This window comes from Vallitalea maricola (assembly GCF_036985595.1).
In the GTDB taxonomy this organism is placed as follows: domain Bacteria; phylum Bacillota; class Clostridia; order Lachnospirales; family Vallitaleaceae; genus Vallitalea; species Vallitalea maricola.
This window is the reverse complement of record NZ_BTPU01000070.1, coordinates 1-57,071: the sequence shown is the minus strand read 5'-3', so window position 1 is coordinate 57,071 and position 57,071 is coordinate 1. Positions and strand designations below refer to the sequence as shown.

The 57,071-nt window shown below is 29.7% G+C and carries 58 protein-coding genes; 13 read left to right on the top strand and 45 right to left on the bottom strand.

The features are described 5' to 3' along the window. The coding region (locus AACQ14_RS18695; RefSeq protein ID WP_339365106.1) for a cell wall hydrolase at positions 1-200 on the top strand (200 nt) is incomplete at its 5' end. 122 nt (positions 201-322) lie between these two features. Here AACQ14_RS18695 and AACQ14_RS18690 read toward each other — a convergent pair. Together AACQ14_RS18690 and AACQ14_RS18685 are read right to left on the bottom strand one after the other, a co-directional pair. After that, positions 323-988 carry a TVP38/TMEM64 family protein gene (locus AACQ14_RS18690; protein ID WP_339365105.1) on the bottom strand — a complete coding sequence of 222 codons (666 nt, stop codon included), beginning with the start codon at positions 986-988 and terminating at the stop codon, positions 323-325. A gap of 213 nt (positions 989-1,201) precedes the next feature. Next, entirely contained in the window at positions 1,202-1,873 is a 672-nt protein-coding gene (locus AACQ14_RS18685) for a LiaF transmembrane domain-containing protein (protein ID WP_339365104.1), read from the bottom strand. Positions 1,874-2,131: 258 nt separating this feature from the next. Here AACQ14_RS18685 and AACQ14_RS18680 point away from each other — a divergent pair, with 258 nt between their 5' ends. After that, positions 2,132-3,775, top strand: coding sequence for a DEAD/DEAH box helicase (locus tag AACQ14_RS18680; protein ID WP_339365103.1), 1,644 nt, complete (start codon positions 2,132-2,134; stop codon positions 3,773-3,775). A gap of 112 nt (positions 3,776-3,887) precedes the next feature. Here AACQ14_RS18680 and AACQ14_RS18675 read toward each other — a convergent pair whose 3' ends face one another. The 23 genes from AACQ14_RS18675 to AACQ14_RS18565 form a co-directional block, all read right to left on the bottom strand. Then, positions 3,888-4,592 (bottom strand): hypothetical protein, encoded by a 705-nt coding sequence (locus tag AACQ14_RS18675; protein WP_339365102.1) that lies wholly within the window; start codon positions 4,590-4,592, stop codon positions 3,888-3,890. A gap of 4 nt (positions 4,593-4,596) precedes the next feature. Further along, the gene (locus AACQ14_RS18670) at positions 4,597-5,292 is read right to left on the bottom strand and encodes a fluoroquinolone export ABC transporter permease subunit (protein ID WP_339365101.1); all 696 of its coding nucleotides are present in this window, start codon (positions 5,290-5,292) and stop codon (positions 4,597-4,599) included. After that, a complete protein-coding gene (locus tag AACQ14_RS18665) occupies positions 5,289-6,143 on the bottom strand; it encodes an ABC transporter ATP-binding protein (protein ID WP_339365100.1) in 855 nt (284 codons plus the stop codon). The genes AACQ14_RS18670 and AACQ14_RS18665 overlap by 4 nt, the downstream gene beginning before the upstream one ends. Before the next feature lie 56 nt (positions 6,144-6,199). Further along, positions 6,200-6,808: a TetR/AcrR family transcriptional regulator gene (locus AACQ14_RS18660; RefSeq protein WP_339365099.1), complete on the bottom strand. Its 609-nt coding sequence runs from the start codon at positions 6,806-6,808 to the stop codon at positions 6,200-6,202. Positions 6,809-7,002: 194 nt separating this feature from the next. Then, on the bottom strand, positions 7,003-7,803 hold the full coding sequence (locus AACQ14_RS18655; protein WP_339365098.1) for an ABC transporter permease subunit: 801 nt from the start codon (positions 7,801-7,803) through the stop codon (positions 7,003-7,005). Then, complete coding sequence (locus tag AACQ14_RS18650; protein ID WP_339365097.1) at positions 7,796-8,686, bottom strand: ABC transporter ATP-binding protein; 891 nt, start codon at positions 8,684-8,686, stop codon at positions 7,796-7,798. Before AACQ14_RS18650 ends, AACQ14_RS18655 begins: the two co-directional genes overlap by 8 nt. Continuing rightward, the gene (locus tag AACQ14_RS18645) at positions 8,687-9,376 is read right to left on the bottom strand and encodes a TetR/AcrR family transcriptional regulator (protein WP_339365096.1); all 690 of its coding nucleotides are present in this window, start codon (positions 9,374-9,376) and stop codon (positions 8,687-8,689) included. A 138-nt stretch (positions 9,377-9,514) separates the two neighbouring features. Next, positions 9,515-10,996 (bottom strand): NADP-dependent glyceraldehyde-3-phosphate dehydrogenase, encoded by a 1,482-nt coding sequence (locus AACQ14_RS18640; RefSeq protein ID WP_339365095.1) that lies wholly within the window; start codon positions 10,994-10,996, stop codon positions 9,515-9,517. A gap of 196 nt (positions 10,997-11,192) precedes the next feature. Further along, entirely contained in the window at positions 11,193-11,951 is a 759-nt protein-coding gene (gene kduD / locus AACQ14_RS18635; protein ID WP_212691971.1) for a 2-dehydro-3-deoxy-D-gluconate 5-dehydrogenase KduD, read from the bottom strand. Positions 11,952-12,000: 49 nt separating this feature from the next. After that, a complete protein-coding gene (gene kduI, locus AACQ14_RS18630) occupies positions 12,001-12,843 on the bottom strand; it encodes a 5-dehydro-4-deoxy-D-glucuronate isomerase (protein WP_339365094.1) in 843 nt (280 codons plus the stop codon). Between the two features lie 232 nt (positions 12,844-13,075). After that, positions 13,076-13,843, bottom strand: a complete 768-nt coding sequence (locus AACQ14_RS18625; protein WP_339365093.1) for an IclR family transcriptional regulator — start codon at positions 13,841-13,843, stop codon at positions 13,076-13,078. 313 nt (positions 13,844-14,156) lie between these two features. Continuing rightward, positions 14,157-14,342, bottom strand: coding sequence for a DUF4177 domain-containing protein (locus tag AACQ14_RS18620; RefSeq protein WP_339365092.1), 186 nt, complete (start codon positions 14,340-14,342; stop codon positions 14,157-14,159). A 144-nt stretch (positions 14,343-14,486) separates the two neighbouring features. After that, the gene (locus tag AACQ14_RS18615) at positions 14,487-14,966 is read right to left on the bottom strand and encodes a hypothetical protein (protein WP_339365091.1); all 480 of its coding nucleotides are present in this window, start codon (positions 14,964-14,966) and stop codon (positions 14,487-14,489) included. 4 nt (positions 14,967-14,970) lie between these two features. Further along, positions 14,971-15,198, bottom strand: a complete 228-nt coding sequence (locus tag AACQ14_RS18610; RefSeq protein WP_339365108.1) for a pentapeptide repeat-containing protein — start codon at positions 15,196-15,198, stop codon at positions 14,971-14,973. 113 nt (positions 15,199-15,311) lie between these two features. Beyond that, on the bottom strand, positions 15,312-15,902 hold the full coding sequence (locus AACQ14_RS18605; protein WP_339365090.1) for a class I SAM-dependent DNA methyltransferase: 591 nt from the start codon (positions 15,900-15,902) through the stop codon (positions 15,312-15,314). A gap of 50 nt (positions 15,903-15,952) precedes the next feature. Further along, on the bottom strand, positions 15,953-16,081 hold the full coding sequence (locus AACQ14_RS18600) for a hypothetical protein (protein WP_339365089.1): 129 nt from the start codon (positions 16,079-16,081) through the stop codon (positions 15,953-15,955). A gap of 105 nt (positions 16,082-16,186) precedes the next feature. Next, positions 16,187-16,810, bottom strand: a complete 624-nt coding sequence (locus tag AACQ14_RS18595; RefSeq protein ID WP_339365088.1) for a hypothetical protein — start codon at positions 16,808-16,810, stop codon at positions 16,187-16,189. A gap of 55 nt (positions 16,811-16,865) precedes the next feature. Beyond that, entirely contained in the window at positions 16,866-17,720 is an 855-nt protein-coding gene (locus tag AACQ14_RS18590; protein WP_339365087.1) for an MBL fold metallo-hydrolase, read from the bottom strand. An 89-nt stretch (positions 17,721-17,809) separates the two neighbouring features. Next, positions 17,810-18,412 carry a nitroreductase family protein gene (locus AACQ14_RS18585; RefSeq protein WP_339365086.1) on the bottom strand — a complete coding sequence of 201 codons (603 nt, stop codon included), beginning with the start codon at positions 18,410-18,412 and terminating at the stop codon, positions 17,810-17,812. A gap of 42 nt (positions 18,413-18,454) precedes the next feature. Beyond that, entirely contained in the window at positions 18,455-19,474 is a 1,020-nt protein-coding gene (locus tag AACQ14_RS18580; protein ID WP_339365085.1) for a hypothetical protein, read from the bottom strand. 157 nt (positions 19,475-19,631) lie between these two features. Next, positions 19,632-20,147, bottom strand: a complete 516-nt coding sequence (locus AACQ14_RS18575) for a GNAT family N-acetyltransferase (RefSeq protein ID WP_339365084.1) — start codon at positions 20,145-20,147, stop codon at positions 19,632-19,634. A 207-nt stretch (positions 20,148-20,354) separates the two neighbouring features. Further along, positions 20,355-22,244 carry a DUF5696 domain-containing protein gene (locus AACQ14_RS18570; protein ID WP_339365083.1) on the bottom strand — a complete coding sequence of 630 codons (1,890 nt, stop codon included), beginning with the start codon at positions 22,242-22,244 and terminating at the stop codon, positions 20,355-20,357. A gap of 33 nt (positions 22,245-22,277) precedes the next feature. Beyond that, on the bottom strand, positions 22,278-25,238 hold the full coding sequence (locus AACQ14_RS18565; RefSeq protein WP_339365082.1) for a DUF5107 domain-containing protein: 2,961 nt from the start codon (positions 25,236-25,238) through the stop codon (positions 22,278-22,280). A 177-nt stretch (positions 25,239-25,415) separates the two neighbouring features. Between AACQ14_RS18565 and AACQ14_RS18560 the strand changes: the two genes are divergently transcribed. Next, positions 25,416-26,330 carry an AraC family transcriptional regulator gene (locus AACQ14_RS18560; RefSeq protein ID WP_339365081.1) on the top strand — a complete coding sequence of 305 codons (915 nt, stop codon included), beginning with the start codon at positions 25,416-25,418 and terminating at the stop codon, positions 26,328-26,330. A gap of 46 nt (positions 26,331-26,376) precedes the next feature. Here the strand turns inward: AACQ14_RS18560 and fsa are convergent, their stop codons facing one another. The 5 genes from fsa to AACQ14_RS18535 form a co-directional block, all read right to left on the bottom strand. Next, complete coding sequence (fsa, locus tag AACQ14_RS18555; RefSeq protein ID WP_339365080.1) at positions 26,377-27,021, bottom strand: fructose-6-phosphate aldolase; 645 nt, start codon at positions 27,019-27,021, stop codon at positions 26,377-26,379. Between the two features lie 179 nt (positions 27,022-27,200). After that, on the bottom strand, positions 27,201-27,389 hold the full coding sequence (locus AACQ14_RS18550; protein WP_339365079.1) for a hypothetical protein: 189 nt from the start codon (positions 27,387-27,389) through the stop codon (positions 27,201-27,203). A 158-nt stretch (positions 27,390-27,547) separates the two neighbouring features. Then, positions 27,548-28,117, bottom strand: a complete 570-nt coding sequence (locus tag AACQ14_RS18545; protein ID WP_339365078.1) for a flavodoxin family protein — start codon at positions 28,115-28,117, stop codon at positions 27,548-27,550. A 121-nt stretch (positions 28,118-28,238) separates the two neighbouring features. After that, positions 28,239-30,023, bottom strand: coding sequence for a methyl-accepting chemotaxis protein (locus AACQ14_RS18540; protein WP_339365077.1), 1,785 nt, complete (start codon positions 30,021-30,023; stop codon positions 28,239-28,241). A gap of 190 nt (positions 30,024-30,213) precedes the next feature. After that, on the bottom strand, positions 30,214-30,348 hold the full coding sequence (locus AACQ14_RS18535) for a hypothetical protein (RefSeq protein ID WP_339365076.1): 135 nt from the start codon (positions 30,346-30,348) through the stop codon (positions 30,214-30,216). A gap of 301 nt (positions 30,349-30,649) precedes the next feature. Here AACQ14_RS18535 and AACQ14_RS18530 point away from each other — a divergent pair, with 301 nt between their 5' ends. Then, entirely contained in the window at positions 30,650-31,057 is a 408-nt protein-coding gene (locus AACQ14_RS18530; RefSeq protein ID WP_339365075.1) for a DUF3783 domain-containing protein, read from the top strand. A gap of 20 nt (positions 31,058-31,077) precedes the next feature. Here the strand turns inward: AACQ14_RS18530 and AACQ14_RS18525 are convergent, their stop codons facing one another. From AACQ14_RS18525 to AACQ14_RS18505, 5 genes are all read right to left on the bottom strand, one after another. Then, on the bottom strand, positions 31,078-31,950 hold the full coding sequence (locus AACQ14_RS18525; protein WP_339365074.1) for an aldose 1-epimerase family protein: 873 nt from the start codon (positions 31,948-31,950) through the stop codon (positions 31,078-31,080). A 95-nt stretch (positions 31,951-32,045) separates the two neighbouring features. Then, positions 32,046-33,089, bottom strand: coding sequence for an S-methyl-5-thioribose-1-phosphate isomerase (gene mtnA / locus AACQ14_RS18520; protein ID WP_339365073.1), 1,044 nt, complete (start codon positions 33,087-33,089; stop codon positions 32,046-32,048). 28 nt (positions 33,090-33,117) lie between these two features. Continuing rightward, a complete protein-coding gene (gene mtnK / locus AACQ14_RS18515) occupies positions 33,118-34,335 on the bottom strand; it encodes an S-methyl-5-thioribose kinase (RefSeq protein ID WP_339365072.1) in 1,218 nt (405 codons plus the stop codon). A 264-nt stretch (positions 34,336-34,599) separates the two neighbouring features. After that, on the bottom strand, positions 34,600-35,394 hold the full coding sequence (locus AACQ14_RS18510; protein ID WP_339365071.1) for a sugar phosphate isomerase/epimerase family protein: 795 nt from the start codon (positions 35,392-35,394) through the stop codon (positions 34,600-34,602). A gap of 171 nt (positions 35,395-35,565) precedes the next feature. Then, entirely contained in the window at positions 35,566-36,735 is a 1,170-nt protein-coding gene (locus AACQ14_RS18505; protein WP_339365070.1) for a CD0519/CD1768 family membrane protein, read from the bottom strand. Positions 36,736-37,058: 323 nt separating this feature from the next. Between AACQ14_RS18505 and AACQ14_RS18500 the strand changes: the two genes are divergently transcribed. Next, a complete protein-coding gene (locus AACQ14_RS18500) occupies positions 37,059-37,706 on the top strand; it encodes an FMN-dependent NADH-azoreductase (RefSeq protein ID WP_339365069.1) in 648 nt (215 codons plus the stop codon). Between the two features lie 77 nt (positions 37,707-37,783). Here AACQ14_RS18500 and AACQ14_RS18495 read toward each other — a convergent pair whose 3' ends face one another. The 5 genes from AACQ14_RS18495 to AACQ14_RS18475 all read right to left on the bottom strand — a co-directional run bounded on the left by AACQ14_RS18495 (position 37,784) and on the right by AACQ14_RS18475 (position 45,220). After that, positions 37,784-38,677 (bottom strand): CvfB family protein, encoded by an 894-nt coding sequence (locus tag AACQ14_RS18495; RefSeq protein WP_339365068.1) that lies wholly within the window; start codon positions 38,675-38,677, stop codon positions 37,784-37,786. Between the two features lie 50 nt (positions 38,678-38,727). Continuing rightward, the gene (locus AACQ14_RS18490) at positions 38,728-40,344 is read right to left on the bottom strand and encodes an ABC-F family ATP-binding cassette domain-containing protein (protein WP_339365067.1); all 1,617 of its coding nucleotides are present in this window, start codon (positions 40,342-40,344) and stop codon (positions 38,728-38,730) included. Positions 40,345-40,489: 145 nt separating this feature from the next. Continuing rightward, positions 40,490-41,773: a hypothetical protein gene (locus tag AACQ14_RS18485; protein WP_339365066.1), complete on the bottom strand. Its 1,284-nt coding sequence runs from the start codon at positions 41,771-41,773 to the stop codon at positions 40,490-40,492. A gap of 232 nt (positions 41,774-42,005) precedes the next feature. Next, positions 42,006-43,889 (bottom strand): DUF3604 domain-containing protein, encoded by a 1,884-nt coding sequence (locus tag AACQ14_RS18480; protein ID WP_339365065.1) that lies wholly within the window; start codon positions 43,887-43,889, stop codon positions 42,006-42,008. Positions 43,890-44,050: 161 nt separating this feature from the next. Next, positions 44,051-45,220, bottom strand: a complete 1,170-nt coding sequence (locus tag AACQ14_RS18475) for an ROK family transcriptional regulator (RefSeq protein ID WP_339365064.1) — start codon at positions 45,218-45,220, stop codon at positions 44,051-44,053. A gap of 369 nt (positions 45,221-45,589) precedes the next feature. Between AACQ14_RS18475 and AACQ14_RS18470 the strand changes: the two genes are divergently transcribed. The 4 genes from AACQ14_RS18470 (at position 45,590) to AACQ14_RS18455 (ending at position 50,279) form a co-directional block, all read left to right on the top strand. Further along, the gene (locus AACQ14_RS18470; protein WP_339365107.1) at positions 45,590-45,841 is read left to right on the top strand and encodes a (2Fe-2S) ferredoxin domain-containing protein; all 252 of its coding nucleotides are present in this window, start codon (positions 45,590-45,592) and stop codon (positions 45,839-45,841) included. 12 nt (positions 45,842-45,853) lie between these two features. Then, positions 45,854-47,566 (top strand): [Fe-Fe] hydrogenase large subunit C-terminal domain-containing protein, encoded by a 1,713-nt coding sequence (locus AACQ14_RS18465; RefSeq protein ID WP_339365063.1) that lies wholly within the window; start codon positions 45,854-45,856, stop codon positions 47,564-47,566. Beyond that, positions 47,563-48,732 (top strand): SpoIIE family protein phosphatase, encoded by a 1,170-nt coding sequence (locus AACQ14_RS18460; RefSeq protein WP_339365062.1) that lies wholly within the window; start codon positions 47,563-47,565, stop codon positions 48,730-48,732. The genes AACQ14_RS18465 and AACQ14_RS18460 overlap by 4 nt, the downstream gene beginning before the upstream one ends. 77 nt (positions 48,733-48,809) lie before the next feature. Continuing rightward, positions 48,810-50,279 (top strand): 4Fe-4S dicluster domain-containing protein, encoded by a 1,470-nt coding sequence (locus AACQ14_RS18455; protein ID WP_339365061.1) that lies wholly within the window; start codon positions 48,810-48,812, stop codon positions 50,277-50,279. A 133-nt stretch (positions 50,280-50,412) separates the two neighbouring features. Here the strand turns inward: AACQ14_RS18455 and AACQ14_RS18450 are convergent, their stop codons facing one another. The 5 genes from AACQ14_RS18450 to AACQ14_RS18430 all read right to left on the bottom strand — a co-directional run bounded on the left by AACQ14_RS18450 (position 50,413) and on the right by AACQ14_RS18430 (position 53,469). After that, entirely contained in the window at positions 50,413-50,850 is a 438-nt protein-coding gene (locus AACQ14_RS18450) for a Fur family transcriptional regulator (protein ID WP_339365060.1), read from the bottom strand. A 139-nt stretch (positions 50,851-50,989) separates the two neighbouring features. After that, positions 50,990-51,349: a NifB/NifX family molybdenum-iron cluster-binding protein gene (locus AACQ14_RS18445; RefSeq protein WP_339365059.1), complete on the bottom strand. Its 360-nt coding sequence runs from the start codon at positions 51,347-51,349 to the stop codon at positions 50,990-50,992. A gap of 37 nt (positions 51,350-51,386) precedes the next feature. Next, a complete protein-coding gene (locus tag AACQ14_RS18440) occupies positions 51,387-52,235 on the bottom strand; it encodes an ATP-binding protein (protein ID WP_339365058.1) in 849 nt (282 codons plus the stop codon). Then, positions 52,223-53,053, bottom strand: a complete 831-nt coding sequence (locus tag AACQ14_RS18435; protein WP_339365057.1) for an ATP-binding protein — start codon at positions 53,051-53,053, stop codon at positions 52,223-52,225. Before AACQ14_RS18435 ends, AACQ14_RS18440 begins: the two co-directional genes overlap by 13 nt. Before the next feature lie 50 nt (positions 53,054-53,103). Further along, positions 53,104-53,469 (bottom strand): NifB/NifX family molybdenum-iron cluster-binding protein, encoded by a 366-nt coding sequence (locus AACQ14_RS18430; RefSeq protein ID WP_339365056.1) that lies wholly within the window; start codon positions 53,467-53,469, stop codon positions 53,104-53,106. Between the two features lie 370 nt (positions 53,470-53,839). Here AACQ14_RS18430 and deoD point away from each other — a divergent pair, with 370 nt between their 5' ends. The 4 genes from deoD to AACQ14_RS18410 all read left to right on the top strand — a co-directional run bounded on the left by deoD (position 53,840) and on the right by AACQ14_RS18410 (position 56,978). Further along, complete coding sequence (gene deoD / locus AACQ14_RS18425) at positions 53,840-54,556, top strand: purine-nucleoside phosphorylase (RefSeq protein WP_339365055.1); 717 nt, start codon at positions 53,840-53,842, stop codon at positions 54,554-54,556. Between the two features lie 434 nt (positions 54,557-54,990). Continuing rightward, positions 54,991-55,260, top strand: coding sequence for a hypothetical protein (locus AACQ14_RS18420; protein ID WP_339365054.1), 270 nt, complete (start codon positions 54,991-54,993; stop codon positions 55,258-55,260). A gap of 475 nt (positions 55,261-55,735) precedes the next feature. Continuing rightward, the gene (locus tag AACQ14_RS18415) at positions 55,736-56,644 is read left to right on the top strand and encodes a hypothetical protein (RefSeq protein ID WP_339365053.1); all 909 of its coding nucleotides are present in this window, start codon (positions 55,736-55,738) and stop codon (positions 56,642-56,644) included. Between the two features lie 91 nt (positions 56,645-56,735). Beyond that, the gene (locus tag AACQ14_RS18410; RefSeq protein WP_339365052.1) at positions 56,736-56,978 is read left to right on the top strand and encodes a hypothetical protein; all 243 of its coding nucleotides are present in this window, start codon (positions 56,736-56,738) and stop codon (positions 56,976-56,978) included. The last annotated feature ends 93 nt before the right edge of the window (positions 56,979-57,071 follow it).

The following is a 57,071-nucleotide window of genomic DNA, read 5'->3' as shown; positions in this document are numbered from 1 at the left end:
GTATTGTATATGTTGCCATCTGCAACATATACAATACCCCTACTCAAGAAAGTATCAATGCCGCTATCGCAGCACTAAATGGTTCCAATAACATTGGTAATTCATTATACTTCCTTAATCCAGCAAAATCTTCAAATTTCTGGATTATGAATAACCGTAAATTTGTTACTCAGATCAATAATCATTACTTTTATGCTTAGGCAAGAATAATTAATTTTACTCAAACAGCAGAATAACCCCTTCTTATAATAAAAAATACCCTAAAAGGTAAATCGTATCTTTTACCTTTAGGGTATTTTTTCTATTATTAATCAAATTCTTTTCATGCAGCTTTTGCTGGGTACTTCTTATTCTTGGTCAGTGTCTTTTTTTCGTACTTTTTTTCAAATAGTTTAATAACTTTTTTACCAATTAAAGATATCGCAAATGTTATTGATATTAATATGATTGATTTAAGAGGTTGTTCTACAAATGCTCTTATATTAAAACCAATGAAACTTAGAGAAAATATCATTATAAGCTTGCCAAGAACTAACGCACTAATGTATTCTCTGTTTTTAATGCCTGCTAAAGCTGCTAATCCACAAACAACAATAGAAGGCGTAAACGGAAATGTTAGTAAGAAGAATATTGGAGTAAATCCTTTATCCTTTATCCAATTAAAAATATTATAGATTTTTTCGTTATGAGCAATCTTCTGCTGGAATCTTTTTTGTCCAAATTTTTTTATTACCAAGAATACAATAATTGAGCCAATGCATGAACCTAACCATGAATATAAATAACCAGTCCAAAAACCAAAGGCCATAACATTAATCGTTACAAATAATATTAAAGGTAATGGTGGGAAAAAAGCTTCAATCATTGCTAATCCAACACCGGCAAACATTCCCATAGAGCTTATTTGATTAAGCATATCTGTCCAATAGCCAAGTGTCATTAACTCTTTAAACCATTCAATCATAATCCCACATCCTTTCTTCTTCATCTATCTACAATTTCAACATACTATTAGTATATCCAACATGTCTAGTATAATTTATTAATATTAAAATCTTATTAAAATATATTAAAAAATATCTTAAATTATTATAAATCTTTACTTTTAGCATTTGAATAAAGTTTATAGTTAGAGAAGCTTATTTGTAATAATACAATTAAAGAGAGATTCTACATTTTCATTAGATATCTCTCTTATTAATTAATATTTAACGTCAAGTCCGCCGAACAAAATAAAACATTTAACTATAAGCACTTTGTTTGTATTAACCATCTCTCTTTTTGTTTTATTACCCCATCCACCAAAAAGAGGGATTCCTTTTATTTCAACTTTCCAATCCATCGGTACTTTTATATCAATACCACCAAATGCAACAAATGCATCAATTATTATTGGTTCATTTTCTGTGATGTTAGAATTTCTCAAATCAACATCAATGCCACCAAAAGCAGTACCTAAATTACCTCCCTGAAAGTCAGTTGAATCATTAATTATATCGCTTCCTGAAAACAAACAAAAAGTGTCTAATATATTATCTGAGTATATTTTATTGCTACGTTTTTTTTTAGGAATTATTAACCAAGCACCAACTATAATAACAACTGCTGGGAATATGAATTCACCTATATTAATACCTTCTAGGATTTCTATATTCAATTCCTTTAATTGAAAAATAACACCAACAAATATAAATACAGAAGCTAATGTTTTTGAACCATATTTATCAAATAGATTTACTAAACCAATAGCAATTAATATAAGGGGCCAATAAGTACCAAAAATATTTTCGCTATCAATTATATCTAATCTACCTAATAAAATTACAACACCAATTGCAATTATCAATATGCCTAATAGATTTCTTTTTTTCATATTAACGTCCTCCTTTAACAATACTTAATATGTAACCAATATTATTTTGAACAATTCTGTATTTGTCAAAATAAACTATTAATAAATAATATGTTAATACTTTTGAATATATTTTAACATATACTTATAAGTAATAAAAGAATTAATTGGTTAAAATAGAGATATATCAAATTATACTTGATTTTTTCACGATTAACAACTATAATGATTTAGTTATAGAAGATAAAACACAAATAAGATTAAGGATGAGATAATATAATGAATTTCAACGAATTAAATATATCTGATAATATTCTAAAAGCTATATCTGATATGGGATTTGAAGAAGCAACTGAAATACAAGAAAAATCAATTCCAGAAATATTATCAGGCAGTGATATTATTGGACAATCCCAAACAGGTACAGGTAAAACGGCAGCATTTGCAATTCCAATATTAGAAAAAGTTGATCCATCTATTAAAAAACCACAAGTATTAGTCCTATGCCCTACAAGAGAGTTAGCTGTTCAAGTATGTAATGAGTTCAAAAAGCTAACAAAATATATGCATAATATAAAATCATTTCCTGTTTATGGTGGCGAACCTATCTATAGACAAATTTCTGTTCTAAAAAAAGGTGTTCAAATAATCATTGGTACTCCTGGAAGACTTATGGATCATATGAATAGAAAAACCATTAAACTTGACCATGTTAATTCAATTATACTGGATGAAGCTGATGAAATGCTTAATATGGGATTTAGAGAAGATATTGAAACTATACTAAGTAAAATACCAAACGAAAATCTCCAGACAATACTTTTTTCAGCAACTATGCCAAAAAGTATCTTAGATATTACTCATAATTACCAAAAGAAGCCTAAACTTATTAAGATTACAAGAAAAGAATTGACTACTGATACTATCGATCAAAGATATTATCATGTTTTAGAACATCATAAATTAGAAGTTCTTAGACGATTGATAGATGTGTACCATCCAAAGCTATCATTAATATTCTGTAATACTAAAAAAAAGGTTGATGAGGTAACAGACTTGTTACAAGACAATGGTTACGCATGTGATAAAATACATGGTGACATGAATCAAGTAGTAAGACTTAGCGTACTCAACAAATTCAATAAAGGTATTATTAATATACTTGTTGCTACTGATGTTGCTGCAAGAGGTCTTGATATTCAAAATGTTGAAGCTGTAGTTAATTATGATGTGCCAGATAATGAAGAATATTACGTCCATAGAATTGGTCGTACAGGTAGAGCAGGCAAAAAAGGTACTTCTTATACTTTAGTTTCTAAGACAGAAACTAGAAGAATATCAAATATAATAAGATATATTAAAAAAGATATTCCTAGAAAAAAAATCCCATCAATTAACAAAGTTAATGCTGTAAAGATAGATAACTATATGGAATCACTAGCTGCTACTATTGATAATACTTCTGATTTAGAACAATATGAAAATATCATTACCAAACTAAATGATAAAGGTTATACTTCTGATAAGATAGCTGCAGCACTACTCATGTCTAATCTTGAATTAAAAGAAGAAAATAACATGAACTTATCTTATGAAATAAGCAGAAGACAGTCATATAATAATGATAGAGGAAATAATACATCCAAACGCTATGGTAATAAGAAAGAAAAAGGTATGGCAAGATTATATGTCAATATTGGAAAGAACCATAAAATAGGTGTTAGAGATATAGTTGGTGCTATTGCAGGTGAAACTAAGATAAAAGGTTCCTCTATTGGTTCAATTGATATGTACGATAAATATACTTTTGTAGAAATACCAGAAAAATATGCTAATCAAGTTATTGATAAAATGAATCAATCAAGAATACGTGGTAAAAATATTACAATGGAATTAGCAAACACAAGAAAAAGAAGAAGATAAATTTTAATTGCATAGTTAAAATTTCAGACCTCTGTTTAAGTAACATATTATATATTGCTTGAACAGAGGTCTGCCTGTATATTATGGTATGAAAGGTATAGTTGTATAGTTATTATTTTTTTTTCTTATAAAACCTGCCTAGAATAATAAATAACCATAATAAATGAATACACAATGACATTATTATGTTAGAAAAACTTGGGGATTTTATTAACCTTGTAATCCAATATGATGGAAACAACATTGCAATATAAACTATAGATTCATTATTTAATAGGTCAGCCAACCCAAATATCATAATAATATTAAGTCCTTTTGCATATGTTAATCCTTTTACCTTATCATCTGCTATGTCAAACATTATTAATCCAATGATTATTGTTTGTATACTTAATAGAATACTTATCAATAACATTGTTCCATAACTAATAGAAGCTATACCTATAACTAATCTTATCAAAAAACTGTATATGAATGTAATTATTATCGGAATTAATAGTCTGTTATATAAATATCCGTTTCTGCCAATGGGTGTTATTGACATAAGTTCAAATATTTTACCATCTTTATCGTCTAACATCATAAACCCTGCAACTGTTCCTATCATTGATGGAATCATCAAAAATATTACAGATATTATATAGCTGTGATAATCTGTAATATCAATATTAAAATATTTTTCTATATAGATCGGAGTAATTATTAATATAATTTTCAACAAACATATTAATATTACTGGTAAAATAAAAAGCAATAACATTATTTTTTCTCTAAAAATTTGCTTATAGTCAGCCTTCACATGCTCACAATTAATCATTGCTCTAACCTCCATAGACTATTTTATTTTCAAATATTTTTTCTACTTTGTGCAACAAAAGATAATCGATAATTATTACATATATTATAAGACCTATTGCTTCAATAACATTCCAATCATTAAAGGCACCATATACGATTCTAAACCCTGCTACACTAGGGATTACAGTCAATATATATGAAAACTTAAAATCTACAATAGAAATACAAGGAATTATAAGCAACAACAAGAATGGTATCATCTTAACCAGGTATTGATTAAGTGTTTTACACCCTACTACTACAATAATACCTATCAGAATAAAGAAAACAGATGATATAAAAATACCTATTGCCAATATTATATTATTGACACTTCCAGAATTTATGGAGACAAAAGTTATTGCTTCTCCTGCAATAACCGCCAATAGGGATAAGGTAAATACCTTGGATAAAATGTATTCTTTTATACTAAGAGGAGTCACTACAATGTAATTAATGATTCCTTGTAATTTTTCCAACATGATTATGCCACCAATAAAGAAAAATCCTACTACAGATGGATCTGAAAATACTATTATGGGTAAAATAATGTTCTTAAATTCTTTAGGAATCATAGATAAAATTGCCATATAGATGATAGTTAAAAAAATGTAAATAATATAAAATCCCTGCTTCATCTGGAACTTAAAATCTGTTTTTAATGCTCCTGTCATTCTCATATCAATTTCCTCCCTGTTAATTCGATGAATACATCTTCTAATGTAGCCTCCCCACTATGTATTGTCTTAATTTTCTTAGTCTGAATAATTTTTAAAAATTCTAAATTGCTATTGATTGTATCTAACTCATATTCCGTAGCATTTAATCGATTACCTTCCACATATTCTAACTTAATAGTATTACGTCCATTTTTTATCATAAGATTTTTAGGTGTATCAATTACTTTTATACTACCATCTACAATAAGAGCTATTCTATCACATAATTGTTCTGCCACAGTCATATTATGTGTTGTTAAAAATATGGTTTTCCCTTGTTCTTTTAATTCTAATATAATATCTTTGATAATTTTGGCATTTACTGGATCTAGCCCAGACGTTGGTTCATCAAAAAACAATAGCTTAGGACTATGAATTAGAGCTCTAATAAAATTAAGTCTCATTTTCATCCCCTTAGAAAATCCTTCTACCTTTTTATTTTTATCTTTTAATAATCCTACTCTATCTAATAAATAATTTATATCAGTTTTGTTATTTTTATAGTACGATCCAATAAGGTCCAGATTTTCTTTAGCAGTTAATTTTAAATAGAGATTTGGAAAATCAAATGCGACTCCTATATCTTCAAAGAAATCTTTGTTCCATTTGTTTCTCTCTTTACCTAGCACTTTTATATGTCCCTTATACCCTCTTAACAAACCAATGATTAACTTTTGAGTGGTTGTTTTACCAGCTCCACTAGGTCCTAAAAAACCAAATATCTCTCCTTTATCTATATGAAAATTCACTTTGTTGACTGCTAATTTATTTGTCTTTGGATAAGTAAACATTAAATCATTTGCTAATATCATAGATAGTCCTCCTACTTTTAATAAAAATCAGATGTTCTTTTTTGCGGCAAAAAAAATTAAATGTTAAAATCCCCTATAAGTCCCATTGTTCCAATCATGTAGAATAGGATATATTCAGTTATTAATTTATGTTTTAGATTAGGATTGTAATTATTTCTAAGAATTTTTATAATTCCATCTATTAACTGTTCAGAAATAATATCTCCAATCTCAATAGAATTATACTCCTTATTATATTTTTCTGTATGCTCAATAAAATGATTTCTAATAATATTAACCAATTTATTTTTGCAATTAGCGAATTTAGTACCTTCGCTACAGTCTAATAATATAATTAACCCTATACCAAAATTAGGAACCACTTTACCTAAGAGTTCTGAAAGTACCGTTCTCCATTTTGATGGATTAGATATCTGCCATAAGTAATCAGGTCTTTCTATCTTGTCATGATTATGGATAAAATAGATGAACTTGTCATATTCATCCTTTACAATCACCTCAAATAGAGCCTCTTTATTATCAAAATAGTTATAAAAATTACCAATAGTAGTTCCTGCTTGCTTTACTATTTTTCTAATAGATGCTTTTTCATATCCTTTTTCCAAAAATTCTTTTTCTCCACTTTTAATTATAGCGTTTTTTACTTCATCTTTTTTTATCTGCATTAAAAATCACCTGTTATTTATTAATATACTATAGTTTTTATTATGTGTCAATAATTAATTATCCTAATTAAAATGGGGCTGTTGATAATATGTTTTTATGATGGCTATATATTTGGAATACAAACTGTGTTGCTTCCTTGATATTAATATTAAAAATGTATTATCCTACAGCCCCTCTAACTTTTTTGTTATTTTTATATTGATAGACTTCTACGGTCAAAAATAATTATCGCTGCAAAGTAAAGTATACCGCTTATACCTAATAAAATCAAACTTGTCATACTAGCATAAGTAGAACTGCTTAATATTTCTTCAATATCTACAAAAGAATAAATAGTAAAATATTTTAACCATGATATGTCTTCACTTATTCCCATGAGCATCCTAAATATTAAAAATATAGCTGCTATTCCCCCTCCAAAGGCGAGAGCATTTCTTGATTCATTGAATAAACATGAAAATAAGAATACTATACCACTAACAACAATTGTCGCTAAATAAGTCACTAAATTAAGAGCAATGAATTTGCCTATATCAAGATGTCCTGTGAACATAGATTCACTAATAACAATACCTATACCTACATTTATTATGAAAATGGCAGCTATACTACTTACCAGGTAAATAGCTTGAGTTGCTGCTATTTTAATACGAGTATTAGGTGTTGTTAATATATAAGCCATTGATCCATTATCAACATGTTTAGCAATCAATTTATTTCCTATGATTATAGTATATATCATTGGAAATACGAGAAAAATGAAACCATAAAGATAATGTGCTAAATAACCAGTTAAATCTGTTCCTAAATTATCAAATCCGAAAGCTTTTAACATTCCTTCTGGCATCAATGCTAACATACTTTCTATTGTTTCTGCACTATCAGGGTCAAACATAACAATGCTTATTGTTACATACATTAGTATGAAAAGTGTAAAAAATAATCCTATGCCCCAATTTGCCTTGAATGTTGCTTTGAACAATGTATTATTCATAAGTAACACCATCCTTTCCATAGTATTTCATAAATACATTTTCAAGGGATTGTTGCTCAGCTTCTAATCCAACCACACTACAATCAGATAAAATCTTAAAGAATTCTTTATAATTATTATTTACTGTAATTTTAACCTTTTTATCGGTTATTTTTTTGACATCCAGTTTATTATTCATAAGTTTACTTACATCATTTTTGTTTGATAATCTAATTATAAAAGTTTCTTGTTTCATAGCATTAAGAGATTGAACATCTTCAACAGCAACAATTCTACCATCTTTTATGATGCCTGCTCTATCACAAACTCTTTGAACTTCCTCAAAGATATGAGAAGACATCATTATTGTTTTACCTCTTTCTTTTTCTTTGTCCAACAGGTTCATAAATATATTCTGCATCAAAGGGTCCAACCCACTTGTTGGTTCATCTAATATATATATTGATGGATCATGCATAAATGCTGTCACTATCCCTAGTTTCTGTTTCATCCCTTTTGACATCTTTCTTATTTTACCTTTTGTATCTAATTCAAATAGTTCTATAAGCTCATTACGTTTTGATAAATCTTTGGTATGACGCATTTCACACATGAACCTAAGGAATTCCATACCTTTCATATTTTCAAAGAAGGTAATCTCTCCTGGAAGATAACCTATAGTATTTTGAAGTTTTGCTGCTTCTTTTCGGCAATTAATTCCATTAATTACTGCACTGCCTTTTGTTGGATTAGCAAACCCAAGTAAATTTCTTATGGTTGTTGTTTTTCCAGCACCATTAGGGCCAATATAGCCAAAAACTTCTCCTTCCTTAATTTTGAAGTTCAAATCAAAGACACCTTTTCCACTCTTATAAATCTGTGTGAGATTTTTAACTTCTATCATTCAACTACCTCCTTTATAATTATCCTGTTTACTGAATTGATCTCTACAATATTTTACATAAGACAATGCTTCTTCTTTTATTTTTATCTTATTTGTATCAAAACCTAATGCTCCATTTATTAATTCTTCACTAAACTTAAGTAATTCTGTGAACTCAACGTATTTCTTTGTATCCTTTGCCAAAATAATCTGGGGTATGATACTATAAATTCTAATTAATTCTCTAGTCCATAATCCCGCTAAATATTCAGGATATTTTACATTGAATATACCTTCTTCATTACCTTGTATGATTAATTTTTTGTAAAGTTCTGTTGTAACTATTTCAAATTCTTCTGCCATCTTCCTCAAAATAGTGTTGTTGCCGTTAAAAGAATATATCTTACCAATCTCTGGCCATTCTTCTATTTTATTTGCTTTACATTTGTTGATAGTAATAAAAACATTATTTAATGATTCAATTGTGGATTCTACATTTTTTTCTTGCATCTTTTCATAATATCTGACTAGATCTTTAATATAATTTATGGTTATTGCTTCAAGTACTTCATCTTTTGATTTGAAGTGGTGATAAAATCCGCCTTTAGAACTTCCTACTGACTCAATGATCTCTGATACAGTTGTCTTTTCATAACCTTTTTCAGCAAATAGTTTATACGCCGTTCTTATAATATTCTGTTTTAAATCCATATAAACCTCCTTACAACAACAAACCGACTGACGGTCTGTTTATTTTATTCTACACTTTCTTAAGTTTTTTGTAAAGGCTTATATAGAAAAAAGGGCTACAATTAACCCTCATTAATAGCCCTTATATTCCACTCTCTCTTATTTCACCTGTCCTACTTTATCGCTTCTTTCTCTAAGATTTACAACAATTGCTTTTGGTCTACTCATTGCTTCAATACTATACCTAATACCTTGTGTTCCCATGCCCGATGATTTTACTCCCAAGAATGGGAAATGATCAGGTCCTCTTTCTGTTTTATTATTTATTTGAACTGTACCGACTTCTAATAACCTTGCGATATGAAAAGCATCATCTATATCATTTGTGAATATTGAAGATTGCAATCCATATTCAGATGCATTGGCTATCTCAACAGCTTCATCAATATTCTTTACTCTAATTATAGGAAGTACTGGTCCAAAAGGTTCTTCCCATGCAATCCTCATATGAGTTGTTACGTTATCAAATACAGTTGGATATAATAGATTTCCTTCTCTTTTATTACCTATTTTCAATGTTGCACCCTTCTCTATAGCATCATCAATTAACCCTTGAACAAAATCAGCTGCTTTATTGTTGATAAGTGGAGTTATTGTTACATCATCAAAAGGATTTCCTACTTTTAATTGTGATACATATTCAGTGATAATATCTACTAATTGGTCTGCAATATTTTCTAATACCAGAACTCTTTTTAATGCAGTACATCGTTGACCTGAATAGCTGAAAGCTCCTTTTACTATATTATTAGCTGCATGTTCTAGATCAGCATCCTCTAATACTATTGCTGCGTCTTTTCCGCCTAACTCCATAATACTTGGAACCATAGTTGTCACCTCTGATATATGTCTTCCAACTTCACTACTACCAGTAAAATTTATTAAATCAATCTCCTTGTGTTTTATAATATAATCTCCTATTTCAGAACCTTTACCTGTTATTGTATTAAGTACACCACTCGGTAACCCCGCTGCTTGAAATACTTTTGCTAGATATAATGCACTAATAGAACCTTGAGTGGGTGGTTTGAAAACCACACTATTTCCTGCCATTAATGCTGGTGCTATCTTTGATGCTGAAAGGTTAACTGGATAATTAAAAGGTGATATTGCAAGAACTACTCCTACTGGTTCTCTTGTAACAAAAGCCAATTTATTTTTTGAGAATCCATGAAAACCATCACCTTGTAGAGTTTCTCCTTGTATTCTTTTACCTTCATCTGCTGTAAATCTTATAAAATCAACGGTCCTAATAACTTCAGATCTTGCACTCTTAATATCTTTTGCTATTTCTTTAGTTAATATATTTGCTATTTCCTCTGAATTTTCTTCCAATATTGCTGCTGCCTTATGAATGATATCGGCTCGCTCACTAACTGGTTTATCTGCCCAAATACCAAAAGAACTCTGAGCTTTTGAAACTACTTTATCTACTTCTTCTCCTGTCATAGCTTGAATCTTTCCAACTTCTTCTTCATTAATAGGAGAATTAATGGTTATAAAATTATTGGAAGCAGAACTGACCCATTGTCCATCATAAAGATTTTTATAGATATTGTTATCTTTTATGTCTTCAAACATAATTACACCTCACAACTTTCATTATTTGCTTGGTAGTATTATTTTCTTTTACAATGCGGAATATGCATTTTAAGTAGAAAATTAGTAAATATAATCTTCTTATCAATGATAAATAAAAAGCTTATCCTGATATAGAATAAGCTTTTTTTGAAGTATTAATAATTTTTATGTTTATTATAACTATGTAGTATATGTCTTATCTAGCTAACCATCCGCCATCAACAGCTAATGTATAACCATTTACATAACTTCCTGCTTCTGAAGCTAAGAATACTACAGGACCAGCTAAATCTGATGGTAATCCCCATCTATTTGCAGGTATTCTATCAAGTATTGCTTTACTTCTAACTGGGTCTGCTTTTAAAGCAGCAGTATTATTAGTATCCATGTAACCTGGTGCGATTGCATTAATATTAATATTCTCTTTTGCCCATTCATTAGCTAATAATCTAGTAATACCCATTACACCGCTTTTACTTGCTGTATAAGAAGGAACTCTGATACCTCCTTGGAATGAAAGCATTGATGCAATATTAATGATTTTTCCGCCTGATTTTTGTTTCATGAATTGTTTTGCTACTGCTTGACTGAAGAAAAATACTGTTTTCACGTTAATGTTCATAACGTCATCCCAATCTTTTTCTGTAAAGTTAATAGAATCTTCTCTACGAATTATACCTGCATTATTTATAAGAATATCTACTCTACCAAATTTTTCTACAGTCTGATCTACGATACCTTGAATAGGCTCTGTTGTAAGTAAGTTAGCTTTTATTCCTAAATATTTTCTTCCTAACGCTTCTACTTTTTCTTGTGTTTCAGGTGCGTCAACATAATCAACACCAACAATGTCTGCTCCTGCTTCTGCAAGTCCTAATGTCATTCCTTGACCAAGACCAGTACTACAACCTGTAACTATAGCCACTTTTCCTTCTAATGTAAATTTATTTGCCATTTTATTTACCTCCTAATATTGTGTTTTCTAGGAATATCTATTCTACCAATTATTTTAAGTCAGTAATCTTTAAGTGATCCATATCATCAAAAGCTTTATTTTCTCCAACCATACCCCAAATGAAAGTATAGGCACTTGTTCCACAACCTGAATGGATTGACCAGCTTGGTGAAATAACAGCTTGTTCATTCTTCATAACGATATGTCTTGTTTCAGTTGGTTCACCCATGTAATGGAATACTACTGAATCTTCTGGAATATCAAAGTATACATATACTTCCATTCTTCTTTCATGAGTATGTGCTGGCATTGTATTCCATACGTTTCCTTGAGCCATCTTAGTAAGACCCATTGATAATTGACAGCTTTCCATTACTTCTGGATGAATGTATTGATATATAGTTCTCTTGTTACAAGATTCGTCTGAACCTAAGTTAACTTGTTTTGCATTAGTAATGTCAATATGTACATTTTTGTATGTTTTATGAGCTGGCGCACTTAAACTATAGAATTTAGCAGGATTTTTTGGGTCATCGCTAGTGAATAAAACTTCTTTAGCTCCCATACCTACATATAATCCGTCACGCTCATTTAATTTGTATACTTCTCCGTCAACAGTGATTTGACCTTTTCCACCTATATTTATAACTCCTAATTCTCTTCTTTCTAAGAAAGAATTAGTTCCTAAGTTCTTCCATACGTCCAAGTTTTCATCTAAAGTGATAGCCTTATCCCCTGGGCAGATACCCATAGTTATAATTCTATCTATGTGACTATAAACACGTTTAATTTTTCCTGTAACGAATAATTCTTCAATTAAGAATTCTTCTCTAAGTCTATCTGTAGTATAATGCTTAGCATCTCTTGAATTTGATGGTTGTCTTATTTCCATTATATTTTCATCCTTTCTATATTAGTTTCACTATATGAAACATGTTTTCATTATATATACATTTTAGCATTGACTATAATTAATGTCAACCCCAATTCCATTTAATAATACTAAGTTTCAATATATGAAACTACCAACAGGTAATTTTAAAAGAAGCGTCTGCTTCTTAGTCTTAATACAAACTCTCTTCAATTAACGCAAAAATAATGCAAACAAATACTATTATCTAAATTTATTTAGCTCTATATCCCATACGTTTAGATATTTTTTCAGCAGTATTTTTAACTTCGTGAATTATTTCAGCATCTTTATTTTCTAGAAACTCTTTATTTGTTCCAGCCGTACTTACCGCTGCAATTATTTCTCCTCTATAGTCATATATAGGTGAAGCAATACAATAAATCCCAATTTCATGCTCTTGATTATCTATAGCAAAGCCTTCTATTCTAGCTTCCTCTATCTCTTGAATAATTTTTTCATGATCTAATAATGTAGTAGGAGTAAAACTAGTAAATTCAATATCCTCTAATAATTTCAATATTTTTTCATTACTCCATTGTAATAGTAATGCTTTACCTACTGATGAACAATAGATAGGTATTCTTTTACCAATTTGTGAGTACATTCTTATAGAGTGTATTGGTTCAATTTTTTCAATAAAAACTGCATCTCCATCTAGATATGTTGCTAGTTGAACAGGTTGATTAAGTTTATAGGACATTTCTCTAAGATATGGAAGAGCTTCAGTTTTCAATTCAATATTATTTAATCGTATACTGCTAAGCTCTACCATCTTAAGACCAATTATATATCTATTGGTTTGTTCATTTTTTTCTATAAAACCTTTGTTTAAAAGTGTCATAAGTAATCTGTGGATTGTGCTTTTGTTGAGCTCAATCTTATTTTCTATCTCTTTTGCTGTCAAACCATTTACTTCTTGAGATAATATCTCTAATATAGTTAGTGCTCTATCTACTGTTTGCAATGTACTTTTTTGCATAATATCCTCCTACATTAACTCTAATATAGTTATGTTTCCTTGTATTATAGCAAATTTAAATATTAGTGTAAATAGTTATAGTATGCAAAAATGAGGAGCGTTTTTATACACATTCTTAGATTAACTATTACTGCTAGTAATACAAAACCACCATTACAATAAGCAAATGATTTTCCTGGTAAAAATTCTTTTTTAGGGGAAATAAGGAAAATAAAAATCATCCTTTTCTATTAATTGGTCTAGAACTTTAATATTGTTGAATTCTCCATAATAACTAAATCCCTTCCCGTTCTTACAATTATGTTTTTTTGTATTACATTTTTCTTTTCAATATTATTTCAAAATACTTACTAAATCCTGCCGCAGCTAGTGATGGGGCAAATATCTGTACAAGCTCCCACCCATCCCTGGCTTCTCTTCTAATTATTTCTCTGTAATCTTCTTTTGGGTTATTGTTCCATTTAGAGATGTCTATTCTTATAAACTTATAATCATACATTATTATCACCCTTCCATTTATCTCCTAATCATAACACCTTTCATAAAATGAGTTTCATTATGAGTCTTAAAAATATTTTATCTAGTAAGGCCAAAAATCCTTATCACCATAGTTAATCATAATTTCGCCTCATTTTCCTTTACTTTATTTATTATGTGATAAATGATATTCATGTTGCGTTTTAAGTAACCTAAAAATTTCTGGAACTTCATTTTGTGTAATAGGTGGTAAACATATCAGTTCTCTACCACATCTAAAATATTTTTTTCCATCAGGATATTCATATATATATCCTAGTGTTTTATCTTTACATCTTCCACATTTATAACAACCAGTATACTTAAAATTAAATTCTTCTATTGTATTTTTTATAGCTTCATGAAAAAATCCAGAATAATTATCAGTTGCAAAATATCTCATCTTTAATTTTGGCTGACCATCCGTATATGAAAATTTTAAAAAATGTATTTTTGTCTTATTATTAGTAAATACATAGTTAATATCTTTAGTTCTTGCTCTTTTGGGTTTATAACCTAGTTCATATGCAAAGTCTGCTATTTGTGAATAGATTTTCTTATCATCATCATTCAAGTCATTAAAAAAATCATTTAATGTATTATTCATAATTTTAAACCCCTTTCATTTTTAATTCCATTTTTAAATACATAGACCAATTAGGCGCACGAACCAAAATAGTAGGTAAAGCTGTATAATAATCCCCCTTTGCCGTATTAATTTGAGATTGAGTAAGAAAAATACTATCTTTTAGGTTAGCTCCGCTAACATCTGCATCTCGTAAATCAGCTCCTATAAAATCCGCACCACTTAAATCAACTTCTCTAAGATTTGTAGCAATAAGATATGCTTTTTTATGTATGTATCTTCATGTTTACCTCCATGGTCGCTCTCTACCTAACCATCCTTAACTTTACGGTTATTTTAATGAATTTTGTTAGCTACCTTATTACTTCACCTCATTTTAGTACAGCTAAAAAAGAAAAATTCATCATCTAATATTTTATCAATTTGAAACCTATACTTATCACAAAGTGTTTTTAATGTACTATCTTTTGGTATAGCATCTCTACCTAATGAATAGCCTATCTTCTTATGATGCTCACTTATTCCTAATCGTGTTCTAGTATGAATAATTGATAACTTACCACCATGTTTCAAATTATTTCTTGCATTTAGAAATACTCCATTAAGATTTTCAAAATGTGGAATACTATTGAAAATTATTATATAATCAAATTCTTCATCTAGTTTAATAGGCTCTTCAAAATTATAAAGTTTCATTTTAACATTACAATATCGTTTTGCAAACTCTTCAAGCATTTTTTCAGAGATATCAATTGCCATATAATCTTTAACAGGAATATCCTTTAGTAAGGGATATAATACTCCTATTCCACAAGCAACATCTAGAATCTTATGGTTTTTATCTATATTCAATAACTCTATTGACTTTTTCATGATTCTAAGTTTATTTTCATCTACAGTATTAATCCATTCTTTATACTGATTATTAAAATACTCTTTATTATTCTTAATTTCCATTATGTACCTCTCTATAGTCATTGTTTTTTAATAATATCAAATCACATTAGTTACTTAATTAATTTACTTCCTAGGCTATTAAGTTTTTCACATGGTTCATATTTTGTTTTATAACACTTTCCATCAATAAATGAAAATGGATTATAGGAACCAATTTCTATAACATTACCATCTTTCATATTTAAAGTATATTTGACTAGCTGTCCTTCATATTGTCTACCAGCATCGTCCTCTTCATATATTACAACAGTTGCACAACTAATTATTTAATATTCTATAATAACTTAATAATTTTCATCAAAGAAGCGATAAATTTTATCAGCTAACATGCCATCATTATTGTCAATATCATATACAAAATCAATATTAGCTGACGTATATACTCTTTGCCTATCTTTTTCAATTATAAAATTTACAAATAAAGTTTCCCTTTCATTTTCATTATACCATAACAGACTAAAACATATGGGATTCGAGTCTTTAATAATTTGAACACAACTTGTACCAAACAAAATCCTTTTGCATTTATAATCTTTTAAAATATTCTCCAATTTTTTTAATTTACTTAGGTCTTTAAGGTTATACTGATTTTGTTCTATAGGATAAAATCTATTTAGATTCATGCTGTAAATACTATAATCATCATTAGGTAATACTTGTCTTGGTAAGTAGAAAACACTTATAACTATAGATGTTACTATGATTATACCCGAATATAAAAATATCTTTTTCCTGCTATAATATTTATTGTGTTTTCCTTGTTTTTTATGCTTATAATAAATACCTTTAATAATATACCTTAGAAGGATAATAATAAAAATAATATTTATTACAATTAACAATCCTATAATTATTCTTAGACTGTCAACTAATAATTCATTAACCCATATTGGTGCATTTCTAATCATTTTTATACTCCCATTTTATTCTTTCATTCAAATCAATGTTAATACTTTATTATAACTATTGTCTCAACATTACTCTGTTTACATCTGCAAAACATTTTATGTAAAAGCTCTCATCTTCAGAAGGCATTCTATTATATGTATTGGAGAATCTTTTTATTGCTTCATCGCTAGATAAATCTTTCCCTACTACTTGCCCTGCTGCTTTTAGTTGATTTAATAAATCTGTTATCCCATCTTTATCAAATATATTCTCATGAGATACAATATAATGATCTGCATCACACTCTAGAATATCATCAATCATTGGGAATAATTTTTCCCTTGTATAACCATATACACCTTTGTACATACCACCATAAATACAATCACCTAAAAATAAAACTTTTTCTTCAGGAATATATATCATAGATGCATCATTAGTGTGGTCACCCCCAATTGATTTAATTATACATGTTAATCCTCCTAGATCTATTTTAACACTATCCTTATATGTAATATCTAACTCACCTATTTCAAAATTATCTCTATCCGTAATTTCCTTTTTTATACACTCAATTGTAAAATCAGAAAATCTCCCTTCATTAACATGTTCTACTAAAGATACATCGTCCCACTTTAATTTTTTTATTTCTTCTAATTTCTTTATTGTATTATGATTAGCTATAGTCACTAACCCCATCTCTTTTATTCCAAATATATGATCCCAATGATAATGTGTAATTGCTAAATATTTCAAAGGTGGAATATCTAATGCATCTAGCTCCATTAAAAATTCTTTCGCATGTTTTGGAGAATTACCTGAGTCAACTACCAAGCTATACTTACTACCACAGATAACTCCTAAAGAAGGTCTATCTGTATCCTCTTTATGTGGCATATAATAAACTTTATCTGTTAATTTCTTAATCATATTTATTTCTTCCTTTCTCTAAAAAAAGTATTATAATAACAATTCAGTCACCTTACATTTATGTAAATTATAATTCTACGATTACTATATTATTTCCACTTATTATAAAAAAACATATCCTCTCTACTTTCTTTACTTTTAGGAATTGTCTTTTCAGCTGGATATCCAACAGGTACTAATAGTTGACATGTTATATGCTCTGGTAATCCTAATATTTTATTAATTTTCTCTATATCAATAAAATCAACTAAACACCCACGTAAATCATGTGAAACAGCAGTAAGAATCATATGTTGAGCAGCTATGTAAACTGGTGTACTCTGTACTAAGGTTTTACAGGCTTTACGATTATTATGTTCTCTTAAAAAATCAACTATCTCTTTACTATATCTAAGTTTGTTTCCAATAACACCATAATCATCATCTTTTTGTTCACCAATATCCCAACTAATATCACAACAGCAAATAAAAATAACAGGTGCTTCTGCAACCCACTCAGCGAATAACGTTGCATTTGCGATTTGATTCTTTACTTTGTTATCTGTGATTACTCCAATATAATAATTACAAGTATCTGTCTCAGGTGCAAGTCTTGCACTTTCCAAAATATCATTAATAATACTATCGCTTATTTCAATATCTTGAAACTTTCTTGACGACCTTCTTTTTCTCATAACCTCTAATAATTCCATTATAATCCTCCCTTATATTATTTCGTATTTTTATTTATAATGCTATATGTCTAGGTTTTTCATTTGTTTTTCTGTCAATGGAATTCCTAATTCAATTTGTCTTTTTATGTTTTTATCTAAATACTTTCCTCTAACAAGTCTTCTATCACATATATTTGTTCCTTCTACAATGTATTTGGCAGTTTCTTTTCTCTGGTTTAGAGACATTCTGCTACACCAAAATTCATATTGGGATTTATTAAGTTTTTTACTGGCAATCTCAATATATTTGATATCCTCTGTTTTCTTACCTTTTTTGATATTTATGACTTCTTTATCCGTAAAAGGTAAGTTTAACTCAACTTTTCTTAACGATATATTAGATAATTCTACTCCCTTAAGTTCATCCATACTATATATTTTTTTACCATCCATTAATGATATAATTAGTGGTTGTTTATCTTCATAATCCAATTTATTCAAAAACTCTAGTTGTTCTTTGGTTAATTTTTGAATTACATTATGCACTTTCTTAGGATAATTCATTTTATTATTAGCTTTACCAATAACCTTAAAAACTTTTTCTAATTGTTTATCGGTTAATGGTAGACCAATCAATAGTTGTTGTCTAATCATATTTGGTATCTCATTATAATCCAACAAATACAGTTGTCTATCAATTTCTGCTTCGTTTAATTTTCTTATTATTTCATCAACCATACTATTTAGTTCTTCTTTTTTAAGTAGAACTCTGTTCACTATTTTGCTATCTATACCAGTATACTTTTTAACACATTCACAACCAAGATTATAAGTTATATCTAGTATTCTGTGTTTAATTACATATTGATATCTTAACGAACGTCCACATACACATTTATATGGTCTGGTGTTTTCTTCTGCCACTTTAATGTCAACTAAAATCCATTCGTTAATTTTATCTTCTATCTGTTGATTATCTTCTTCCCCGTTAAGTACTATTCCTTTTAGATTTATCAACTTTTCTTCCCATATGTCTTTAGCTGATTTTTTTATGTATTTATCTATAAACTCCTTTTGTTTGCTAGATAATTCTATTTGCAAATTATTCTCCCCCTGTTAACGGATTAATTGTTTTTATAAATGAAATTGGTTCTCCGTTATGGTATAGATATTCATACAAGAAAGCATATAGCTTTCTACTTTTTTATATTCTATTTTATCCATTAAAACCTCCCATATATTGTCTAGAAATATCCTATTATACCTTATACTGAAGTAAGTTTCTTTGATTATCCATATCAAAAATAGATTTTATATATTTACCTTTGAACTTTTCAATGATTTTTCTGGAGCCTATGTTATTTTCATCACATGTTATTATTACTTCTTCTAATCCAAGCTTTCTGGCTTCAACTAAACCCAATTCAAGTAATTTGCTACCATAACCTTTTTTTCTATGTGTAGATTTTATCTCGTAACCGATATGACCTACCATTTCCAAGAATTCACTATTAACACAGTGCCTAATTCTTATTACTCCAATTACTTCTTCTAGATTATCTACAAGCCAAAAGCTGCTACATGGTACCCATCCTTCTGGAATATTAATCCCTTTGCTAGAATTAAGAAGCTCCTTGATAAACTCGTTGAAATCTTTTTCAGCCTTACTATAAAGCTCATATGATTCGTAACCTGTTTCTTTAACATCTTCAATAAAGTCAAGAAATGATTCTCTATATAATATACTTGGTTCAACTAATTTAACTTCTTTCATATCCTTACCTCCAGCTATATTGACTCCAATGAATTATTATGTTTCACTAAAATAACACTTAAATAAATTATATATATTAGCTAAAATTTTGTCAATTACTCATATATATCCCACAAGAAATTCTCAAAAGTCTATTTAAAATCCCTTAAGCCAATAACTCAAGGGATATATGATAACAATAATAAATTTGTACTTAATTAAATAAATCTACTCTTCACCTATTGCATATGCATCATTCTCAAAATCTACTTCTACCATCGTACCATCAGAAAACACTGATCTTTGTTTTGTCAATGCCCCTTCAACAAACTCATGTCTAATCATTTCCTTCTTAGCTATTTTTTCGTGAAGCTTACACACAATCTTATTCTTTTCAATCTCAGCTGTATCAGCTTCAATATCAAGATAACCTGTTCCACCATTAAGTAATGCATATAAAAATCCATCTTGTGATGTTGGCAGCCCCCAACCACCTTTTTTAAGCGCCCAAGGAACTACCAAACATTCATGATAAACTAACGTATACAGTGGTACTGGAATTCCTATTGCATCTCCAGTATAATCCCATCCATCAAGAGGCACAACCAACGCCATTGGTGAATGATGGACCAAATCCATATTTGGTAAAGCCCAATCAACACACTCTTCTGAACTAATTAAGATTTTTTCTGAGCTTACATAATTAAAACATTCTCTTCTCTTTTCCATACACTGTTTTCTACTCATTCTGTGCTCTTGATGGTAACATTCATCTAGTGTCACTACAGAAAAAACATCCAGGTATGCTCCATTTAGTTCAATCCCATTCTTTTTCTGCATCTCAAAGTTTCTCTTCACATAATAAGGTGCTAACTGAGTACATAAGAAAGTTTGATTTCCTCCAGCCCATTCAGCCTCTACAGTTATATTATTATCACTATTATGAATTGCGTTTTCCTTATCATAGGTTTCAGCATCAAGGTAATAATCTCTATATTGATCATGTATAGCAAAAATATAATTCAATTCCTTACATGTATCAGATATGTATTTCATTCCTTGCCAACCACCTGCTTGCTTACAAGGAGGAAAAACATCAGGATGAAGGTTATCATAACCTCTCTTCCCCCATCCATCAAGATGAAGATATGCTTTTTCTACACCTTTTTCCTTTAGCTCTTTTAGTTGATTGACTCTTTCATTAAAAGATACCAATACATCATTATTCTCAGGATGCTCCCTATCATAAATATCACTAGATGGCTCAGTGTGATTATAAATAAAAGAATGAATAACAGGCGAACCTATAAGTTGGTTAATATTAGGATTTTGGATTGCCTTCTCTTCTAGGGTAACTATACCTTTTTGCTGTTTGACATATTTTTTATATACTTTACATAGTCGGTTATAATCACATTCATCCATAAATGAGTATTTTATCTTTCTATTATAACCAATTTCTCCAAGCGAAGGATACCATACAGAAGCTATATTAGTTTCACCTCCAGCTGGATGGATTAACTCATAGCCCCCATCCCAAGGTGTTTCTGCAATAGCTATATAACCGTTATTATCTTCAACTTGTCCCCACCATGGCATATATGCACCTCTTGTATAATATCTACCGTTATCCTTTGGATGTACTTCTTTTGCCCAGTTGTTAGGGATAATACACCCTAGCATCATAGGTATTACTGTATAATTATCTTTTTCTTTCTTCTTAAATTCAAATGGTCCAGGCCAAACAATTTTTTCAATAATCCCTTGAACCTCATTAATCGGAATTAATTCAAAATGAATATCTTCGTAGATATTATCAATCCAGATAGATATCTCAAAACAAAATTCTATTTCTTCTTTTTCTATCTTAAAATTTGATAATACACATTTGATTCCTCTTCCGATACCTGTTTCAAATGACTTATGTGTTATTGATTCAGCATTCTCAAAATATAATCTATGTATTTCTTCATTATGACTGATATCAATATATGGCTTGAAATCTTTTTTTTGACACCATACTTTGTTTGGAGTTTCCACATTAAAACTGAAATCATTTTTATTATATACCACTTTTATATTTTCTGTATTGTTTATTATTGTTTGTTGTTCTACCACTTAAATTCCTCCATATCTTATATTATTCTATAATCAAACGTTACTGTAATTTCTTTCTATATTCTTTAAGTCTTTCAAGCATTTGAGGCTATATCTTATGCTATCATCAGTATTATTTTGTTCTGTACGTAACATCTCTTTATATCCCATATTGAACTCTTCTTTCGCTTTATCCATTTTGCCTAGTAACTTGTAGACTTTTCCTCTTATATAGTAAATTTCCGATAATGGTTTTCTCATACTTTCTCCATAATGAATGTTTGCTGGATAGTTAACCATTTTATCTATATATTCTTCTAAACAGGATAAATCATTATTGCAAGCAGCTTCTCTTATCAATTCCTTATATATTTGTTGATATAGATACCCACTATTTTCTTTGCCTTCCCAATTATATAACTCATCTTTTAATATAACTTCAAGGGCTTTTTTATATTCACCAATATTAATTAAACTACTGACCATTGGATATATAATTCGATTAGGGTTATCTACCTGTTGCCAAACAGATAATAATTCCCTTTGTTTTTGCTTATCGTCTTTTAATTGGTAGATTTCATTAAGTAATATTAAACTATCCTCGTTCTTGTTTGACTGCAACTCTATATCCTGTTCCAAGTAATAGCAAGCTTTTACTAAGTCACTTTTTCTTTTATAATAAAAATATCCCAGATTTCTTAAAAGAACTGTATATCTCAAACCCTTTTCATAAGCGAGTAAAAATGAACTTTCTGCATTATCATAGTCTCCGATTCCATAGTAATAGTTACCTAATAAATATGATATCTTACCTGATTCATCAATATCTTCATACTCTCTTAGTACATTTGCTGTAACATAATCTTTGAAGAAGCAATAGTCAATTTGTGAATTTTTGATTATATTGAAATCAAGACTTTCCTCTGAGGATATTTGGTCAGAAGAATATTTCATATATGCATTATGAAGTATATTTGGTTCATGTACATATTTTAATAATTCAATAACCTCTTCATAACAATTAAGTATTGTATATTCTCTTATGATTGATAATAATAATCCATTCACCTTAAGTATAGAATTGATGACTGAACCATCTTCATCATATCCTTGTATGTTTTTTTCTACTAGCAAATAAGGAGATGCAATGTTCACTGCACTAAGAATTTCCTGGGCTTTCTTTAATTGATTATTATGTCGATATGCAATACAAAGCAAAAAATTAATATATGACTCATTAATATTTTTATATTGTTCTAACATAACAATGGTCTCTCTATAATATCCTAGCCTTATATTAATCTTAGCAATCTCAACTAAAGAGGCTTTTTTAAGTGAAGGGCTGGAGATATCAAATAATAACTTACGTGAAAGTCTAATATCTCCCTGTCTTCCTAACAGTATTGCAATCATAAAACGTGCTTCGTCATCTACAGGATTATATGATAATATTTGTTGTAGATACAATCTAGCCTGATCATATTTTTCCTGTTTAAAATACATTATCCCAAATCTTTTTTTAGTAAGCAAACAACTAGGATTATACTTTAAATTGGCATTGTATAATATTAATGCATCATCTTCTTCTCCCCTAGTTTCCTTATAATAAGCTGTATGATATAATTTTCCTATTTCATCTTCAGTGAGTTCTTCATTATTGTTGACTTTATTCAATAAGCTTTTTATATCTTTAACACTTCGGTTCATTCTAACATCAGTAAATAAATCAATGGATGGATATGTTTCCAAAAATTCATCTCTATCACCATAAAGAAAAATAACTTCTTCGCCATCTCTTATACTAATTTCTAATTTATCAACGCTTAAGATTTTATCAGGAATATCTATATTTAATTTTGTTATTTTATCAGGCTCAAGACTGATATTTTCATTAATAGTATAATCATCTATTTTTACTGTAAATTTACAATCTCCAAAGCTCTTAACTGCTGAAAACATTAAATCCAAGGCATTGTTCTTTATAGAATGATTCATTGCAACATATTTATCTCCGTATGTTATATTATCTAGAGAATTAACAGAATACCATATCTCAGACCATTCTATACTTTCATGTGGTTTAATAAAATTAAAGACAGACTGTGTTTCATATAGACCGCTTTGTATTTCTAGATATTCTTCGTTATTTTCAGTAAGAGCATGATTCCACGCTTTTCCTAAATCATCTTTTCCCCAAGCAAAAAACTTGGCTCCCTTTACTTGTTTTCTATCAGCATAATGAATAATACCATAGTCATCTTGTTTATAATATACTCCGAAAAAATTATCTGTAAGTAATTTACCAAAGGTTTCATAACCAGAGGGTATGTTATCTGCTTCTCTATAATCTACATCTTCATAATAAGGCCATTTCAAATAATAGGGACAAATATGATTAACACACCAGTCAAATGGATAAACAAGCCTTAAGTCTTCTGTATCTTGTATAGCTGCATTTGTCCAAAAATAATATCGATTCTCTACTGGGGTAGGATTATTTAGATGTACTTTCTGCTCCATATAAGATGAATCATTATATAATGTTAATGTAACCTGCCAATTCATTGATGATATTTGCTCTATATTACCAAAAGTAACCGAAGCACTATCTTTTGTTTGATTAATGGTATAGTGTAAGGAATCATATGAAGTTGGTGAGTGACTAATAGGAAAATTGAATTCTATTCCTCCAGCAAACCATGCACCTCTTGTACCAACTAACTGAGGTTTTATTACCTTATTATAATAAAATATATCTCTATTATTTCTTTTATCTAATATTCGCTGTACTCTTCCTCCTAACTGAGGCAATACTTCAATTAATAAATATTTGTTTTCCAACACTACAATTGTATACTCTTCATCTTTAATTTCATTGGTACAACCATTCTGAAGTGTATATGGAAATGGATTAAGACATCTTCCATGCATATCAAACATGGGATTTTTTTCATCAGGTGTTAATGTGTATGTAGGTATATTCCTTTTAATCTCATAAACAGTTGTATTATTCATTATTATCCTCCTTGAAATATTTCTTCTTGTTTTTATATTAATCCTTATACTATCAATTTCACATGAAAAAATCAGATTATTTTATGTAAAATGTCGATATCATTTTTGTATCTAATCATTTATAATAATTATATATACTTAATAAAGTAACATTTCAAACTATAAGGAGCTTTAATTATGTTATTAGAAAAAATGTATTTTGAAGAAATATGTCCATATGTACGAAATGTAGGAATTGAAGTATTTAATAAAACAAGGACATCTATACGAAGAATATATGACCATGAATTCATATTAGGATTTGAAGGTTCTACAAACATGACCATAGAAGATAGAACCTATACAATAGGCAAAGATGATCTTATATTAATAAAACCTAATATTCCACATGAATTTAAGATCACTAATAGAAACTCTGGTGTAATATACTGGGTTCATTTTGATTTCAAACATTTTTTTGATGGGAATTATATAGATTATAAGAATATAGAGTTTAATGAATCTCTCTATAGAAGTTCTTTAGAATGGAATTCACTTATTCGAAAAGACCCTGTTTTTGAAAACGGCTTTAGATTTCCTGAATTCACTCAACTAAAAAATGGTAACATAATTAGAGAGATTTTCGTTAAACTGAATGATACTTTTAAGAAACAAGAAATGTTTTGGCAATTAGAATCCAGACATCTTATGCTTCAATTTTTTAATATCTATCTAAAAGAGTGTTTCAAAGAATATAGCTACCATAAAAATACAAGTAGTTCTAACATTTCAGATTATATGCAAGAATATGTGAATAAAAACATAAGAAACAAACTGACATTAAAGAGTATGTCTGGTATTCTAGGTTATAATGCCGAGTATCTTGGAAAAATATTTATAAAAGAAACTGGTGAACCTTTTTCTGATTTTGTTAATAAGATTAGGCTAAAAAAAGCTTTTGAATTAATGAAAACCAGTTCATTAACATTATCAAACATATCTGAATTATGTGGTTTCAGTGATTCTTTTTATTTTAGCAAAGTCATGAAGAAATATACTAATAAAAGTCCACGTGAAATTAAGAAGAGCTTAAAATCCAACAATGAATTTTAAATTAATTATGGGGCTGATTTATTATTTAGCCCCATTTCAATCATATTTACTTTGAAACATTTTCCCAATCTTTTAGAAATCTCTCAATACCTATGTCTGTTAGTGGATGCTTAGTCATTTGTAACAGAACTTTGTGTGGTATTGTAGCAATATCTGCTCCAGCCAAAGCAGCTTGTGAAGCATGTAGAGGACTCCTAATACTAGCTGCTATAATTTCAGTTTTTATATCGTGTACATAAAATATTTCTGATATATCTTCAACTAAATCCATACCAACTGTATCAATATCATCTAATCTTCCTATGAAAGGACTAACATAAGTTGCTCCTGCTCTTGCGGCAAGTAATGCTTGTGAAGCTGAAAATATCAATGTAACATTTGTTTTTATTCCTTCAGCAGTTAGAGTTTTTACAGCTTTCAAACCTTCAATAGTCATAGGAATCTTGATTACGATATTTTTATGTATGGTAGCAAGCTCACGAGCTTCTTCTATCATACCTTTGGATTCAAGGCTGATTACTTCAGCACTTATTGGTCCATCAACAATACTTGTTATTTCAGTAACAACTTCTCTAAAATCCCTGCCCTCTTTTGCTATTAAAGAAGGATTAGTGGTAACCCCACAAATTACACCCATTTCCTCTGCTTCTTTTATTTCATTAACATTAGCTGTATCAATAAATATTTTCATTTTTTCCTATCTCCCTTCTTAAATTTTTACATATTAATATTATCAGAATTGCAATGAATTATAAAGTGTTTTACATATATATTTTTACTATTTGTTATTTTCATTAAAAGTTAATTAAAGAAAAAGCACTCACAGGTAGTAAGGCTTAATCTAATTAACTAATGATATTTTTGTAGTTTTTAATTATCACATTTATCAAGCAGCTCTTGTAACTCTGCAGCTTGATGTCCTTCTTCCTCTGCAAATTTTTTAAAACAGCTACTAATTTCTTGGTCGTCTATATTTTTTGCGTGAGATTCATAGTCACGTACTTTTTCTTGTGTATCTAATATAGCTTTTTTCAAACAATCTTTTGGTGATAACTCCATAATATACCTCCTAGAAAATTTAATCATATTTATTTTAACCCATTTTTATAGTAATATTCTAGATTCTTATAACAATAGATATTTCCCAGGAAAAACAAAAAACCTAGGAATTAGTATGAGCTCACTAATTCCTAGGTCATTTACACTTTTTTAAATTATTATTTAATCTTATCCAACAACCAAGCCATATTATCGCCAAGGTTCTTCATATTATCTATACCTTCTGTATCATTAACAACATCACCAGCAGCTCTACCTAAGCCAAGATTCCAATAATTTGCTCCTACTACTATAGCCTCTGAAATAGTAAACAAGTTATTCATTGAATTAAATGCTGCTATTGCACCGTCTCTTCTTTGTGAAACAACAGCTGAACAGACTTTTCTTTTTAATAAACGTCCTGGACGAGTTACATAACCTACTCTATCAATAAATGCTTTCATTTGAGCAGATAATCCTCCAAAATAAACTGGTGTTCCTAATATTATGCCATCTGCTTCAACAATCTTTTCAATACATTCATTAATGATATCATCATCAAATATACATCTATTATTACCATTTGTTCTACATTTTCCACACCCAATACATCCATGTATATTCCTATTTCCAACTTGTATTAGTTCTGTTTCAATATCATGCTCTTCTAATTGCTTCAAAACTGTCTGTAATAAAGTATATGTATTGCCTTCTTTTCTAGGACTTCCATTAAACGCTATAACTTTCATATTTACCTCCAATAAAACTTAATAATGTTTTTACCTATTATTATAAAGTATTAAGTAACCTACTAAATTATTATTTAATATCCTATTATTTTATATTAAATTATATATAAAATCAATCACATTAGTTATTTATTAATTTCTCAAGATGTTCTCTTCCCTTATTACCATATTCCATACCAACACTAGGATTTTTAGCAAAGAACTCTAAGCACCTAGTTAGATTATCCACATCATTATAATTAACTAATAATCCTGTTTTATTATCCTTAACTAACATAGTATTACCTTTTACATTGGTAGCAACTATAGGTTTACTTGAAGCCATTGCTTCCATTAATGTTCTTGGTGGCATACCTTCTTTTTCAGAAGTCAATACGACAAGATCCATTATAGCTAATAACTTTAGTATATCTTTTCTATAACCTAAGAATAGGATTCTATCCGATAACTGCTCTCTCTTAACTTTTTCTTTTAATTTATCTTCCAACGACCCATCACCAACTATAATACATACCACATCATTATGCTTTGGTAATACTTTTTTAAGACCATCAATTAAGAAATCATAACCTTTAACTGGTTCAAGTCTGGCTATCATACCAATTATGTATTTATTCTCTATTCCCAATGAAGCTTTCAAATCTTTCTTATCCTTATCTGAAATCATTTTTATACTATTATCATTGGCTACCAGGTCAAAATCAAGGTTTGCTCCTCCTATCTGAGTATCAGATAGAGTAGTTTTCAATTCTGATGCCATATTTGATAATTTTTGAGAAAGATCAGCTATATCAGCCATTGCATTAGTCTGAACACCTGTTGCAGAAGCAATTTCTTTACTACCATTTGCAATTTGTGAACTTGCATCTGCTGAATTTTTAATACCATCAACCATGTTTGTTATATTCTGTGCAATAACATTAAATGTTCCGGAGGTTTCTTTTAATATCTGACCCCCTTGAATTATATCTTTGTTGTTAGAGTCAATGATGTCTACTGTTTTAATAGTTTCTTCTGAAAAAGTACTAATTAGTTCGCTGATGCTCTGCAATGAATCTTGAGTATTTCCTGCTAACTCTCTAACTTCATCTGCAACAACTGCAAAACCTTTTCCAGTATCACCTGCCCTTGCAGCTTCTATAGCAGCATTTAAAGCTAGTAGATTCGTTTGTTTTGCTATATTGGATATAACATCGATAATACCCTGCATTTTTTTAGACGCTGAGTTAAGTTCTTTTATACTAAGAGTAGCAGAATTAGCATTTTCAACTATATTCTCCATTTTATGTTCTAGATTTCTTAATGATGTGATTCCTTCATTAGTAAGTTCTTCTACTTTGTAAGCACCCTCTGCAATTTCTTCGATGCTTCCACTCAGATTGGATGTATTAGACGTTAATTCTTGTAATGTTGTAGATACTTCCTGCATAACACAAGAGGTTCTATGTGTTATATCAGCTAGATTTCTACTTGTATCTGAAGATTCTTCTGAGATTTCATCTAATTCTTTCACAAAATTACCTACATTATCTAATAAGTAATTAAAAGTAGCTGCCAATTTTCCTATTTCATCATTGGAATCAACAGGAATTTGTTTTCCAAAACCACTTTGTGTAACGTTTTCAGCATGTTCTAATAGATTCTCTAATCTATCTTTCAGTTGTTTTTCTTCTAACATTTCGTCTGGGATTTCTTTGATTTTCTTCTTATCATATTTGCTAAATCTTCTTAATAATATCAAGCCTATCAATAGTATACATAATGTTATAAGACTTACAATAAGTATATCAGGTATCAAAAAAGAAACAACGATACTGGCAATTAAGCATATACTTAAAACAATGGAACTTTTGATGTTATACGATTTTGTATAACTCTTAATAGATAAATCTTTATCATTTGTCATTATATTACCACCCATCTTATCATTTTTGTAGAATTTTGCCGAAAAACTTTATTGTAATTATATCAAAGTAATGCAATTTTTTCAACTAAAGCATTAAATTATTTAACTTAAAAGGGATGTATAACATATTTATAATATAGGTCTTAAGAACTATAAACATTGTTTATGACATCCCTTTTACTTACTTGTTCTATACATCATTATTTTTAACTGATTGTTTTTTCTTGTTAGAATTATGATTCATATTTTCTCTTGTTATAGGTGTTTGATAATTGCATTTTTCCATTCTTGCTCTTTTGTTATCTGGCTGACTATCTTTGGGCATTAATTATCACCTCATTCTTTATTCTAATATTTTATGTTTATAGTATGTTCTTGATTAAAATATTTATTACTAAATTACTATATAAATTAATAATTGATTCCTCACAAGTAAGTCAGAAAAAGAGTTTTGTTCTTATCATTATAACTTTTGGTTATATTAGATTTTTATATAAAAATGAGGAAACTTTAATATTGACATCTAACTTTTTTAGAAGTATATTCAATATATTAACTATATTTATAAAAATGCTTTTGTATATAATAATATTATTTAATCAAGAATAAAATTGAGGTGATTTTTTATGTCATTTGAGCAAATTAATAATGAGGATAGTAAAAGACCAGAAGGTAGAAATTGTATTCTAGTATATGGTTATAATTCTGAAGAAATTAGTATGATTAAGAAATTCTCGTTAGATAGGGGTATAGATGAATGTGTTATAGTCACAGATGATATGTTGGGAAACAAAATAAAGGATATCATAGACAATAACATTATACCTGTAAAATATAAGACAGGAGTAAAATCCAAAACTATTGTTTTTAACGCTTTGTCCAACAAAGAAGTCCATTCTTTCATTAACTTATTCAAGGACACTGGACTTAAGAAACCTATATACGCTGTAGCAACTCCAACATCAGTTAAATGGCAATTTGGAGAATTGATAAAGGAATTAATAAAGGAAAAGATGAGTATGAGCAAGCATTAGCTTGCTCATTTTTAATATTATTAAATAGTAACATAATAGTTAGCTTTAAATTCTTTTGATACTTCTAGTTTTTGAATTCCTTTTTTAGTTTTGTATTGTTTATCTGTATCTTCAAAATCAGCTACTCCATACCAAGGCTCAATACACACAAAAGGAGAGTTATCAGGTTGTCCCCAAATACCTAAGTATGGAAATCCATCATATTCAACACATACTTCTCTGCTACTTTTCTTACTCTTCAATGATAGACTGTTGGATTCCACATCCAATAAGATAATTGCTCCTTTGTTGAATATATCCTTAGTCATAGGAATTATTCTTTCATTTTCTAGAAATGCTATACTTTCTAAAGAAACACTGTTTTCAGTATTTAGTTGATATTTATTCACCGTTTCAAGCTTATCAAATTCCAGATAATAATCCTCTAACTTTTCTTCCTGCATAATAGGTATATTAAATCCAGGATGTGCACCTATGGAGAAATATACATCTGTTGAATCTAGATTCTTGACTTCATAGCCTATGTTAAGACTATTACCTTTTAATTCATAAGTTATGGTTAATAAGAATTTATAAGGATATTTCTTTAATGATTCTTCATTGTATTTAAGCTTGTATTCAAGTATTTCTTTATTCTTTTGTTCTACTCGAAATTCCATATCTCTAGCAAATCCATGCTGACCTAATTCATATTTTTCATTTTCAATATAATACTCGTCATCCTTTAGTTTCCCAACAATAGGAAATAAGATAGGTGATTTTCTTCCCCATACTGATGGATCCCCTTGCCATAAATATTCTAATCCATCCTTTTTAGTTTTTATACTTGATAACTCTGCTCCAAGACTATTGACTTCAATTTTCAGAACATCATTTTCTAATACATTTATCATTTTCATTCCTCCATCTATGTTGTTAATAATAAGGCGTCTTAGAATATTATTACATCTTACTACATAAAAAGTCAATATTGAAACATGATTATTGGTTAGAACAGTTGTTTAAGGTTCTCTTCAAATGGTGGTTCAACTATGCCTTTTTCTGTGATAATAGCAGTAATGTATTTATTATCTGTTACGTCAAAAGCTGGATTGTAGAACTTGACTTGTGGTGGTGCTGTTACTTTACCGAATCCATTGTATATTTCTTTGCTTTCCCTAAGTTCTATATTTATATCGTCACCTGTTGTAGTATCCATATCAATGGTAGAAGTAGGACCTAATACATAAAATGGTATGCCATACTCTTTTGCTAGGATAGCTACCCCGGATGTTCCTATTTTGTTAGCTGTATCACCATTAGCTGCAACTCTGTCACAACCAACTAGAACTGCGTTGATTTTGCCTTGTTTCATAACTATTGATGCCATATTATCACATATTACAGTTACATCAATACCTGCTTCATTGAGTTCCCATGCTGTTAATCTTGAACCTTGATTAAGAGGTCTAGTCTCATCAGCGAACACCTTAAAATTGTACCCTTTTTCTTGTCCTAGATACATTGGTCCAAGAGCTGTACCATAACCTGATGTAGCTATACCACCAGCATTACAATGTGTTAGTAATCCCATTTCAGGCTTTAATAGGCTTAACCCGTACTCTGATATTTTTTTACACATTTCCTGGTCTTCTTTAAGTATCTCTTCACTTTCTTCTAATAGACATTCCTTGATTTCTAATATTGATTTATCCTTTTCTTCTATCAATCTTCTTTCCATACGATCAAGAGCCCAAAAAAGATTGACTGCTGTAGGTCTTGATGAAGCTAGATAATCTTTTGCTTCTTTGAATTCTTTAAAAAATTCATCATATGTTTTTGCCATAGATTCCTTTACTCCTAGATAAACGCCAAATCCTGCTGCTACTCCTATTGCAGGAGCTCCTCTGACACGTAATTTTTTGATTGCTTCCCAAGTGTCTTCGACTTTTACAATTTCTATGTATTTTGTTTCTATAGGTAATAATGTTTGGTCTAGTAGAATCATCTTATCTTTTTTTTCATTCAATTTTGCTGGAACAATAATATTCATTTATGAACACTCCTTTTCAATTGAAAATTTATATCTTTCCACAAAAATTCTTGATTAGATTGACAAAATCTTTTCCTTCCAGTATTTCATTTCTCTTCAGAATGAATTCTTTCGCTAATAACACGTTCAATTTTCTAGTTTTTTCTCTTTTGGTCTCATCTTCTATACCATCTAGATCAGCAACATGAGCAAGTCCAACTGTTCTCCTTATCATTTCGCATCCAGCAACTCCTGCTGTATTTACGAATATATCATCTATATAGTATTTAGCGAAATCTGGTGAACGTAAAACCATATTATCCTTCACTACATCAGGCCATATTTTCATACACTTATCCCTAAAAACATCCATAACATCTTTTATGGTATCTAACAAATAAGTCATATGTTTGTTCTTTAATCCTGTATCATTGCATCTTACATCTGTAGATAAATAGTTCATAATTAAATTAGCTATCAATGCACCAGTGTCATAAGCGATAGGTCCATAAAATGCAAATTCAGGATCAATGACTTTGATATTATCTTGATTTATAAAAATACTTCCTGTATGAAGGTCCCCATGTAACAATGCTTGAGCATTATTCATAAAATCAAATTTCAGTTTAGTTACTTCTAATATAAGAGCTTTATCGTTCCACACATTTTTCTCCATGAATTGAATCATATAATCAGGTATATTATTCCTCTTAGCATCAAAGAATGGTTCAGAGTAAACAAGGTCTTCCGTTATTTCACATAACTGTGGATTAATAAATTCTTTTACATACGCTTTTTTCTCCTTGTGTTCCATGACTACATCAGATGTAAGAATCAATGTATTGACAATAAAATCCGTTATTTGGTCTACGAATTTTGGATACTGATTATACTCAAGTAGTCCTGTTCTCATTATTACATAGTCAGTTAGATCTTCCATGATGGTTGAATACATGACCTTATCAAACTTATAAACTTCAGGCACCTTTCCATTTGTAAGTTTGTACTCAATTTCTAATAATTTACTCTCTATTTCACTTCTACCAATGCTCAGAGGCCAATCTTCTCCTACACATCTGACATATGGAAGAGATTGTTTAACTATAACACTTTTATTATGCTTCTTGTCTTTTACTCTAAAAACTAGATTGAGATTACCGTCACCAATTTCGCTACATTCAATATCTGCATCCTCATAAAAAAAGTTTAATTGTTGCTGTACATAATCATAGACTTTATTAACATCAAGTTGATAAAACTCATTCATTATCCTTATCTCTCCTTTTCAATGATATTTTGTAGTTGTAATTGAATAAATTAAGAGTCTTCCCGATTAGCACATTTAGAAGTGAATTAAATGTCTGGATTAATGTTTGATAATTACAGTGTAATCCATTTTTATTATTTCATCAACCATAAAAAATAATGAGGCAGTATTCTCTTAATCTACAACCTCATTATTTGTTTTAAGTTCATTATTTTTATTATATACTCAATATATTAATTTCCATGAATTAATGAATAATCCACATTACCTTTCAAACAAACCAAGGATAAATTCTCTGTCCTTTTTAATTATATCTACATAATTTTTAAAAGCTTTATAATTACTTTCTATAATAATCCAGCCAGAGTAATTACTATCTCTAAAGACTTCCATGACTTCTTTGAAATTAGTGGTTCCTTCCCATATATATAATTCAGCTTCTGGATCATCTAAGCTATCTTTTGCATGAATTTCTTTAATTGAGCTTAATAGATCTTTAGCTAATCGTATATTATCAAGATTAGAGAATGAAACTGGATTTTGTGTATCATAATATATAAAGAAATTTTCAGAATTTACTTTTTCAACCATTAACTTGTTATTATCTTTATCCATGGTATTTTCCCAACCAATCTTAATTCCTTTTCCTTTGGCTTTTTCACAGGCATATCTTAGACAAATAACAGTATTATTAAAATCCTCTTCATTAGTAATATCACTAGCAATGAAACTAGGGAATTGGAATGTTTTTACTCCCATATCTTCAGCAATCATAATTGCTTGGTCGATTATATCAAATACTATTTCGTGATCCTCTTTTTTACTCATACCATAATCACATAAGGTATTAAGAGCAAAAGTTGCTATAACAACATTGTTTTCTTTTGCTAGTTCTAGATATTTTTTTTGCTTATCTTTATCTGATAAATGAAGTAAACCATTATTGTATTTAAGTTCTATGGCAACTCCATCAAATCCTAATTTACCCGCGAATGAAAATGTCTCCTCTTCTTCCATTGGTAACATCCATGCACATAATCCTAATTTTATCATAAACATTCATTCCTTTCATCCTAAAACAATATAAAGATTAATTTTACCAGTCATCATTTTCTAGAATTCATTAATTAATCTTAGCTTATAGTACGATAATACGTCTATAATAATATTTCTTAATGAACTAACCTAATTATATATTAGCTTTCACTTGGAATCAATATTCATATTTATCTATAATACATTCATCCATAATTCATAAATCCAATGTGCAGATATACCTGCAGCCAAACCACCAAAAGTATGACTTATAATAGCTTTACCTGTTAGTTTTCTACACTTTAGGCTATCCATCATTGCAACATGTGTACTTAAGTAACCACTCCAACACATTCCCATAGCAGTAAAAACTGCTATATCATTACTACCAACAAGATTCTCTTTTAATAATTTTGGTACAAGTCCAATAGCTGCACCAACAGAACCTAGTGATGTGATTGGAACGGATACTGCTTCATAGCTGCTGAATCCAAACATAGGATGTAATATAAAATTAAGTTTGTCAGCTAAGAATGTAAACAAACCAATTCCTTCATATGCTTTACCAGTATATAATCCAGTAGCTGATGGTCCATTAGTCAGCATCATAACCAAAGTACAAATGATTAAAACCCCTGGGATAATAGAAAGACCTAAATCTACCCCTGATTTACCTCCTTCTAATAAAGATTCAAGAAGCCTTGAACCTATATTACCTTCTCTTACTTCTCTATATTTTAACATATTAAAAGACTTGTCACTGCCTTCAACAGCCATTTCATCCGTACCATATTCCTTCTTAGTAAAGTATAGCATTATACGTACACTTACAACACTTCCAATAACAGCTCCTATATTCCCGATTAAAGCAGGTAATACAAAGCTTTCTCCAATGGGAGACTGCTGAGCTATCATAAAAGATGTTACAACAAGCCCCATTCCAAAAGCCGTTCCTATATTGGTAAGTGCTGGTAATTGATATTTCTTAAAATACCTTTTGAATCCTTTATCATTAGCTAAAGTAATGATTGCAGGATTGTCTGATAAATATGTAGTCACAACTCCTAATATTGCTGCACCTGGCATTTTATACAAGGGCTTCATAAGACATGATAATAGTCTATTAAGAATTGATATTATTCCAAATTCTGATAAAACCGAACCAAATGCTCCTGCTAGTACTGTTATGCCCATTATGAAAAATACTGTATTAATTAGTAAATCATGTGCTGTGCTGATTAAGGTATTAAACATGTTAACTACTCCCATAATACTACACAGATAAGTAAAAAAAACTCCAATTATGATTAGTGATACAAGTCCTTCTACACTTATGGCTTTTTTAATATTTGCGTTGTGTTCCACATTTTTATCCTCCTATAAATAGAATGCTTACTTCCTCATTATATGAAGAATTTGTACGTGAGTCAAACACTTTTTTAGGTTATTTTTATGATTTTAACCAAAATATTGTGTTTTTGTTTCCGACTGACGCACATTCTTTTTCTGTTTTTTGTTAACCATTGAATATATCTAGATCTAAACATATTACATTTTAGTATACAAAAGTACAATATATTTTCTTTATGAATTCATGTTTAAATTTATATAAAAATCATCAAACTATAGATAGAAGTAAGTAGCTTAATATTATTAAAACTTATAAAACAACAAAAGGAGAGATTTGTATGGCTACATTGTTATATATAACTGTTAATTCAAAACCTGAAAGCTTATCAACCAGTAAAACAGTGGGTCGAATATTTATTAATAAGTACAAAGAGTTATATCCAAATGATACAATTGAAGAATTAGACCTTTATGAAGCAAATATACCAAGATTGAATTACAAATTATTTACTTCAAGAGCTGCCCTAGCTAGTGGTGAGGATTATGAAAAGCTTTCTGACAAAGAAAAGCAACAAGTTGAACAAATAAGAGGTCTATGCGATCAATTTTTAAGAGCTGATAAATATGTTATCACGGCTCCAATGTGGAGTATTTTTTTCCCATCAATGTTAAAACAATATCTGGATTGTATTATACAAGATAAAAAATTAATAAATATAGATACTGTCAATAATAAAGTTTCTGGACTATTAGGAGATAAAAAAAGAAAAATGATATATATTCAATCTTCTGGTGCTAAAATCCCGTTTCTTATATCTCCTTTCATGAATAAAGGAGTAAATTATCTACATGACATCTTTAAGTTTCTAGGATTGAAAAAATTTGACAAGATCCTTGTAGACGGAGTAGATGACAGTTCGGTCGGTAGAGATATGGCAATTCAGAATGCAACTGAAGAAATTGATGATATGATAGAATTTTTTTAGTAAAACAATATATTAAGGAAGGGACTGTGCAATAATATTATCGCCAGTCCCTTCCTTACTTATTACAAACATGCTATTTATATTTTTTCTATACCTTTACCAACAAATTTAATTTTACCTTCTTTTAAAAGTCTACCGACTGCTCTCTTGAATGCATTTTTGCTCATATTAAGTTCTGATTTTATTCTATCTGGCGAACTTTTATCATTTAAATTCAACTTGCCATTGTTCTTAATCAATTTATCCATAATCTTTTTAGAATCATCATTCATTTGTAAATAAGCTTTTTGTCTTAAACTAATATTGAGTTTTCCATCTTCTCTTACTTTAGTTACACGTCCCTCAATGTAGTCTCCACATTTTATGTTTTTAAAAAGCTCAATCTTAGGAATTAGACCGTTATACTTATTATCAACAGCTACGAATGCGCCTAATTCTTCTTTGACACTTATGACGATGCCTTTTACTGTATCATCTTTTTTATAAGGTGATTCATTAGATAGATGTTTGTAGACATCCATAGTCGCACATAATCTTTCGCTCTTATCAACATATAATGATACTAGATACTCATTATTAAGATGAACTTTGTCTGTTTGCTCTCTAAATGGAAGGAATAAATCACGCTCCAATCCCCAATCCATGAAAGCACCTATCTTTGTTTGTTGAACAACTCTTAATGGAGCCAGTTCACCAAGAACAAGTTTAGGTTTTCTCGTTGTAGCTATTGGTCTATCCTTAGAATCTTTGTAGATAAAAACTTCTAGTTGATGTCCTACTTTAATACCTTCCGGAACTTGTTTCTTTGGTAAAAGAACTTCTTCTTTTTCCTTATCCTTTTTTTCGTCTAGATAATGATCAGAGATAAAACCATTTTCTTCTTTCTGCTCATTTTCATTACTAGTTAAAAAAATCCCTATTGGTGATAATCTTTTTACTGTTAATAATTGTACTTTACCTAACTTTATCATAAGTCACCTGCTTTACTTATATTTCTATAATTATTTTATGGTATTTAATATTATCTATACATCTCTTTTAATGTTTTAATTACTTCTTCATCTTCAATATACTCATCAAATGTTACTTTCTTATCAAATACCCCTGCTGGAGTTATTTCAATAACTCTATTAGCAATTGTTTGTATAAATTTATGGTCATGAGAAGTAAATAATAATGTACCTGTAAATGCTATAAGACCATTGTTGACAGCTTGAATTGATTCAAGGTCAAGGTGGTTGGTAGGTTCATCAAGCATCATAACATTAGCACCTGACAACATTAATTTTGAGAACATACATCTGACTTTTTCTCCACCAGATAGAACCTTAGCCATTTTCAACGGTTCATCTCCTGAAAATAACATTTTACCTAAGAAACCTCTAATGAATGACTCTGCTTTTTCTTCAGAGAATTGTCTTAACCAATCAATAAGGTTAGTCTCCACATCATTAAAATATTCTGAGTTATCCTTTGGTAAATATCCTCTTTTGGTTGTAACTCCCCATTTGTATGTTCCTTCGTCCGGCTCCATCTCTCCCATTAAAATCTTAAATAATGTTGTTCTAGCAATTTCGTTCTTTCCAAGAATGACAATCTTATCACCTTTTGCTATAGTGAAGGTAACATTATTAAGCACTTTAACTCCGTCAATAGTCTTGCTGATTCCATCAACCATAAGAATATCTTTTCCAGCTTCTCTTTCTGGATTGAATCCTACAAAAGGATATCTCCTTGAAGAAGGTTGAATATCATCAATAGTTATTTTGTCAAGTAATTTTTTTCTTGATGTAGCTTGTTTTGCTTTTGATGCATTAGAGCTGAATCTAGCAATAAATGCTTGTAGTTCTTTTATTTTTTCTTCTTTCTTTTTATTTTGGTCATTTATAAGTTTTAATGCAAGCTGACTTGATTCATACCAAAAATCATAGTTACCTACAAATAATTTCGCTTTACCAAAATCAATATCCAACATATGAGTACATACTTTGTTAAGAAAATGTCTATCATGAGATACAACTATAACTGTTTTTTCATAAGTAATTAGAAATTCTTCTAACCAAGCAATGGCTTTAAAATCAATATGGTTAGTAGGCTCATCAAGTAATAGAATATCTGGTTCACCGAATAGTGCTTGAGCAAGTAGAATCTTAACTTTTTCACTACCTTTTAGTTCTTTCATTGTCTTATAGTGCAAGTCTTTTTCTATTCCTAGTCCCATTAATAATCTCTCAGCGTTAGTGTCTGCTTCCCATCCATCAAGCTCAGCAAATTCTGCTTCTAATTCTGAAGCATGTTTACCATCTTCTTCGCTAAAATCTTCTTTCATGTATAATGCATCTTTTTCTATTCTTATATCGTATAATCTTTTATGTCCCATAACAACTGTATCTAATACAACACAATCATCAAATTCGAAGTGATCTTGTTTTAAAACTGCTAGTCTTTCCCCTGGAGTAATGCTTACTTCTCCTTTAGTAGGCTCTATTTCACCAGATAAAATTTTGAGAAAAGTAGATTTTCCTGCTCCATTAGCACCTATTACCCCATAACAATTACCTGGTGTAAATTTCACATTAACATCTTTAAATAATTTTTTTGTTCCAAATTGGAGTTCTAGTCCTGTTACTGTAATCAATTGTATTTCTCCTTCCAATATTCACATGTAAAAAGCGTGCTAAGCACGCTTTACGGTTTGTTATATTATACACTGTTTTAATAGAAAAAGAAATATGTATTTGCGAATTTCCCATTAAATTTTTGTGATAATCTGCATTTTACTATTAATTACCGTTTTCCAAACTAATATTACCAGATTTATCAAGAGTATATTTTATCTTATGCTCTATTTGCTTTTCTCCATTTTCAGCATAAATAATAGTGTTATTATCCCATGATTTTAAAGTACTCGACATATTGACTACTTCTATTTGTTGTTCATTAATACAATCAAAAATGTATATGCCAGAATTAACATTGTCTTCATTAATATCACAACCATATGGCTGGCAATATATAAAGTATCTATCATTTATCCAACCGTAATTATCTACACCCAATAATTCAATTAATAAATTCTCTTGATTTTCATCATATAATCTTATTCTATTTCCTGTATACATTGAAAAAAGATTCAATAGAAAAATATCTCCATTTGGTGATCTCTCTCCACATAAATCAAATTTATCTTTTAACTTATTATCATCTTCTAGCCTTTCTAATTCACAATTATATATGGAATCCTCATCTAATAATATTTCAATACCTTGATTGAATAACTCATTTTTCATATTTTGTATATCACTTATATTATCTGGAAGTGATACATCATCAATTATGTCTCCAATATAATTTCCATATATTTTTAATTTCACATAATTATTATCATCTGTACCAGTGTCTTCTAATTCAACAATAATTCCCCTGTTATCATAATTGTAAACAGTTAGTGAAGATTCTCCACTAATATAATCATAATCCTTCCATAAAACATTTATAAAATCACTTGGAACTTTAGTTTTATTATAAGCCTCAATAGCTTTATTGATAATTGTCTTATCATAATCTGTCCTTGGATAAATTGATATTTCTTTGATATTCTCTTTTCCTATAAAAAAGATATAGAAACGTTCAAGTTTATATCCAATCAGCCCTATATCTTCATTAACGAAATGTGGACTATCAAGAATTGATGTGATATCTTCAGATGATGAATTCATATCTATTTCACCGATTATTTTATCTTTAAACTCACTATTAAATATTAAACTATATACATGATTATCATCCTCATTATTGGTAAATTGAACTTTTAGACCACCATTACTATATGTCTGATAATACATTACGGGTCCACCTGCTACCAAATCAGTAGGTCTATATATAATTTGCTCATAATCACCTAGTAAAGAATTCAAACCTTCTTCACTCCAATTATTCTTTAATAAATCATTTATAAGAGTGTCGTCTGTCTCAACAGTTAATTTAGCTTCATTTGTTTGACATATTTTATACCCACCTATAGCGACTACTATGATTATACCTACTATTATTAATATTTTTTTCATTTCATATCACTCCCTGACCAAATGTAATTACTATGTAAAATATTATAACCAATTCTAATTGATTTTTATTAATTGCCTAATATAAAACACATATAACATTATACATCAAAATATAATAATACCAAGTATTTTTATTCTATAATATATCAAAACCTTTGATTATATAAACTTAATCAAAGGTTTTGTGTATGTTTTCAAGGAAATATTATTAGATATATTAATAAAAATTATATTATATAAACCATATAGGACTAGTCCACCCTAAATGACCATTCTCTAATACTACTCTAATATAATAATAAGTATCTTTATCTAACTCTTCCCTATCAGTAACGGTTATATCCATATAGTTACTTGTACAGGATTCACTACAGAAAACTTCTCCATTTCTTATAACTTCAACTTTTTTAATGTTACTTGGTGCTATAGTTTTTATATTTATGTCTCTAGGACTTTTATCGCCCTCATTGATACTTCCCATATCATAGCCATTAATATCAAGTTTAATTACAGTTCTTGGGTGTGTAGATGCTAAAGTCTTGCGACTGCTTAGGGACTCAAAAATACTTTCTCTAGTTTTTTCAGAAGCATATACACCAGTAATTCCCCCATAACCTGGGTTTCCATCATGACCATCACTATTGGCAGCTGTACCCCATTTCTTACCACTATTCAGAAAATCAACAACTGTATTACCCTCAACATTCGCTCTTGCTTTTAATATCATAGGATGTTTATCATTTTCAAATCTTCCCCATTGACTAGAATAGATTTCGCATAATACTTCATGTTCATTATCTTCTTTCCAATTCTGTGTATTAAAACCAGTGAATTTTTGTTCTTGTTCATCTTTTCTAGGTCTTCCATTACAGTATCTATGTAGATGTGGTATTGATAAAAACTCTTTTTCTTTATAGAACTTCCACATATCGCCAATATCCAATACGTCCTCTGAAGGATATTCATAACTGCTGAGAGAATCCCTAAACAATACTACTGTATCCCCTCTTTTACTATGAAGCTCAATTCCTGGGAACGTAACTAAACTGCCTTTTTCATAGAATCTATCTGACTCTGTTCCAATCTTATTCCAAGTCTCTTTATCTACATTAACACTTCTATCTTCATTAAACATGAAAGTCTGTTCTGAAATACATATGTAATCCAGTCTAGAAACTTCTTTAGCATATAGATATCCTTCGCTAGGATATGCTCCACAATCATTGTCTCTTATGTTAGCAGTAAGATTGGAATGTGTATGAATATCTCCCCAGTATAGATTGTCTGCTGAATTATCACATAATAAAACTGCTTTTTCTGCATGTAAATCAGTACCTTCTGCTATTATTTCATAAAAACCTTCTCTACTTACCTTCCCGGAAAAAATATCATCAACTTTAGTTATTATGGTCTTTTCTTTTGTATCTAAGTTGCTTATAACTAATTTAAAATTATCTGTATCATAGTCAAATATAGGATTATTAAATCTATCTATTACATTGATATTAATATTAAATCCTTCGTCAGTTTTTATAATAGATGGTGCAGTTAAAACTATTTTTCTTGCTTTATCTGGTACTACCCTCACTAAAGGAAATGCCTTGATTTCTTGGTACTCACCATTACCCATTTTATCAATAAAGACTTTATAAATTAAATATGTACCATTTACTCTAAAAGAAAATTGTGAGACTCTAGAAGGTGTGCACTCCCCTTCTAACCAAGGTCTGTCAACACCTCCAAATTTGATCTTAATAGTTTGTCCTTCTTTTAGACCATTATCTAGTGCTACAACAGCGATACGATTGCTGTCAACCCATCCTGTTATATGGCTAAAAGCACTAGGAATTTTTTCTATTCTTACGTCAACCTTAATGTCATCTTCTTCACCAACAGCATAGATATAATTGGGTTTCCAGTAATCATAGGTTTGAAGATATTCCTCACTTCTTTGATGTTGATAAGCTGGGACTAGAATCTTGATACTTCCACCTTTTTCTATATTTTGCTTTGCCTTGAATAATAATTCCCATTCTAATTCACCATTAACAACTATCTCATCACAGATATTAACTACTAATGTCCCTACTTCAGTATTAAGTATATGCTCTTTCATAGCTCTCTTACTCCTTTATAATAATATTTATTGGAATCATTACTTTCATAATGAAAATAAATCAATAAAAAAATAGTCTTTCTATCCTAATTATGATTTTAGCATAAAATATATATATTTTCAATATGAATGAATATATTAATTATATTACTATCATACAATTATACATTAAAGACTTTATCCATAATAAGAGCAGTAGCACTATACTCTATCATCATTTTTTCTTTTGACCTGATTACCCAATCTATATCATTTAACTTAATGTCAAAAGCTAATTCTTTTACAAGGTTCTTCAAGATACTTAGAGCATCCTCATAATAATCAAAAATTTCTCCTGATAAAACTACCACATCTGGATTAATCACAACCAATAGATTAGAAACAGCTATAGCTATTTTATTAAGAGCATTATTAATAATCTCAACACATATATCATCATTAACATTTGCCATTTTACATATATCAGTGAGTGAAGTATCCTTATCACCCTTTTTATCTCTATAAACCTTTTCTATTGCCCCCTTGGAACAATAAGCTTCCAAATGACCTTTTTTGCCGCAATAACATTCTTCACCATCAGATTGAATTATCATATGACCAATCTTACCAGCAAGATTATTTTTACCTCTCACCAATTGATTGTTACATATAATACTACCCCCAACACCTTCACCTAAATAAATATATATCAGACTCTTTTTACTATTACTTAGCTTATTATTAATCAGATATTCTCCAATTAAATCCGTATTGACATTATTTTCAACCATTATTACACAATTATATCTTTCCTCTAAAAATCTCTTGATAGGTACATCTTCAATACCTTTCTTAAGCTTTAATATGGTGCCTGATTTATAATCTAATATACCTCTTGATGCAACACCAATACCCAACAGCTTGTCTTTACTAATCTGCGCATTGTTTATAGATGCCGTTATTAGCTTATCTAACTCTTCCAATAAAATATCTGCATTATTTATAGCTACTATACTTAAAATATCTTTATAGATGATCTCTGACTTAAGATTAGTGATGCATATATATATATTACTCTTGGAAATATTGATACCTATTATATAGCTGGCATTTTTATTAACTATAAGACTTATTGGCTTTCTCCCTACATAAGTATCTTCTTTACCAACTTCCATAACTAAGTCTTCCTTAATTAGATTTTCAACAATTCTGGAAACCGAAGGTGCTGATAATTTTAATGTCTTCTCTATGTCAGTTCTTGATATTGGTCCATCTTTCAATATCATCTTGAAAATCTTAATCTTATTAATTGATTTCATTTGAGATTTACCCTTTTTTTCAATCTTGAACAATAAAATCTCCTCCATAAAAGTTTTATTAATTGATATAATATTATACAAAATATGAATTTTTTTCAATAGTATTGTATATTAAAAATAAAATAATGCTATAATTGGTTAATATTTTTTGTTAATAAATTAACAAAATCATTGACTTTTTTTTAATTTTTGTTAATATATATATGAACCTAATAAAATAGACTTATGTATTAGCATATAAAAACAGTTAGATAAAAAACTCATATTAATTATATGCCAAAATATTATATAATCAACAAATATATATATACATCTTTCTATTAATAACTAAAAATTTCATTTAATATATTTAACAAATTTTATAGGTAATACATAATTATTATATTAAAAGGAGTGGTTAAAATGTTAACAATTAATATTTGTATAGGTAGTGCATGCCATTTAAAAGGGTCTTATTCAGTCATTTCAAAGCTCCAAGAATTAGTTAAAAATCAATCTTTAGAAGATAAAGTTGAAATAAAAGGTGCTTTTTGTCTTGGTAGATGCACCGAAGCAGTATCAGTCAAAGTAGACGATAAAATATATTCAGTCTGTCCTACTACAACTGAAGAATTTTTCAATAACGAAATCTTGACTAAGTTACCACAACAATAAGGAGGTTTTATTATGAAGATAATGGATTTTTTACCTGCTAATTGTAAGAATTGTTATAAGTGCGTAAGAAATTGCCACGTAAAAGCAATAAGAATAGTTGATGACCAAGCACAGATCATGGAAGACCATTGTATCGGTTGCGGACAATGTTTTGTAGTCTGTCCACAGAATGCCAGAAATATAAAAAGTGATTTAAGTGCTATAAAGAATTCTATACAAAGTACTAAAAAAATGGTTGTTACATTAGCACCCTCTTATAGTGGTATTTATAAAAAACCTAAAAAACTTATAGCTGCTCTAAGAGCACTTGGTTTTGAAGTAATAGAAGAAACAGCAATAGGTGCAGAAATCGTAAGTGATCTCTATAAGGAATATATGTGTAATCATAATGATAAGAAGAACCTGATTACTTCATGTTGTCCTTCAGTGAACTTATTGATACAACGTTACTATCCAGAATTACTTCCCTACCTGCTTCCTGTAGTATCCCCTATGATAGCCCATAGCATATTATTAAAAGAAAAATATGGTCAAAATTCATTTATTACTTTTGTAGGACCATGTATTTCTAAAAGATGTGAAGCTTTTGGTTACCAAGAAACAGGAGATATTGACGCTATTCTATCATTTGAAGAACTTGATACATGGTTACATGAAGAAGGAATAATACTAAATGACCTAGAAGACTCATACCTTGATTCATCAGCCTCCTCATATGGTCAAAGATATCCTCTAGAAGGTGGTATTTTAAAAGGAATTGATGATGACATTACTAAAAATGGATATCGTTCAGTGAGTGTTACAGGAATAGAAGACTGCAAAAATCTATTTGAAACAATATCTAAAGAAGATGTTGAAAATCTTTTTATAGAAGCAAATATATGTGCTAACGGATGTATTAATGGTCCAGCTGTCAGCAAGAATAGTGAAAATGTCCATCTAAGACAACTTCATGTTGATGATTACTTAGAAGAAAAAGAAGCTCTAGAATATGAACTATCCAATAAAACAGTTTATAACCGCTCTTTTACCAATAGTCATGTGCCTAAAAGACTTGCCTCAGAAGAAGAAATAAAAGAGATTCTAAAATCAATGGGTAAAGTTGTTAAGGAAGATGAGCTTAATTGTGGTGCTTGTGGTTACAATACCTGTCGCGAAAAAGCTCAAGCTGTATATGAAGGTATGTCACAACCAGAAATGTGTATCCCTTACATGAGAAGTAAAGCTGAGAAACTTTCAAACATCATCTTTGAGAGTACGCCCAATATTATCCTATTATTAGATGAAAACCTTCACATTATTGATGTTAACCCCGCTTGTGAAAGTGCTTTCTTGATTCAGTCCAACTTATCAAAAGGCAAAGCTTTATCAACATATATTGATGATAGTGATTTTAGACATGTTTTAGAAACGAAACAAAATATTGTTAATAAAAGAGTAATTTATTCTCATTATAACTTGATTGTTAATGAAACCATTTTATTCTTACCAAAACAAAATCTGATTATGGCTATTTTATATGATGTTACTAACATAGAAAAGAAAAATCAAGAACTTATTAATCTTAAGAAAAATACATTGGAAGTGGCTGATAATGTTATTGAGAAGCAAATGCGTGTTGCTCAAGAAATAGCCAGTCTCCTAGGTGAAACAACCGCTGAAACAAAGATTACATTGATGAAATTGCAACAGATTGTTTTAGGCGAAGAAGGTGTTACTAAGTGAAATATTTTATTGATATTTTTCATAATAGCATTAATAAATACGGTGAACAACTATGCGGTGACAAAGTAGAGATAATACGTACAGATGACAGTGTAATCGCTGTTCTATCTGATGGATTAGGAAGTGGTGTAAAAGCTAATATACTTGCTACCCTAACAGCAAAGATAGCAGCGACGATGTTAAAAGAAGGAGCAAGTATAAAAGACACAGTAGATACTATTGTAAATACTCTACCAGAATGTCAAGTACGGAAACTTGCCTACTCTACTTTCACTATGATAAAAATCGATAAATCAGGTGAAGTATATATAGCAGAATACGACAATCCACCTATTTTTATATATCGTAACGGAATAGATTTGGCATTAAATAAGCGTAAAATTGATATTAATGGTAAAACCATTCTAGAAAGTAATTTCAAATTAATGGTTGGAGATAATATCTCAGTAATAAGTGATGGTGCTGTACATGCAGGTGTTGGAGCACTTCTTAATCTTGGATGGCAATGGGACAATATTAATGACTATCTTAGAGACCTTGCAAAAGTGGAAAAAACATCACGAAACATTAGTGGAAATTTCATTGGAGTATGTAATAATCTCTATGAAGACCATCCTGGCGATGATACCACTATAATGAATATCAGAGTACGTGAAATTGAAAATATCGACCTGTTTACAGGTCCTCCCGAAGATAGGGATATGGATAAATGGATAATTAATAAATTATCCAAAGGCAACAGTAAAAAAGTAATATGCGGAGGAACTACGGCAAATATAGCTGCCAGAGAATTGGATCGTGAAATCTATGTAGACATTGAAACCATGGCAAAAGACGTACCTCCTATGGCATATATGGATGGTATTGATTTAGTAACTGAAGGAGTACTGACATTAAAACAAACTCTAGAGCTACTGAAGACTTATTCCAGCGAAGATTTCACTACTAAAGCTAATTACCTAAATGAAAATAATGGAGCTAGCAAACTAGCCAATTACTTAATAAATGAATGTACACATGTACATTTCTGGGTAGGAAAAGCAGTTAATCCTGCTCATCAAAACCCTAATTTCCCTACCAGCCTTAACATAAAGTTAAAGATTGTAGGAGAATTAGCAAATGAACTAGAAAGTATAGGTAAGCAAGTTACTATAACCTATATCTAAATCCCTATACTAAATACTTTTGTGAATTAATCATTAAAAGTGTATATACAGTTGTTTCATAATTTAGGAGGAAGACAATGAGAAAATTTGAAACTAATGTGCAACTACTAAAATACAAAGTACTAAAAGAAGTAGCTTCTTCTGCACTAAACAATTCATTAGAAAAAGATATATTAGATATTCCAAATAAAATTATCCCTGGACCTAAACCAGAAACCAGATGTTGTATATATAAGGAAAGAGCTATAATAAATGAAAGACTTAAATTGGCCATGGGGGGTGACCCTCACAATGATAACACAATACAAGTTATTGATATAGCGTGTGATAGCTGTCCTATTCAAAAATATTCTGTTACAGAAGCCTGTAGAGGCTGTATAGCTCACAAATGTAAAGAAGCCTGTCCATTTGATGCAATAGATTTTTCTGGACAAAAAGCTCATATAGACACAGATAAATGTAAAGAATGCGGTAGATGTGCCAATGCATGTCCTTACAATGCCATTATTGAAATCCAAAGGCCTTGTGTAAAAGCTTGTAATGCAGATGCAATAAGCATAGACCCAGATACTAAAAAAGCTTCAATAGATTATGAGAATTGTATAAGCTGTGGTGCCTGCGTATACCAATGTCCCTTTGGAGCTATTATGGATAAATCCTCTATAGTGGACGTAATTAGACTAATTGAGGAATCAGCTAAAAACAATAACTACAAAGTATATGCTATGATTGCACCTGCCATTTCTAGTCAATTTACTTATGCCAAAATAGAACAAGTAATCACTGGAATCAAGAAATTAGGCTTTCACAATGTTGTCGAAGTTGCCTTGGGTGCTGATATTATTGCGTATTATGAAAGCACACAAGTTGCAAAAGAACTAGGCGAAAAAGAATGGATGACTACATCCTGTTGCCCTGCTTTTGTTACATATATCAAGAAAAACTATCCTGATCTTATAGATCATATATCAACTGCTGTGTCCCCTATGATTGCTACTTCACAGCTTATCAAGAATACGGACCCTACAGCGAAAACTGTTTTCATTGGTCCATGTACTGCTAAAAAATCAGAAATCAATGAACCCGACCTAAAAGGCGAAGTTGACTATGTTCTTACATTTGAAGAATTACAAGCATTATTTGATGCTCATGATATAAAAGTAGAAGAATGTGACGAAGGCATTCTTGATAATGCTTCATATTTCGGAAGAATATTTGCTAGATCTGGTGGGGTTACAGATGCAATTAAGCATGTTGTAGAAACCAATAATCTGGATATTGATATTAAACCTGTAGTATGTGACGGACTAAATGAATGCTCCAAAAATCTGAAATTAGCAAAATTCAACCGTTTACAAGGTAACTTTATTGAAGGAATGGCTTGCGAAGGTGGTTGCATATGTGGTCCTGCTTCACTATCTCATGGAGCTAAGGATAAAAAAGAAGTAGATAAATATGGTAAATTAGCCATTGAAACAACTGTTAATGATGCTATTAGAATATTCAATATGGATTCACTTAACTTGAACAGAGAAAATCACGAATAAATATACCAACCATTAACTTTACATACATATTTTTTATTATGTCTATATGATGATTATTACCCCTTTCCCAATCATTATATAGGCATATATTTTATTCATGATTGTTATAATTTCTATGCTTATAGGATTGATTTTACAATCTACAATCTTTACAAGTCCCTTGCATTACTATAGTTAACTCTTCAACATTAACACCATATGTTTCTTCAGTATAGTTTTTAAGTTTTACTATATCAAGCCCAATCTTAGCATCATTACAATCAAATACTTTTTTACATTCTTTGCATTTGAAATGGACATGCAGACATTTTTCACTAAAAACCTTTAGTTCATAGTAATTAACTTTATCAATCATTATTTCATTAATAATTCCTGCTTTAGTCAGTAATTCTACTGTTCTGTATACCGTTGCAAATCCAATCCCAGTAGCTTTTAATTTGTCATATATCTCCTCTACCCTAAAATGCTCTTGGTGATTCAAAAGAACTTCTAACACAGCCCTACGTCTTGTAGTCAATTTTATGTCCTTTTCATTTAATAATTTTTCTATCATCAATAATTTATTTTCCATAATATCACCTTTACACTTATTATTTATAATATTAAATATGGATAGCAAAAACTAATTTATAAATAAATTGTAGAGAGAGGAGAATATATTCCTTCTTTGCTATCCATAAAAAAATATCATTTGCAACTAATATTGACTATTAATCTTCACAGCCTTCATCATGATGTGAATGATCGTGGCAAACGCTTCCAGTAGATTCTAATTTTCCATCAAGATATCTCTTAATAACTTCATCTAGTTCTCCTGAAGCACCAACAATTACTGAAATATTATTTTCATTAAATAGTTGTTGAGCTGTTGCACCCATTCCTCCAGCAATAATTACATTAACATTTTTTTCTCCAAGAAATCTAGGTAAAAAACCTGGTTTGTGACCTGGGTTAGCTACTAATGTAGTGTCTTTAACCTGATTATTTTCTACCTCATAGATTTGAAATCCTTCACAATATCCAAAATGTCCTGAAACTACATTTCCTTCCTTTGCTATAGCTACTTTCATTATAAATTCCTCCTTGAATAATATTTATTATTTGATTTTATTTTGTATAATCATTAAGTTTTTTCCAGATATTTTTAATTTCTTTTGCTGCCACACTATTTTCGTATAGCACAATAGGCTTAAGTTCATTGATTGATTTTTCAACTGTAGTGTCAAAAGGTATCTTACCAATCAAATCAATTTTTTTAGCCTCACAATAAGCTGATATATCTTTTGTTACTTCTTCATTGATATCATACTTATTAATACATACTAATGGTTCTATCTCAAAAAACTCTACTACTGAAAGTACTCTCTTAAAATCATTAAGACCTGATTGACTGGGTTCAACAATAATAAGAGCAATATCGCAGCCAGTAACAGAAGCCATAACAGCACATCCTACACCAGGTGTACCATCCAAAATGTACATATCGTCTTTATTACCATAACTTAATGCATTTTTTCTGACATCAGTCACTAGTTTCCCTGAACCTTCAGCACCCACTATCATCTGGGCTCTTGATAATATACCTTTAGAAGTTTTAGTTATTATGGTATCACCTGTAACTTCGTCTTCCATAGTAATAGCATTATAATCACAAACCACTGTACATGCTGCACAGCCTTCACATTTCAATTCATCTACTACACCATCTTTTATGGCATCAAATCTGCACATGTATTCGCAAGCTCTGCATAAGGTGCACTTATCTCCATCAACATGGGCTACCTTAGCACCTATATATGGTTCGCTCTTAATATCTTCACCGCCTAAAACAATATGAAGATTAGAAGCATCTACATCACAATCACATTTAATACTATTTTCACTAAGATAGGCAAATGATGCTGCAATAGTAGTTTTTCCTGTTCCACCTTTTCCACTTATTATTACAAGCTGCATCCTATAGCCTCCTCTATGTTGCTCATTATTTCAGTGAACATCTTTTTATATTTTTCATTATTAATTAGAAGTTCACCTTTAGAGTACATAACTGCAATATCTCTGTCAAAAGGAATAGTTCCAATAATATTAATATTTTCAGCTTTGCAATACTTTAATGTATCATTTTCTTCTTGTGACATTCTATTGATGATAACTCCAAAAGGTATTTTCATCTTACGTACTAATTCTACTGCAATTTTAAGATCATGTAAACCAAATTCTGTAGGTTCTGTAACTAATATTGCATAGTCAACACCTAGTAATGGCTTGACAACATTACATGAACTACCTGGTGAACAATCAATAATTGTAGTCTTATCATCTATCATACCTTTGAGTCTACTGATAATTGGTCCTGCCATAGGTTCTGTAACATTAAGTGTTCCGCTAAGGCACTGCATATCATCACTGTAACCCGTTTCAATCTTACCTATAGGTCTATCTTTTTCAACAATAGCCATAGTCGGACATACCGCTCTACATGCACCACATCCATGACATAACTTTTCAAAAAGAATTACTTTGTCAGTATGAACTAATGCATTGAACTGACAGATATCTACGCACTTCTTACAATGTATACATTTATCTTCATCTACATAAGGAACTGGCATACTTACTTCCTTACTTTCAATAGCTTGAGGTTTTAGAAAGATGAATCCATTAGGTTCTTCAACATCACAATCAATATATCTAACATTAATTAATTTGGCAAGATTGGTTGATACAGTTGTTTTACCAGTACCTCCCTTGCCGCTTAAAACCGCGATTTGCATAACAAATTCCTCTTTTTCTATAGTATTTTTCTAAATAACAAGTTATTACTTTATTTGCCCATTCCCATATGTGATGCACCAGGTTTATCAATACTAATCAATTTACCTTCATTATAGTATCCTACCTGCTCTTTTATCTTATCTCCCAACATCTTATATATCTTAATATTACCTGCTTGAAGAACTCTAATAGCATTTGGTCCTAGATTACCTGTAATAACAACATCCACATCTTTATCTACTACAATCTGTGCTGCTTTGATTCCTGCTCCCTGTGCGGCTTTAGCACCTTTATTCTCTACAAATTCATATTCCTTAGTTTCATCATCGTAGATAGCGTAGAAAGGACATCTACCGAATCTTCCATCTGTCAAACCATTAATACTATCTACTGTACTTGAAATACATATTTTCATTTTTATTACTCCTTCCATTTTATATTAATAATAATGGATATATACCTGCAAGTAATTAATTCATTATTATATTTTATTTATCCTCCTCTATTATATACCCTTTATTGGCAAATGCCAATAACTTTTTACAAAAATTTAAATTTTATTAAAAGACATATGTCCTAGTTATGTTGTTAATAAGTATGTATAATGATATAATATCATTGAGATTATTCCACAAAAAGGAAACTCGTCCTGCTTTATGCAAAGTACTTTTTGTTGATTAATCTTATTGAATAAACTAATTAGTTTATTCATAAGACTAACATATATAAGTAACAACTAAAAACTACTTATATATATATAATTTATATTGTAAAGGAGAAATTTTATGAGTATACCAACACCACATATTGAATGCAAAGATAAAAATCTTATTTCTAAGACAGTACTAATGCCAGGTGACCCTTTACGTGCTAAATTTATTGCAGATACTTATCTTACAGATGTTGTAAAATTTAATAACGTTCGTAATATGTTCGGTTATACTGGAAACTACAAAGGAAAACGTATTTCTGTTATGGGTTCAGGAATGGGTATGCCAAGTATAGGGATTTATTCTTATGAATTATTTAATTTCTATGATGTAGAAAATATTATTCGTATAGGTTCTTGTGGTTCTTATACTAAGGACTTAAAACTATATGATGTTATTTTAGTTGATGAAGCATGGTCAAAATCAAGTTATGCAAAAGTTCAAAATGGTTATGATAAAGATGTAATTGAAGCATCAAAAGAATTGAATGAACAAATTGCAAAACATGCTGAAGAGCTTAATATACCTATTGTTAGAGGCCGTATACATTCTTCTGATGTATTTTATTCTAGTGACTCAGAAGTATACAAGAGCTACAGAGATGATTATGGTTGTTTAGCAGCTGAAATGGAGTCTTTTGCTTTGTTTGCTAATGCAAAAGTATCTGGTAAAAAGGCAGCTTGTATATTGACTGTTTCTGACTCAATTGCTACAAAAGAAGAGACAAGTAGTGATGAGCGTCAAAATGCTTTTACTAAGATGATGGAGATTGCTTTGCAGTTTGCTGAATAAATTTGGGTGTATTTATTCATAAGCTAACGGTCGTGTAGGGAGTATAGGGGAATATTCCGTCAGCCAGTTAAACGTCCGTGTTTAAAAGGCTGAGTTCGCCGTCCATGGCTCACTGCTCCATATTCCCCTATACTCCCTACACTCGATATTTGAATCATACCTGTTTTTAAAAGATCTAAAAGACTGATTAATAGAAAGTAGAACTTTCTATTAATTTACGCCCGAAAATTCCTTCTTTGACTTATGTTATAGGAGGAATTTTTTATCTTTATTAAAGAATATTTCTTACATTTTTAGTACTTAATCATAATTATTGGTGTTCCTTCTTAATTCCCATAAAAAATTACAAATTAGATTAATATATTTATATAGTTAAGTTTTTAATTCAAGTACAATATATGTAGGATAAAATTTTTTAGTGGAGAGGTGAAATCATGGGTAGTAAGGATGGCAGTAATGTATCGAGACTATTGGATGATAATGAGAGATTGTTGGATAGGAATGAGATAGTAGGATTGTTGAATGTGGTTAATGGTTCGGAGGATTTTTATTCGATTTTGTGTAAGGCGGATAGGTTGAGCAGAAGTGAGTTTAATAATAGGGGGATAGTGTTTGCACAGATTGGTTTGAATGCTGAGCCTTGTTCGGTTAATTGTAAGTTTTGTTCTAGGGGAGAGAATCATTATTCTTTGGATACTAGTTGAAGGAAGCCTGTTGAGGCTATTGCATAATCAACAGACTAAAGTCAATAATAAAATTAATTTGTGTTAGTAATCGGGGTATTACCAGAATATTTATATTATTTTAAATGGTGATTTCTTATCTTCTTTACTATTAGGTACTTTTGTGGTTTTACTATGAACTAGGAAATTTGTAGTTGAATCCTACTTTTGGGTTATATTTTAGGGTTAAAAATCACTGTTCATATAATTTTTGCTATATGAACTCATGTATGCAAGTTGATATAAAAAATTGTATATAAAATGATGTTACATTATGTTTAACTATAACAGTATCTTTAAGTAATGATAATTATAACTGTTATCTCAATATAAGAAAATTAGTATTTAACTTACTTGATTTTATTAAAAAATTAATTCAATTCTAATAATTCGACATTTTTTTTGTTTTTTATATGATATAATCAAGATTGAAAAAATTAATAAGGAGGAATGATTTGTGAAAATCAAAAAAATATTGCCTATTATATGTATGTTTTCTTTGTTATTTGCATATACTTCAAATTTTATATATGCAGATAGTGAGTCAAATACTATATTATTAGGTGAAAAACATCTTAAAAATGAAAATCTTAGAATGAAAGAATCTGTTAAGAAAATTACTGGAGAACCGTTATACAACGGATTGTATGATGATAACGGTAATATTGCAATTATTGACAAAAACTTAATAAAAAAAGCTTTACTAAAAGAATATAATTTATCTCCTCAGGAAAATCAATATCTCATTAATAACATTGATATTATTGTTGATGTAATGGCTACTCAATTCGAATCATTAAAAGTTGCTCAAAAAAATAATAAATCATTAGTGAATAATATTGAAGTTAAAGGGGCACCAGGAGATATTCCTTGGTATGCGAAACAATCGTGGGTAAAAGAACCAGAGAAAGTTTCAGAAACTCATCACCTTACATATTGTACTGGTTGGGCTGTACAGAATAATTATAATTCTGCTCAGGCTATTACAGTCTCTTACACAAAAACAAAAACTATATCATATACTATAGGTTTTGAAGGATCAAACTTAATAAAAGGCTTTTTATCCGCTAGTGCTTCAAGTACTACGTCTTATTCTTCATCAATTTCTCAAGGGGCAACAATAGATGCATGGACTATTTGGGCTACTAGACCTTACGTTACATATTATAAGGAAAAATGGGAAGGACGAAGAGGAGCCAAATATTATCATGCAACATTAGGATGGATTGAAGAAGTCTGGACAGAAAGCGGTATCTATTATACTCATGTAAATCCTTCTGACGATTACTTCTCAGCTTATAACGATAGTGGAAAACCAAAAACTGCACCTGCACCACCAACAGGTCCACCAGATGTTGAGTATTAATATTATTAATACTTAACATCAACTGTAAACTATATCGCTAAGCTATATATTACTAATATAGCTTAGCATTTAATGTTAGGAGCAAATAAATATGAAAAGAATTATAATTGGTATGTTTTTTATGATATTAGGGACGTCCTCTTTTTTAACACTTCATATAACTGTTATTAATAAATTAGATGATTTAGTTCAATGGAGAACTGGTTGGGGAAAATACTTACAAATACTAGTAAACACATATAGCACTATACCTTGGGTAATAAGTATATTGCTTTTTATAATTGGATTAATACTTATAATCTTAAGTAAATGGAGAAAACATGATAAAGCATAACTTACTGAATAGTATGTCATAAGAAATTTTTGGAATTTTGCAAGTAAATATAAGAATACGATGAAAATGAATATAAGCCATCGCCATCTAACA

Bases quoted from the DNA above. Each gene is read 5' to 3' on its own strand.
- AACQ14_RS18690 (WP_339365105.1), bottom strand. From the start codon at position 988: ATGAAGAAGAAAGGATGTGGGATTATGATTGAATGGTTTAAAGAGTTA.
- AACQ14_RS18685 (WP_339365104.1), bottom strand. From the start codon at position 1,873: ATGAAAAAAAGAAATCTATTAGGCATATTGATAATTGCAATTGGTGTT.
- AACQ14_RS18680 (WP_339365103.1), top strand. From the start codon at position 2,132: ATGAATTTCAACGAATTAAATATATCTGATAATATTCTAAAAGCTATA.
- AACQ14_RS18675 (WP_339365102.1), bottom strand. From the start codon at position 4,592: ATGATTAATTGTGAGCATGTGAAGGCTGACTATAAGCAAATTTTTAGA.
- AACQ14_RS18670 (WP_339365101.1), bottom strand. From the start codon at position 5,292: ATGAGAATGACAGGAGCATTAAAAACAGATTTTAAGTTCCAGATGAAG.
- AACQ14_RS18665 (WP_339365100.1), bottom strand. From the start codon at position 6,143: ATGATATTAGCAAATGATTTAATGTTTACTTATCCAAAGACAAATAAA.
- AACQ14_RS18660 (WP_339365099.1), bottom strand. From the start codon at position 6,808: ATGCAGATAAAAAAAGATGAAGTAAAAAACGCTATAATTAAAAGTGGA.
- AACQ14_RS18655 (WP_339365098.1), bottom strand. From the start codon at position 7,803: ATGAATAATACATTGTTCAAAGCAACATTCAAGGCAAATTGGGGCATA.
- AACQ14_RS18650 (WP_339365097.1), bottom strand. From the start codon at position 8,686: ATGATAGAAGTTAAAAATCTCACACAGATTTATAAGAGTGGAAAAGGT.
- AACQ14_RS18645 (WP_339365096.1), bottom strand. From the start codon at position 9,376: ATGGATTTAAAACAGAATATTATAAGAACGGCGTATAAACTATTTGCT.
- AACQ14_RS18640 (WP_339365095.1), bottom strand. From the start codon at position 10,996: ATGTTTGAAGACATAAAAGATAACAATATCTATAAAAATCTTTATGAT.
- kduD (WP_212691971.1), bottom strand. From the start codon at position 11,951: ATGGCAAATAAATTTACATTAGAAGGAAAAGTGGCTATAGTTACAGGT.
- kduI (WP_339365094.1), bottom strand. From the start codon at position 12,843: ATGGAAATAAGACAACCATCAAATTCAAGAGATGCTAAGCATTATACT.
- AACQ14_RS18625 (WP_339365093.1), bottom strand. From the start codon at position 13,843: ATGCAAAAAAGTACATTGCAAACAGTAGATAGAGCACTAACTATATTA.
- AACQ14_RS18620 (WP_339365092.1), bottom strand. From the start codon at position 14,342: ATGTATGATTATAAGTTTATAAGAATAGACATCTCTAAATGGAACAAT.
- AACQ14_RS18615 (WP_339365091.1), bottom strand. From the start codon at position 14,966: ATGAATAATACATTAAATGATTTTTTTAATGACTTGAATGATGATGAT.
- AACQ14_RS18605 (WP_339365090.1), bottom strand. From the start codon at position 15,902: ATGGAAATTAAGAATAATAAAGAGTATTTTAATAATCAGTATAAAGAA.
- AACQ14_RS18600 (WP_339365089.1), bottom strand. From the start codon at position 16,081: ATGAAAGATGGTAATGTTATAGAAATTGGTTCCTATAATCCATTTTCA.
- AACQ14_RS18595 (WP_339365088.1), bottom strand. From the start codon at position 16,810: ATGATTAGAAATGCACCAATATGGGTTAATGAATTATTAGTTGACAGT.
- AACQ14_RS18590 (WP_339365087.1), bottom strand. From the start codon at position 17,720: ATGATTAAGAAATTAACAGATAAAGTTTATTATATGCCACATAAAGAG.
- AACQ14_RS18585 (WP_339365086.1), bottom strand. From the start codon at position 18,412: ATGGAATTATTAGAGGTTATGAGAAAAAGAAGGTCGTCAAGAAAGTTT.
- AACQ14_RS18575 (WP_339365084.1), bottom strand. From the start codon at position 20,147: ATGAAAGAAGTTAAATTAGTTGAACCAAGTATATTATATAGAGAATCA.
- AACQ14_RS18565 (WP_339365082.1), bottom strand. From the start codon at position 25,238: ATGAATAATACAACTGTTTATGAGATTAAAAGGAATATACCTACATAC.
- AACQ14_RS18560 (WP_339365081.1), top strand. From the start codon at position 25,416: ATGTTATTAGAAAAAATGTATTTTGAAGAAATATGTCCATATGTACGA.
- fsa (WP_339365080.1), bottom strand. From the start codon at position 27,021: ATGAAAATATTTATTGATACAGCTAATGTTAATGAAATAAAAGAAGCA.
- AACQ14_RS18550 (WP_339365079.1), bottom strand. From the start codon at position 27,389: ATGGAGTTATCACCAAAAGATTGTTTGAAAAAAGCTATATTAGATACA.
- AACQ14_RS18545 (WP_339365078.1), bottom strand. From the start codon at position 28,117: ATGAAAGTTATAGCGTTTAATGGAAGTCCTAGAAAAGAAGGCAATACA.
- AACQ14_RS18540 (WP_339365077.1), bottom strand. From the start codon at position 30,023: ATGACAAATGATAAAGATTTATCTATTAAGAGTTATACAAAATCGTAT.
- AACQ14_RS18535 (WP_339365076.1), bottom strand. From the start codon at position 30,348: ATGCCCAAAGATAGTCAGCCAGATAACAAAAGAGCAAGAATGGAAAAA.
- AACQ14_RS18530 (WP_339365075.1), top strand. From the start codon at position 30,650: ATGTCATTTGAGCAAATTAATAATGAGGATAGTAAAAGACCAGAAGGT.
- AACQ14_RS18525 (WP_339365074.1), bottom strand. From the start codon at position 31,950: ATGATAAATGTATTAGAAAATGATGTTCTGAAAATTGAAGTCAATAGT.
- mtnA (WP_339365073.1), bottom strand. From the start codon at position 33,089: ATGAATATTATTGTTCCAGCAAAATTGAATGAAAAAAAAGATAAGATG.
- mtnK (WP_339365072.1), bottom strand. From the start codon at position 34,335: ATGAATGAGTTTTATCAACTTGATGTTAATAAAGTCTATGATTATGTA.
- AACQ14_RS18510 (WP_339365071.1), bottom strand. From the start codon at position 35,394: ATGTTTATGATAAAATTAGGATTATGTGCATGGATGTTACCAATGGAA.
- AACQ14_RS18500 (WP_339365069.1), top strand. From the start codon at position 37,059: ATGGCTACATTGTTATATATAACTGTTAATTCAAAACCTGAAAGCTTA.
- AACQ14_RS18495 (WP_339365068.1), bottom strand. From the start codon at position 38,677: ATGATAAAGTTAGGTAAAGTACAATTATTAACAGTAAAAAGATTATCA.
- AACQ14_RS18485 (WP_339365066.1), bottom strand. From the start codon at position 41,773: ATGAAAAAAATATTAATAATAGTAGGTATAATCATAGTAGTCGCTATA.
- AACQ14_RS18480 (WP_339365065.1), bottom strand. From the start codon at position 43,889: ATGAAAGAGCATATACTTAATACTGAAGTAGGGACATTAGTAGTTAAT.
- AACQ14_RS18470 (WP_339365107.1), top strand. From the start codon at position 45,590: ATGTTAACAATTAATATTTGTATAGGTAGTGCATGCCATTTAAAAGGG.
- AACQ14_RS18465 (WP_339365063.1), top strand. From the start codon at position 45,854: ATGAAGATAATGGATTTTTTACCTGCTAATTGTAAGAATTGTTATAAG.
- AACQ14_RS18455 (WP_339365061.1), top strand. From the start codon at position 48,810: ATGAGAAAATTTGAAACTAATGTGCAACTACTAAAATACAAAGTACTA.
- AACQ14_RS18450 (WP_339365060.1), bottom strand. From the start codon at position 50,850: ATGGAAAATAAATTATTGATGATAGAAAAATTATTAAATGAAAAGGAC.
- AACQ14_RS18445 (WP_339365059.1), bottom strand. From the start codon at position 51,349: ATGAAAGTAGCTATAGCAAAGGAAGGAAATGTAGTTTCAGGACATTTT.
- AACQ14_RS18440 (WP_339365058.1), bottom strand. From the start codon at position 52,235: ATGCAGCTTGTAATAATAAGTGGAAAAGGTGGAACAGGAAAAACTACT.
- AACQ14_RS18435 (WP_339365057.1), bottom strand. From the start codon at position 53,053: ATGCAAATCGCGGTTTTAAGCGGCAAGGGAGGTACTGGTAAAACAACT.
- AACQ14_RS18430 (WP_339365056.1), bottom strand. From the start codon at position 53,469: ATGAAAATATGTATTTCAAGTACAGTAGATAGTATTAATGGTTTGACA.
- deoD (WP_339365055.1), top strand. From the start codon at position 53,840: ATGAGTATACCAACACCACATATTGAATGCAAAGATAAAAATCTTATT.
- AACQ14_RS18420 (WP_339365054.1), top strand. From the start codon at position 54,991: ATGGGTAGTAAGGATGGCAGTAATGTATCGAGACTATTGGATGATAAT.
- AACQ14_RS18410 (WP_339365052.1), top strand. From the start codon at position 56,736: ATGAAAAGAATTATAATTGGTATGTTTTTTATGATATTAGGGACGTCC.